The organism is Lelliottia nimipressuralis, from assembly GCF_041464075.1.
GTDB classification, from domain to species: domain Bacteria; phylum Pseudomonadota; class Gammaproteobacteria; order Enterobacterales; family Enterobacteriaceae; genus Enterobacter; species Enterobacter nimipressuralis.
The window spans coordinates 2122118-2179788 of sequence record NZ_CP167172.1; the positions used below are offsets into that span (position 1 = coordinate 2122118).

Consider the following 57671-nt stretch of genomic DNA (forward strand, 5'->3'; position numbering starts at 1 on the left):
AAAGTGGTTTAACGAAGATAAAGGCTTTGGCTTTATTTCTCCGGTAGACGGCAGCAAAGATGTTTCTGTCAATTTATCTGCGTTGCAGGGCGATAATTTCAACACACTGTTTGAAGGTCAGAAAGTGGAGTTCGTGATGGGCGCTGGCGCGAAAGGCCCGGCTGCCGCTAACGTGGTTCTGCGCGACTAACCTGCTTTGATCTCTGCGAGTCTGCAACCACGATGACGGCGAAAGCCTCAGTAGTCAGAATCGCAGAGGATCAACAAATCAGACTTTTTGGTTGGATTTAAACATTGTGCTGCAGTAAGGGCAAACGAGCAGTGACCCTTTTTGAACGCGCGTATAGCTGTGTTCAGAGTCTTTAGTGCAGTTTGGGCAAGGGCATTTAATCAGAAAGTTACGGCGGGCTTTTCCATCTTTGCGATCGGACATAGGCATTTCCTGTGTAATTGGCCTGCTACCATACACGTATCATCCTCAAATAGCTCGCATTCATTTCTGCTGTAAAAAATTATCTTCTCTTCGCATCCAAATCCTGCCGAAAATATTTCAGAATAATTCCGTATTATTATTTGCGGGCGCGTCATGGCGTGGTGGAAATAGGGTGCGGATAAAGAGAGAGGAAAAACCCTCCCACCAGGCGGTGAGAGGGGGAAAATCTTATGCAGCGACCAGGCTGTCGATAGCGGATTTCGCGTCGGTCTGTGCTTTGGTTGCCACTTCCGGACCGTAAGCGATACCTTCGGCGAAGACAAAGTTTACGTCGGTGATACCGATGAAGCCCAGGAACAGGGTCAGGTACGGTGCAACCAGGTCAGTTGGGGTATCTTTGTGGATACCGCCCCGGCTGGAGAGCACGATTGCGCGTTTGCCTTTCACCAGACCTTCCGGACCGTTTTCGGTGTAACGGAAGGTTACGCCAGCACGCGCCACCAGGTCGAAGTAGTTTTTCAGCTGCGTCGGGATGTTGAAGTTGTACATCGGGGCGTTGATCACGATCACATCGTGCGCCTGCAGCTCGGCAATCAGCTCGTCAGACAGCGCCAGCGCTTCCTGCTGACGTGGGGTCAGTGGGGCATCGCTCGGACGCAGCGCGCCAACCAGCTCACCATCCAGTACCGGAATCGGGTTTGCAGCCAGATCGCGAACGGTGATCTCGTCAGCGCTGTGCTGTTCACGCCACTGTTCTACGAAATAATCAGACAGCTGACCAGACTGAGAGTACCCTGCCAGAATACTGGATTTGAGAACTAATACTTTGCTCATGGGTGATTCCTTAAATTGTATTGGATTGGGGGTTTCCCCGTTGCTTGCTGACACTTTATTCACAATCCTGTCGCAGAGATAGCGCAATATATCGAATTCTATGTTCGATTTTTTTGAATAAGGCAGTCAAAGCGGCGGTGTGGTACTCTATAGCAATCATTCAAGTGAGATTTAGCCTGGCAGAGCACTGCCCCCTAACACTATGACAGAACAACTAAAATTAACCTTCCCGATGCTGATGCAACAGCTTGATACGCTGATGCTGCGAGATAAGCAGCGCTTTGCACGTCGCCTGCACGGCGTTAAAAAGGTTAAAAATCCTGATGCACAACAGGCCATTTACCAGGAGATGGCGAAAGAGATTGAACAGGCAGCAGGGAAAGTCGTGCTGCGCGAAGCGGCGCGACCATCGATTGAATACCCGGAAAACCTGCCTGTCAGTCAGAAAAAACAGGAAATTCTCGAAGCCGTGCGCGATCACCAGGTGGTGATTGTCGCCGGGGAGACTGGCTCCGGCAAAACCACTCAGCTGCCAAAAATCTGTATGGAGCTGGGCCGTGGGATCAAGGGCCTGATCGGTCATACCCAGCCGCGTCGTCTGGCGGCGCGCACGGTGGCGAACCGCATCGCCGAAGAGCTGCAAACCGAGCCGGGTGGCTGCATCGGGTACAAGGTGCGCTTCAGCGATCACGTCAGTGACAACACCATGGTCAAACTGATGACCGACGGTATCCTGCTGGCTGAAATCCAGCAGGACCGGCTGCTGATGCAGTACGACACCATCATTATCGATGAAGCCCACGAGCGCAGTCTGAATATTGATTTCCTGCTCGGGTATCTGCGCGAGCTGCTGCCGCGCCGCCCGGACCTGAAAATCATCATTACCTCCGCGACGATCGATCCGGAGCGCTTCTCGCGCCACTTCAACAACGCGCCAATCATTGAAGTCTCTGGCCGCACCTATCCGGTGGAAGTGCGCTATCGCCCGATTGTGGAAGAGGCGGACGACACGGATCGCGACCAGCTGCAGGCCATTTTTGATGCCGTTGATGAGCTGGGCCGCGAAAGCCCCGGCGATATTCTGATCTTTATGAGCGGTGAACGCGAAATCCGCGACACCGCCGATGCGCTGAGCAAGCGCGATCTGCGCCACACGGAGATCCTTCCGCTGTATGCCCGCCTGTCTAACAGCGAGCAGAACCGCGTGTTCCAGGCCCACAGCGGCCGCCGGATTGTGCTGGCGACCAACGTTGCCGAAACCTCACTCACCGTGCCGGGCATTAAGTATGTGATCGATCCGGGTACGGCGCGTATCAGCCGCTACAGCTATCGCACCAAGGTGCAGCGTCTGCCGATTGAGCCGGTTTCACAGGCGTCGGCGAATCAGCGTAAAGGCCGCTGCGGACGTGTGTCGGAAGGGATCTGTATTCGTCTCTATTCCGAAGACGATTTCCTGTCGCGACCGGAATTTACCGATCCCGAAATTCTGCGAACCAACCTGGCGTCCGTTATCCTGCAAATGACCGCCCTCGGGCTTGGCGATATCGCGGCGTTCCCGTTTGTCGAAGCGCCCGATAAACGCAATATTCAGGACGGCGTGCGCCTGCTCGAAGAGCTGGGGGCGATCACCACCGACGAACAGGCGAACGCCTATAAGCTGACGCCGCTGGGACGCCAGCTCAGCCAGTTGCCGGTGGACCCGCGTCTGGCGCGCATGGTGCTCGAAGCGCAGAAACATGGCTGCGTGCGCGAGGCGATGATCATTACCTCGGCGCTGTCGATTCAGGACCCGCGCGAGCGGCCAATGGACAAAAAGCAGGCGTCCGATGAAAAGCATCAGCGTTTCCACGATAAAGAGTCTGATTTCCTCGCTTTTGTGAATCTGTGGAATTATCTCGGTGAGCAGCAAAAAGCGCTGTCGTCGAACCAGTTCCGCCGCCAGTGTAAGGTCGAGTATCTGAACTACTTGCGCGTACGCGAATGGCAGGATATCTACACCCAGCTGCGGCAGGTGGTGAAAGAGCTGGGCATTCCGGTGAACAGTGAACCGGCGGAGTATCGCGAGATTCACATGGCGCTGCTGACCGGGCTGCTGTCGCACATCGGCATGAAAGATGCCGATAAGCAGGAATATACCGGCGCGCGCAACGCTCGCTTTTCGATTTTCCCAGGTTCCGGTTTGTTCAAGAAACCGCCGAAATGGACTATCGTGGCCGAATTGGTCGAAACCAGCCGTCTGTGGGGGCGCATTGCGGCGCGTATCGATCCTGAGTGGGTCGAACCTGTCGCGCAGCACCTGCTGAAACGCTCGTACAGTGAACCGCACTGGGAGCGCGCGCAGGGCGCGGTAATGGCGACGGAAAAAGTGACCGTTTACGGCCTGCCGGTCGTGGCGGCGCGTAAGGTGAACTACAGCCTGATCGATCCGGCGCTCTCCCGCGAGCTGTTTATCCGCCATGCGCTGGTGGAAGGCGACTGGCAGACTCGCCACGCTTTCTTCCGCGAAAACCTCAAGCTGCGCGCTGAAGTGGAAGAGCTGGAGCACAAATCCCGTCGTCGCGACATCCTCGTGGACGACGAAGCGCTGTTTGAGTTCTACGACCAGCGCATCAGCCATAACGTGGTGTCTGCGCGTCACTTCGACAGCTGGTGGAAAAAGGCCAGCAAAGAGTCACCGGACCTGCTCAACTTTGAAAAGAGCATGCTGATTAAAGAGGGCGCGGAGCAAGTCAGCAAGCTGGACTATCCGAACTTCTGGCATCAGGGCAACCTCAAGCTGCGTCTGACCTACCAGTTTGAACCGGGGGCAGACGCCGACGGCGTGACGGTGCACATTCCGCTGCCGCTGCTGAATCAGGTGGATGAGAGTGGCTTTGAGTGGCAAATCCCCGGCCTGCGCCGCGAACTGGTGATTGCGCTGATCAAATCCCTGCCGAAACCGGTGCGCCGTAATTTTGTTCCGGCCCCGAACTATGCGGAAGCTTTTTTAGGCCGCGTCACGCCGCTGGAATTGCCGCTGCTGGATGCGCTTGAGAAAGAGCTTAGACGCATGACAGGTGTGACCATTGACCGCGAATCCTGGCACTGGGATCAGGTACCCGATCACCTGAAAATCACCTTCCGGGTGGTGGATGATAAAAACAAAAAGCTCAACGAAGGGCGTTCGCTGACGGAGCTGAAAGAAGCGCTGAAAGGCAAAGTGCAGGAGACGCTCTCGGCAGTTGCCGATGACGGTATCGAGCAAAGCGGGTTGCACATCTGGAGTTTCGGCAATCTGCCGAATCACTACGAGCAGAAGCGCGGCAACTACAGAGTGAAGGCGTGGCCGGCGCTGGTGGATGAGCGTGACAGCGTGGCGATCAAGCTGTTTGACAACCCGCTGGAACAACAGCAGGCCATGTGGCGCGGTCTGCGCCGCCTTCTGCTGCTGAACATTCCGTCGCCGATCAAATATCTGCATGAAAAACTGCCGAACAAAGCTAAGCTCGGACTGTACTTCAACCCTTACGGCAAGGTGCTGGATCTGATCGACGACTGCATCTCCTGTGGGGTCGATAAGCTGATAGACGAGGCGGGCGGTCCGGTCTGGACGGAAGAGGGCTTTGCGGCCCTGCACGACAAAGTGCGCGCCGGGCTGAACGACACCGTGGTGACCATCGCCAAACAGGTCGAACAAATCCTGACGGCGGTGTTCAATATCAACAAACGCCTGAAAGGGCGCGTGGATATGACCATGGCGCTGGCGCTGTCGGACGTGAAAGCGCAGATGGGCGGGCTGGTGTATCGCGGGTTTGTCACCGGCAACGGTTTCAAGCGCCTCGGCGACACCCTGCGTTATCTGAATGCGATTGAAAAACGTCTTGAGAAGCTGGCCGTCGATCCGCATCGCGATCGTGCGCAAATGCTGAAAGTGGAGAGTGTCCAGCAGGCATGGCAGCAGTGGCTAAACAAACTGCCGCCGGCGCGTCGTGAGGACGAAGATGTGCGGGAGATCCGCTGGATGATCGAGGAGCTGCGCGTAAGTTTCTTCGCGCAGCAGCTCGGTACACCGTATCCGATCTCCGATAAGCGTATTTTGCAGGCGATGGAGCAGATTACGGCGTAGTTTTCAGGCCGGGATAGGCGTCGCCGCTACCCGGCGGGTCGTAAGACGTGTGTGATTATCGCCCGGTGGCGCAATGCTTACCGGGCGATAAACACGGCTCAGCTATTCACCACTGCCAGGGTAAATCCATCCCAACCCTTTACCCCCACGGTTTGCAGCGCGGTGGCCGTGAGCCGAGGGTTTTCCCCGATCATATCGATAAAACGCCGTACGCCCTGTACGCGCTCATCATTGCTTTGCTCATTGATCACCTCGCCGTCACGCACCACGTTATCCCCGATGATCACGGTGCCAGGGCGGGAGTAGCGCAGCGCCCACTTCAGATAGCCCGGATTATTCGGCTTATCGGCATCGATGAAGATCAGGTCAAAAGGGGGGATATCGCCGAAACCTTCCAGCGATTGCAATCCAGGCCCCTCGATAAGCTCAATCTGCGCCTGCAAACCGGCAAGGCGGATATTCTGCCTGGCGGTTTCGGCATGAACAGGGTCGGCCTCAAGGGTGATAATTTTGCCACCAGGCTGTAACGCGCGCGCCATCCAGATCGTACTGTAAGCGCCCAGAGTGCCGATCTCCAGGATGCGCTTTGCCTGCGTCATCTGGACAAATAAAGCCAGTAATTGCCCCTGATTTGCCGCAACGTCATGCTCCGGCAGCCCGGCTCGTTTGTTATTTTTCAGAACGCTTTGCAGCACGGTATCCTGGGGAATAAGAGAAGAAATCATATAGTTATCTACTGCAGACCACGTTTGTTGCATAGACTGACCCCTTAGTTTTTCTCAGACCACCCGCCGCCCAGCGCCTTATACAAATCAATCTGCGCCAGCAGCAGGTTATTTTTCACCTGTACCACATTCGTTTGCACCGAGAACAGCGTTCGCTGGGCGTCCAGCACGTCCAGATAGGAGGAGTAGCCGTTGCGATAACGGTTTTGCGCGATGCGCAGCGTCTCCTGGGCCACATCCTGCTGCGCCATTAACTCCGTCAGCTGCTCCTGATAGCGCGTGATCGCATCCAGACTGTCGTTCACTTCACGGAACGCATTGCGCACGGTCTTTTCATAGCTGTACAGCGCCTGATTACGCTGGGACTGAGAGATATCCACCTGCGCGTTCAGCGCCTGGCGGTTCAGCAGCGGTGCCAGAATGCTGCCGCCGAGACTCCAGAGCTGCAGCGGATTGTCGAGCAAACCGGGCAGCGTGCGATCCTGTATCGATCCTGTGGCGGTGAGGTTGATCGACGGCAGCAGGCTGGCGCGCGAGGCGGCGAGCGTGGCATCGGCGGCGATCAGCTGGCGTTCCGCCTGCACAATGTCCGGGCGGCGATTGAGTAACGTCGACGGTAGCTGCGACGGCAATGGCAGCGGCGTGAGCGTGCTGAAACTGTCGCTGCGCGCCACTGCACCGGGATTCGCACCCAGAAGCTGGCTGAGCGCGTTTTCCTGCATGGCGATCTGATGCTGGAGCAGCGGGATCTGCGCGCGCGTCGAACGCAGCTCGGAATCCGACTGCATGAGCTCCAGGCGCGAACTGTAGCCTGTTTCGAACTGGCGTTTGGCCAGCGCCAGCGCATCTTCACGTGATTTCACGGTGGACTGGGTGACGCGCAACTGCTCATCAAGAGAAAGCAGGGTGATATAGCCCGAGGCCACCGACGAGGCGACCGTCAGATCCGCCGCGGCAGCCGCGGCTTTTTGCGCCTCCAGCGTTGCCTCGGCGGCATTCGCGGTGCTGCGATTGACGCCCCAGATATCCACTTCGTAGCTGGCAGTGAGACTTCCCTTATACAAAGTGCTGTAAACAGGCAGGCCGGTCGCAGCCGACTGGGCACGGGCGCGGGTGCCGCTCACACCCGCATCCAGGGAGGGGAACAGGCTGCTGTCGGCGGCATAGACCTGCGCCTGATACTCGTTGATCCGCTCGCGGGCGATCAGCACGTCGCTGTTATTTTGCAGCGCCTGATCCACGTAGCGATTGAGATGATTATCGTGAAAATTGCGCCACCACAGCTGCTCCGCTGGGCTGGTAGGGCCACGGGTTTCGCGCCACTCGGCGGGGATGTGCAGCGTGCTTTTGGCCGGCGCGACATCCACCGACTGACAGCCTGCCAGCCACAGCGCACCCAGCATGCAGACGACGGGGCGAAGCGTCATTGTTTCGCCTCCCGCGTGTCGATGCTCACCTGAACGGACATGCCAGGGCGCAGCAGCGCGGACTCTTCGGGCTTGCCGAGCACTTCGATGCGCACCGGGATACGCTGGGCAATTTTCACAAAGTTCCCCGTGGCGTTATCCGGCGTGATGGCGCTGAACTCGACGCCGGTCGCCGGAGAGATACTCTGCACGCGGCCCTGATAGCGTTTGCCGTTCAGGGCGTCGACGGTAAAGGTGACGGGCTGTCCGACGCGCAGGTCCGCGAGCTGTGTCTCTTTAATATTGGCGATCACCCAGTGCTGCGGCGGCACCAGGGTGGTGAGATGGGTTCCGGCGGTGACGTAGGCGCCGAGTCGTACGGCAATTTGCCCGAGCTGACCGTCGCGCGGGGCGACAATCCGCGTGTTCTGCAAATCAATTTGCGCCAGTTCCAGCGCGGCTTTCGCGCTCTCGACGTCGGCCTCCAGCGAGCCGCGATTGACGATGACCGTCTGCAGGTCCTGACGCGACATCTCAAGCGTCGCTTTGGCCTGCTCAATATCGGCGCTGCCCTGAGCAGCGCTGGCGAGCGCCGCATCGCGTTCGCGAATCGACAGGGAGCCGTCCGCGGTCAAATCTTTAACGCGCTTTAAATCCGCCTGCGTTTTCACACTCTGGGCGCGCGCGTTTTTTAGCGCCGCATCGTTACGGGCAATCACCGCTTCGGCGCTTTTGCGCTGTTGCAAGTTATTGTTCAGCGCTGCCATTTTCATTGCCAGCTGCGCCTGCGCCTGATGTACGCGCTGGCGATAGATGCGGTCATCAATTTGCAGCAGCAGATCGCCTTTTTTGACCTGCACGAAATCCTGCACCTTCACCTCGGTGATATAGCCGTTAACCTGCGGGCTGATAAAGGTGGTCTGCCCGCGCACATAGGCGTTATCCGTGAACTGACTGTGGCGGGTAAAGGGCGGCAGTTGCCAGGCGTAGAGGATCACCAGCACCCCGACAATCCCTATCGCCGCTGCGGTAAAAATGGAAACAATGCGCAAATTATTGCGGGTAGTGGCCTGCTCTTTGGCGGCATCCTGCTGACTCATAATCTCTCCGGAGGTAATGCGCTGTTCATTCTTGGTTTTCTTCCATTATTTGGTGCCCGTGGCGTGTTTTAGCGCCAGACGGGCGGTGATTCTCAGGCGCAGCAGGCGCCACAAAATCCACACCAGCGTGGCGGTGGCAATGCCTGCGGTCAGCAGATAAGTATCGTTATAGGCCAGAATATTGGCTTCCAGCGTCGTGACAGTTTGCAGCTGCGTGACGGCCTGGGTGTTAAGCAGGGCGCTGTCGCCAATCAGGTTCTGATACATCTGGGTGTAAATCTGTAGCCGCTCGTTGACCAGCGGATTGAGCGTGGTGAGCTGATCGGCCAGTAAGTTCGAATGGTATTTCTCGCGCCAGGTCTGAAAGGTGCCGAGGATGGCGGAACCCAGCAGGCCGCCGACGTTCTGGCTCATGCCAAAAAGCACCGAGAAGCTGACCAGATTACGCGGATCGGCAATCACACCGCCAATACCCGCCAGCATCGCCGGGGCGAGGAAAAATGCGCTGCCAAAGCCGAGCAAAAACTGGCTCAGCATCAGCTGGTCCGGGCGCGTCAGGTTGTTCGACTGGCTGTCCAGCAGCGACGCGACAATCATCAGCACCAGCGAGGTGACTATCGGCCAGGCCAGTCTGGTGGGTTTGATGGTCAGGCAGCTGGCGACTATGCCGCAGACAATCCCGGCGAGGATCGACCAGGCCAGATGCGTCATCTGTTCATTCTGCAGGCCGACGTACTGTAGCCAGCCGATCACCCCGGTGTTTTGCTCCGCCAGCACGATGCGGATGAGCAGCATAATCAATCCCAGGCGCAGAATACTGCCGCTGGAGAGCCAGCGGGTATTGAGCAGGGGGTTGCTGCGGTTATGCTCGAAAACAATGGCCGAGAGGATCAGCACCAGCGACAGAGCCAGCGACCAGCCAATCCACGGCGCTTCAAACCACCAGTCGAGCCGCCCCAGCGAGAGCACCGCGCACAGCAGCGCCATACCGGGTGCCAGCAGGAAGAAGGTGATGAAATCTTTCTTTTCGAACACTTTACGGCGGTCGCCCGGCGGGAGTTTCAGCGCAATCACGCAGCCGAGCGAAATCAGCGCCAGACCGAGTTCAAAAAAGTACAGCCCGCGCCATTCATCGAGCTGGAGTAACTCCGTCGAGAACAGTCGCGCAATGGGGATCGCCAGCGACGACCCGGTAATGCCGATGGTCAACGCTTTCAGGCGATGTTTCGCAGGCCAGGCCTGAATCTGATAGTAAATCCCCAGTGAACTCAAGGCGGCGGCCACCATGCCGTGGGCGGCGCGCACCATCAGCGCCGAGCTGAGATCGTTAACGAACAGGTGGAAAAAGGTCACCAGCACATACAGCACCAGAAACCCTTCCGTAAACGCGCGCAGCCCGAACTGCTGGCGAAACTTCACCAATAGCAGATTGATCGAGACGTTGGTCATCACGTAAACGGCAGGGAGCCAGGCGATCTCCGTCGACCAGACGGCGAATGTCCCCTGCAGATTTTGCAGGTTGGCGGCAACCATCGCGTTGCCAAGCGCTCCCGTCAGGCAAACCAGTAAACCGACCACGCCGTAGGCCACTCTTTTCGGTGTGCTGTGCAGCGGTGTGGAAGGGGACCCCAGCAGGGCGGGTTTTTCATGTGGCTGCCACTCGCGAGGAGCATAAGGATCGCGTTGAGGCAGGCGCATAACGTCGGTTACCTTTGGAATAGTTGAATAGTTAGTGGGCTAAGGATTCTACCTGTGGCAGAAATCATAATTCAAGTGAATATGAAATAGTTCATTAAATCAAATATGATTGCCTTCAACTGCGGTATCGTGCGGGCGGCTTTCAGAGAGATCCTCTGTTTCACAACCTTATACGCGCTACCCTGAAAGTAACCTGATGTAAGGAGGTAACGATGACGCTGACACTTTTTCCCTGCCTGCCCGAGACCACGCTGGCGGCGGTTAACACGGTGGGCAACTGGCTGGCGCAGGACGATAACCCGCGCGACCAGCCGTTTGACGCAGTGATCCTTGCCGGGAATGCGGTGATCCCGACCATTGACGCTGCCTGTCGGGTCGCGTCTGAACAGGCGATCCCATTGCTAATTAGCGGCGGTATCGGCCACTCGACGACGTTTCTGTATGCGGCGACGGCGCGCCACCCGCGCTATAACACGGTGCCGACCACCGGACGCGCCGAGGCGGCGATTCTGGCGGATATCGCGCGTCTGTTCTGGCACATTCCTGACGACCGTATTCTGATTGACGACCAGTCCACCAACTGCGGTGAAAACGCACGCTTTAGCTGGAACCTGCTGAAGCAGCACGCGCCCATCCCGCAACGCATTCTTGTGGTACAGGACCCGACCATGCAGCGGCGCACGATGGCGACCTTTGCCAGAGTGTGCCGCGACGAGCGCGAGTCGCCGCACTTCATCAGCCATCCGGGGATCACTCCGCAACTGCAAAACAGCGAAAACGGTCTGGTGTTTAGCGGCGGCGGTGAGGGGCTTTGGCCGGTTGAGCGTTATCTGTCGCTGGTGCTGGGTGAACTCCCACGCCTGCGGGACGACGCGAACGGCTACGGCCCGGCGGGTCGGGACTTTATCGCTCACGTCGAGATCCCGCCCGATGTGGAAGCCGCGTGGCAGATTTTGCGCCACGACACCACGCTCACCGACGCGCTGGTCAGTCGCTCTCTGCTGTAAGTGATGCCCGTTTGCGCACCCTGTGTCGCAAACGGGCATTTTATGTTGCCGGTCTGTAATGTCATTGTTTTGCTGACCCGTTTCTTTTTTGAGATATCTCACAAAAACAGCGCGATACGATAGGCAACCTGACGCCTGATTGTAACTTTTAACATTAATTTTACTTGTTAAAAACAGTGCAATTACAGGAGCAGGTCATGACAGTACCCGTACAACATCCTATGTATATCGATGGACAGTTTGTTGCCTGGCAAGGTGAAACCTGGATTGATGTAACCAATCCCGCCACTGAAGAGGTCATTTCCCGTATTCCCGATGGGCGTGCCGAAGACGCCCGCAAAGCGATAGAGGCCGCCGAACGCGCGCAGGCCGGCTGGGAAGCGCTCCCTGCGATTGAACGCGCCAACTGGCTACGCAAAATTTCCGCCGGTATCCGTGAGCGTGCCAGTGAGATCAGCGCCCTGATCGTGGCCGAAGGCGGCAAAATTCAGCAACTGGCCGACGTGGAGGTCAGTTTCACCGCCGATTACATCGACTATATGGCCGAATGGGCGCGCCGCTACGAAGGGGAAATTCTTCAGAGCGACCGTCCGGGCGAGAACATTCTGGTGTTTAAACGTGCGCTGGGCGTAACGACCGGCATTCTGCCGTGGAATTTCCCGTTCTTCCTGATTGCCCGCAAGCTGGCACCTGCGCTGCTGACGGGCAACACCATCGTCATCAAACCGAGCGAATTCACGCCGAATAATGCGATTGCGTTTGCCAAAATCGTCGATGACATCGGACTGCCAAAAGGAGTCTTTAACCTGGTGCTTGGGCGCGGCGAAACCGTCGGGCAGGAGCTGGCGGGCAACCCGAAAGTGGCGATGGTGAGCATGACCGGCAGCGTCACCGCCGGGGAGAAAATCATGACTGCAGCGGCGAAAAACATCACCAAAGTGTGCCTGGAGCTGGGCGGCAAAGCGCCTGCTATCGTGATGGATGACGCGGATCTTGAGCTGGCGGTGAAAGCGATTGTCGATTCGCGCGTCATTAACACCGGGCAGGTCTGTAATTGTGCCGAGCGCGTGTATGTGCAAAAAGGCATTTACGACCGCTTCGTGAACCGTCTGGGTGAAGCGATGAAAGCGGTGCAGTTTGGCAATCCGGCTGAGCGGAATGATATTGCGATGGGCCCGCTGATTAACGCCGCTGCCCTTGAGCGCGTGGAACAAAAAGTGGCGCGCGCGGTACAGGAAGGGGCCAGAGTGGCGCTGGGTGGTAAAGCGGTGGAAGGCAAAGGCTATTTCTATCCGCCGACGCTGCTGCTGGATGTGCGCCAGGAGATGACCATCATGCACGAAGAGACCTTCGGGCCGGTGCTGCCGGTGGTGGCGTTTGATTCTCTGGATGAGGCGCTGGCGATGGCTAACGACAGTGAGTATGGCCTGACCTCGTCCATTTACACGCAAAATCTGAATGTGGCGATGCAAGCGATCAAAGGGCTGAAGTTCGGCGAGACCTACATCAACCGCGAGAACTTTGAAGCGATGCAGGGCTTCCATGCGGGCTGGCGGAAATCAGGTATCGGCGGGGCAGACGGGAAACACGGTCTGCATGAATATCTGCAAACCCAGGTGGTGTATCTGCAGTCTTAATTTTGCGATACGCGGGCAGCCTGGCTGCCCGCTGTAAATCAGAGTGCGGCGAACTTATCCAGCGTGCGCACCAGCTGGGTGACGAAGCCGTATTCGTTGTCATACCAGGCGACGGTTTTTACCAGCTGCAGGTCGCCCGCCTCGGACACCTCTGTCTGAGTGGCATCAAAGATCGAGCCAAAGTGCGAGCCGATCACATCGGAAGAGACGATCTCCTCGTCCGTATACCCAAAAGAGTCGTTGCCTTCGGTCGCTTTTTTCAGCGCGGCGTGAATCTCATCGACCGTCACTTTTTTCTCCAGAATCGACACCAGTTCTGTCACCGATCCGGTTTTCACCGGTACGCGCTGGGCGTGGCCTTTGAGCTTGCCGCTGAGCGCCGGGATCACCAGCCCAATCGCTTTTGCCGCCCCGGTGGTGTGCGGAATAATGTTCTCCGCCGCCGCGCGTGAGGCGCGCAGATCTTTCCCGCGCGGCCCGTCCACCAGTGCCTGGGTGCCGGTATAGGCGTGGATGGTGGTCATAGTCCCGACTTTAATCCCAAAGGCGTCGTGCAGTGCTTTCGCCATCGGCGCCAGGCAGTTGGTGGTGCAGGAGGCCACCGAGATAATGGTGTCGCTGGCGTCAATCGTGTCGTCGTTGACGTTAAAGACGATGGTTTTCATCTCGCCTGCGGGCGCGGAGATGAGCACTTTTTTCGCCCCGGCGTCCAGGTGGGCTTTGGACTTTTCTTCCGAGGTGTAAAAACCGGTACATTCAACCACCAGATCGACGCCCGCCGTGGTCCATGGAATGTGTTTGGCCTCTTTTTCGGCGTACACGGAGATCGATTTGCCATCGACAATCAGGGAATCTTCGGTGAAATCGACGCTCCAGGGGAAGGGACCGTAATTCGAGTCATGTTTTAGCAAATACGCCAGCACCTTGGGGGAGGTGAGGTCGTTAATGGCGACGACGGTGTTGCTGTCCTGAGTTTCAAGCAGACGGCGCAGGACGAGGCGTCCGATGCGACCAAAACCATTAATGCCAATTTTACTCATGGTTGACTCCTGTATGAACTGAACGATGCGACAGTTTGAAAACTCCTCCAGGCTTAGACCATGTCGGCGGGTGAGGCAATTGAAGATGATTCATGAGCAGGCGAAGTTTTTGAAAACCCATAAAGAAAAGTTAATGAATTTTTAAGGAAAGCCCGTTATGTTGACCCTTTGTTCGACCTTTTCCAGGAAATCATATGCGTAATAAATATACTGGCCTACAAATTGGCATTCACTGGCTGGTGTTTCTTCTGGTTATCGTGGCTTACGCGGCGATGGAGCTGCGAGGATTCTTCCCCCGCAGCGCGCGTCCGGTAATTAATATGATTCATGTTTCCTGCGGGATTTCGATCCTGGTATTGATGGTGGCGCGTCTGCTGGTACGCCTGAAATTCCCGGCACCGCCGATTCAGCCTAAGCCAAAACCGATGATCACCGGGATGTCACATCTGGGGCATCTGGTGGTGTATCTACTGTTTATTGCTTTGCCATTAATTGGCCTGGTGATGATGTACAACCGCGGCAACCCGTGGCTGGCCTTTGGTCTGGTTATGCCCCATGCGGCAGAAGCGAATTTCGATCTAGTGGATAGTTTGAAGGCGTGGCACGTGACGCTGGCGAACATCGGCTATTTCGTCATCGGCATTCACGCTTTTGCGGCGTTGCTGCATCACTATTACTGGAAGGACAACACGCTGCTGCGCATGATGCCGAAAAAGCGTTCCTGATAATCTTTCCTGCCTATCCCCAACCCGCTCTCGTCAGCGGGTTTTTTGTGTTTATTTCCGACATCAATCCATAAAAAGAGCCATTCCAGTTAAGCGAATAAACATTCGTTCTTAAGGTGAGCTTTAACCCGATGATTTGCTTTAAGTCTGTTGTATTTCAGTTATGAATATATCCATGACAAAAGCAGGGGGAACGATTATAAATGCACTATCCACCACGGACAGGGTGTATCCAAATCTGCAGTGCTGTGTGTTTACGGGACCTGACCGATGTCGGCAGGTTCCCGGATTTTCCTCAAGGCTGCGTGAATACACTTCCTAAACGTCTCCCTCCACAACCCTTTGCTCACTCGTCGCCAACCATTGCTATCCGCGTCATAAAATTCCGTTTAGGTCTGCGTTGTTAGACAAGGCCCGTTGATCATTTGCTTGAGAGTATGAATGAAGTTACTATACCCCCCTACAGTATCAATGAGGAGGGCGTATGCCTCATTCACCCGAAGACAAAAAACGCGTTCTGACTCGCGTGCGGCGCATTCGGGGGCAGGTTGATGCCCTTGAACGTGCGCTGGAGTCCGGCGTACCCTGCCTTGCGATCCTGCAACAAATCGCGGCGGTTCGCGGTGCGGCGAACGGTTTGATGGGCGAGATGGTCGAAATTCACCTTAAGGATGAGCTGGTGACGGGCGAAACCACCGCCGACCAGCGTGCGGTTCGCATGGCGGAAGTCGGTCATTTGCTACGCTCTTATCTAAAATAAAACACTGGCATCACATAAAGGAAAGCAATATGAAATCACGTGCAGCTGTCGCATTTGGCCCCGGCCAGCCGTTGAAGATCGTCGAAATTGACGTTGCGCCGCCGAAGAAGGGCGAAGTGCTGATCAAAATCACCCATACCGGCGTGTGCCACACCGATGCCTTTACCCTGTCGGGTGACGATCCGGAAGGCGTCTTCCCGGCGGTATTAGGCCATGAAGGCGGTGGCGTGGTAGTGGAAGTCGGTGAAGGCGTCACCAGCCTGAAGCCGGGCGATCACGTTATTCCTCTGTACACCGCAGAATGTGGCGAGTGTAAGTTCTGTAAATCCGGTAAAACCAACCTCTGTCAGGCCGTTCGCGCCACGCAGGGCAAAGGCCTGATGCCTGATGGCACCACGCGTTTCTCTTACAACGGTGAGCCGATTTATCACTACATGGGCACCAGTACCTTCAGCGAATACACCGTTTGTGCGGAGATTTCCCTGGCGAAAGTAAATCCACAGGCCCCGCTGGATAAAGTCTGCCTGCTGGGCTGCGGCGTGACCACCGGTATCGGCGCGGTACACAACACGGCGAAAGTGAAAGAGGGCGACACTGTGGCGGTGTTTGGTCTCGGCGGGATCGGTCTGGCGGTGATTCAGGGCGCGGTACAGGCGAAAGCCGGGCGCATCCTCGCAGTCGATACCAACCCGGAGAAATTCAAACTGGCCGGTGAAATGGGCGCAACGGATTTCATCAACCCGAAAGACTACGACAAACCGGTTCAGGATGTGATTGTTGAACTGACCGACGGCGGCGTGGATTTCAGCTTTGAATGTATCGGCAACGTGAATGTCATGCGCTCTGCGCTGGAATGCTGCCACAAGGGCTGGGGCGAGAGCATCATCATCGGTGTGGCAGGGGCGGGTCAGGAAATCAAAACCCGTCCATTCCAGCTGGTGACCGGGCGCGTCTGGCGCGGCTCCGCATTTGGCGGCGTAAAAGGGCGCACCCAGCTTCCGGGGATGGTCGAGGATGCAATGGCCGGGAAAATCAATCTCGACCCGTTCATTACCCACCGTCTGCCGCTTGAGCAGATCAACGAAGCCTTCGATCTGATGCATGAAGGAAAATCGATCCGCACCGTCATACATTTCGGCAGCAACTAATTATTCTGCCAGCGGTTTTTTGCCGCTGGCCCTTCCTGCATATTCTTCTCTAAAGTGTGACCTATCTGGCGCTTTTAGCCATAAGCAAATTTCCTGCCGTGCCGATGACTATTTTACAGGCGTGTTTTTCACGCATTTACCTATAAAGAGAGTCGACGGTCATGGACAACACAAAAACGATGCGCAGCCCGCAAACGCTGAGCTTCCTGCATCATATCCGGCTGGTTCCGCTGTTTTCCTCAATTCTCGGTGGCATCATTTTGTTATTCGCATTGAGTTCGGCTCTGGCGGGGTATTTCCTGCTGCAGGCTGACACGGATTTGCAGGATGTCACGTCAGAAATCCAGGTACGTACGGGGCTGTCGAATAGCTCGAACCATTTACGCACGGCGCGCATCAATATGATCCATGCCGGTGCGGCCAGCCGTATCGCTGAGATGGACGCGATGAAGCAAAACATCGCTGAAGCCGAAACGCGTATTAAGCAGTCACAGGAGAGCTTCGCCGCCTATATGAATCGTGCCGTGCGCACGCCTGCGGACGAAGCGCTGGATGGCGAGCTGAAAACCCGCTTTGATGCCTACATCACCGGCCTGCAGCCGATGCTGAAATACGCCAAAAACGGCATGTTTGAAGCCATCATTAATCACGAAAATGAGTCTGCGCGTCCGCTGGACGATGGCTACAACGAAATCCTGCTGAAGGCGATTAAGATCCGTACCGATCGCGCGAATGCCCTCACGACGGACGCTCACAAGCGTACTCAGCTTGGCCTGATGTTTATGGTCGGCGCCTTTGCGCTGGCGCTGGTGCTGACCGCGATGACCTTCGTGGTGCTGCGCCGCACGGTGATTCATCCGCTGCAACGCGCGGCCCGCCGCATCGAACAGATTGCGAAGGGGGATTTGACCATGGCGGACGACCTGACCGGTCGCAGCGAGATCGGGCGTTTAACCCGCGATCTGCAAACCATGCAGCACTCGCTGGTGAATACCGTCGGAACGGTTCGCCAGGGCGCGGAGCAGATTTACCGTGGCACTAGCGAGATTTCTGCCGGTAACACCGATCTCTCTTCCCGAACCGAACAGCAGGCGGCGGCCATCGAACAGACCGCTGCCAGCATGGAAGAGCTGACGGCGACGGTGAAACAGAACGCCGATAATGCCCATCATGCGAGCAAACTGGCGGAAGATGCTTCCGGGAAAGCCAGCCGTGGCGGCCAGATGGTCTCTGGCGTGGTGAAAACCATGAGCAATATCTCTACCAGCTCGAAGAAAATCTCGGAAATCACAGCGGTGATCAACAGCATCGCTTTTCAGACCAACATTCTGGCCCTTAACGCCGCCGTGGAAGCGGCCCGTGCGGGTGAGCAGGGTCGCGGATTTGCCGTGGTCGCCAGCGAAGTGCGTACGCTGGCAAGCCGCAGCGCCAACGCGGCAAAAGAGATTGAAGGCCTGATTAATGAATCCGTCACCCTGATCGACCAGGGTTCCGGCGAAGTGGTTGCCGCGGGGAATACCATGAATGAAATCGTTGAAGCCGTGAAACGCGTCACCGATATCATGCTGGAGATCGCCGCAGCCTCCGACGAGCAGAGCCGGGGTATCGTGCAGGTGAGCCAGGCGATCTCTGAGATGGATAAAGTGACCCAGCAGAACGCCTCGCTGGTGGAGGAAGCTTCTGCGGCGGCGGCATCGCTGGAAGAACAGGGTGCTCGTCTGACCGAAGCCGTGGGCGCGTTCCGTCTTAACGGCACAACCGCCAGTCGCGGGAATAAAGCGGCACCAGCCAAGCAGCCTGCGCCATTGCGTCAGGCGGTGGTTGACGGTGGGGATAACTGGGAAACGTTCTGAGTGGGTGACATATCGCCAGGCGGCTATGTCTTACCCCATCGATAACATCATACGTCCGTAAACGTGAAACGTCGCGGGGCGATAAAAAAAGGGGCCGATTGGCCCCTTTTTCATTACTGCTTTTACGCTTTATCGGGCAGGGCGTACGCAATAATGTAATCACCACGGTCCGGTGACTGACGCGCGCCACCTGCGTTAATGATGATGTACTGTTTGCCGGTTTTCGGCGACACGTAGGTCATCGGGCCTGACTGGCTGCCCACTGGCAGACGGTCTTTCCAGATCTCTTTCCCGGTTGCGGTATCAAACGCGCGCAGGTAGAAATCCTGAGTGCCCGCGAAGAACAGTAGACCAGACTGGGTCGAAAGCGATGCGCCCAGCGTCGGCATCCCGATTGGGATCGGCATGTGCATGCGAATACCCAGCGGACCGGTATCTTCAACGGTACCAACCGGAACCTGCCACACCAGCTTGCCGCTTTTCAGATCCACGGCGGACATGGTGCCGAACGGGGGTTTCTGGCACGGAATGCCCAGCGGAGAGAGGAAACGCTCGCGCATTGCGCCAAACGGCGTACCGTCCATCGGCACAATACCCATCTCGATCCCGCTGGCGTTTTTAGCAACGTTCGCGCGCGGCACCATATAGTTCGCGAGACCCAGACGCATATCGTTGACGAACATCAGACCGTTATTCGGATCAACGGAGACACTGCCCCAGTTCATCCCGCCGAGGGAGCCTGGGAACTGCAGTGAGCGGTCAAGACCCGGTGGAGTAAAGACGCCCTGGTGACGCATCTCTTTAAACTGAATGCGGCACAGCAGCAGATCGACCGGTGTTGCGCCCCACATGTCGGATTCGGTCAGCGTCTGGTTGCCAATCATCGGCATGCCAACGGAATACGGCTGCGTTGGGGAGTAACGTTCGCCTTCAATATTACCTGCCGGAACCGGACGCTCTTCCACTTTGGCTACCGGCTTGCCGGTTTCGCGGTTGAGCATAAAGATCATGCCCTGTTTGCTGGTCTGCACCAGCACCGGCGTGGTGCCACCTTTACCGTCAGGAAGATCGTACAGGAGCGGCTGCGACGGCAGGTCGAAGTCCCACAGGTCGTGGTGTGTGGTCTGGAAATGCCAGCGCACCTGACCGGTAGTCGCGTCTACCGCCACAATTGACGAACTGTATTTATCGTCCAGCGCGGTACGTTCGCCAGCATAGAAATCGGGCGTTGCGTTGCCGGTTGGCAGATAGATCAGGTTCAGTTTTGCGTCGTAAGACATGGCAGACCAGACGTTCGGCGTACCGCGCGTATAGGTCTGGCCTTCTGGCGGCAGACCGGTCAGCTCCGGATTGCCGGGGTCCCAGGCCCATGCCAGTTTACCGGTGTGCACGTCATAGGCACGAACCACACCCGGCGGTTCGCCAGTCGAGAAGTTATCCGCCACGCGGCCACCGACAACCACCACATTACCGGCCACCAGCGGGGTGGAGGTTTGCTGATAGTAGCCCGGCTTGATTTCACCCATGCCGACGCTGAGGTCAACAATACCGTGATCGCCAAAGTCTTCGCAGACTTTGCCCGTATCGGCGTTGATAGCAATCAGGCGCGCATCGGTGGTTGGCAGGAACAGACGACGGGCACAGGCGGCCGGTTGTGTGTCTGTTTGTGACGTTGTCACGACGCTGTGATCTTCAAAGAAGCCCAGGCCACGGCAGCGCTGCCAGTTTGGCGCGGTGGCTTTGGAATCGTAGCGCCATTTTTCTTTACCGGAATCCACGTCCAGCGCCAGCACTTTGCTGTATGGCGTGCAGACAAACAGGGTGTCGCCCACCTGCAGTGGCGTGTTCTGATCTTCTGCGCCAGAACCGTTGCTCACCGGGATATCACCCGTGTGCGCGGTCCAGGCCACTTTCAGCTCGCCAATGTTTTGCTTGTTAATCTGATCCAGCGCGGCAAAACGGTCCCCGTGGGTGGTGTTACCCCAGTGTTCCCAGTTTTTCTGCTCCTCGCCTGGGGCGACGGGTTTCACCGGCACCGCTTCGTTAGCCGTAACCAGCGTTTGCGGCTTAAACATCCAGCCGAAGCTCACCAGCATCGCCACGGCGAGCACGGCGGCAAGGGTAAACGCCGGGGTTTTGTTTACGGCCTGGTTGCCGTTTGCTGCGCGCAGGAACGGCCAGACAATGGCACATAAAAAGGCCAGCACGGCGAGGGTAAACAGGCGCGAGAAGAGCGGCCAGAAATCCCAGCCTGCGTCACTGACGGCCCAGAATAACGACGCGATAAACGCGATGGCATACAGAATGATGCCGCTGGTGCGGTTCATGAGGATTAAAACGGCGGAGATGACCATCACCACGCCAATGATCAGGAAGTACCAGCTTCCGCCTACGGTGGCGAGCTTAAAGCCCAGCCCGCCGACCGCCAGTCCGATGATTGCCATCAGGACGACCAGGAGCCACTGCAGGAGTCTCGGAACCCCGCGTGGCGCGATGCCAAATGCCATGTCTATCTCCTTAAAGACCTCGTATTCCTCCGGTGGCACGGGCGCAGAGCCTGTACCAAATGGGTAACCGAATACGGGTTTAATGATGATTTATACGATGAATACCGTTTATACGGCTTTGAAATCCACCGAATGAAATAGGGTGTGAACCATTTGGTGAATTCGCGGCTATGATAAGTCTGTTAAATTGTTTGTTGCAATTGTTAATAAAAAATTTCGCATTATTTGATTAAAAGCGATAAAAAACCCGTCGGGATGACGGGTCAACTGGAAAGCGAAGGGAGACGGTTAAATCGGCATCGACTTGCGGATGGCGCTCAGCAACGCTTGCGCGCCCGAGGAGAGCGGGGTGTCTACGCGGGTCAGGATACCAATCGGCTCACCGGCACCCGGCGACGCGACAGGCAGCGCGGTCAGGGTGCCCTGGCGGAGATCTTCTTTTACCGCCCCGGACGGCACAAACCAGACATAGTCATAATCTACCGTCAGCTGGCGCGACAGAGAGGCCGAGAGGGTTTCGATACATCCCGATGGCAGCTTGCAGCCTTGCATTTGCAGCATCACTTCGGCGTTATGGCGCGGAACAGTCCCTTTTGGTGACACCACCACCGGCCATTCCATGACCCGGCTCAGGGTGACCGTATCATGCAGCAGCGGGTGATTCGGGCGAACCACCAGTTTCAGCGATTCCAGGAACAGCAGCTCGTAATTCAGACCGCCCATCAACTCTGGATCGGACATTCGCCCAATACCTAAATCCAGCTCGCCAGACTTTAACCCGGCCAGCAGCATGGTGTTATTCATCGTGGCGACCTGCAGCGTGGTGTTTTTTTGCTGCTTATGAAACTGACCAATCGCCGAAGGCAGAATGCCGAGCGCCGCCGTAGGCAGCGCGCCAACGCGGACCACATCCGAGATCTGATCGTCCTTACGATTCAGCGCCTGACCGGCGGTATTGAGCGCATCCAGCACTTTGACGGCGTGGGTCAGAAACTGTTCGCCAACTAAGGTGAGCTGCGCGCCAAGGCGCCCGCGATCGAACAGGCGTGCGCCGGTGAGTTGTTCCAGTTCGTTCAGGGTCTTTGAGAGGGCTGGCTGGCTAAGATTAAGAGTTTCAGCCGCACGCCCCAGCGTTCCCTGTTGAGCGACGGCCACAAAAGTGTGCAGATGGCGCAAGCGTATGCGCTGACTAAACAAACCATTTTTTTCCATGATGCGATGTTAAGAACAGAGCCGTGCGAGTGACAAGGGAAGATGTTTAATTTTGATAACTTGATAGCAAAATATTATTAACATTTGATCTATTTGAGTTACAAGAATTTTTTCACCCGTGGATGAGGTGATTCTCCTGAGGTTATTTCTTCGCGCAGAAAGAGAAAAAGCGCAGGGAATAACCACTTGTCTGTCAGGATCACAAATCGCAAATTCTTCCCCCCAACGACAGCGGCCTTCTCTACACTCCAGGTAATATTCACTGGAGGCATGACATCATGGCGAACACCATCACGGCTGATGATATTCGGGAACACTTTTCGCAGGCTATGTCAGCGATGTACCAGCAGGAAGTTCCGCAGTACGGCACGCTGCTGGAACTGGTAGCGGACGTGAATCTGGCGGTACTGGAAAACAATCCGCACTTACATGAACAGCTGGCCAACGCCGATGAGCTGGCGCGGTTAAACGTCGAACGCCACGGGGCGATTCGTGTCGGGAGCGCTCAGGAGCTGTCCACCTTGCGCAGGATGTTTGCCATTATGGGCATGTATCCTGTCAGCTATTACGATCTTTCCCAGGCGGGCGTCCCGGTGCATTCTACGGCGTTTCGTCCCATTGATGACGCTGCGCTGTCGCGCAACCCGTTCCGCGTGTTTACCTCGTTGCTGCGCATGGAGCTTATCGAAAATGTCGCCCTGCGCGAACGTGCGGCTGAGATCCTCGCCCAACGTACTATTTTTACCCCACGCTGCCTGGAACTGATTGCGCAGCATGAGTCAGAAGGGCAGTTTTCTGAAACGCAGGCGCGTGAGTTTGTTCAAGAAGCACTGGAGACGTTCCGCTGGCATCGCCACGCCACCGTCGATCAAGAGACCTATCAGGCGCTGCACGATGAGCACCGTCTGATTGCCGATGTGGTCTGTTTCCCGGGATGTCATATCAACCATCTTACGCCGCGCACCCTGGATATCGACCGGGTGCAGGAGCTGATGCCGAAATATGGCATTGAGCCGAAGATTCTGATTGAGGGGCCGCCGCGTCGTGAAGTGCCGATTTTACTGCGCCAGACCAGTTTTAAAGCGCTGGAGGAGCCGGTGCTGTTTGCCGGAGAGCATAAAGGCACCCACACGGCGCGCTTTGGCGAAATCGAACAGCGCGGAGTTGCGCTCACGCCAAAAGGCCGCGAACTGTATGACCGTCTGCTGAATCAAGCCGGAACAGGCAAGGATAATTTGACGCATCAGCTGCATCTGCGGGAGGTGTTCCAGACTTTCCCGGACAGCGAAATGTTCCTGCGCCGTCAGGAGCTGGCCTATTTCCGCTATCGTCTGACGCCTGCGGGCGAAGCGCACCGACAGGCGTTTCGCCCCGGCGACGATCCCCAGCCGCTCATTGAGCGTGGCTGGGTAGTGGCGCAGCCGATTATTTATGAGGATTTTCTGCCGGTGAGTGCGGCAGGGATTTTCCAGTCCAATCTGGGGAATGAAACCCAGGCCCGCAGCCGTGGAAATTCGAGTCGTGAAGCATTTGAAGCCGCACTGGGATGCCCGGTAAACGACGAGTTTGCGCTGTATCAGCAGGCCGAAGACCGCAGTAAACGGCGTTGCGGTTTGCTCTGAAATCGCTACTCTGCTGGGGTGTGATGGAAAAAGAAGGCAAGTATGGAAAATTCCACGACCCCAGTAGTGACCACCCGCCAGGGAGCAGTAAGCGGTTTTATTGATGATGATGTGCACGTCTGGTGCGGTATTCCGTATGCCGCGCCGCCCGTTGGCGCGCTGCGCTGGCGCTCGCCGCAACCACCCGACTCCTGGGAAGGTATCCGCCCGGCCAATACGTTTTCGGCATCCAGCTGGCAAAACATCGACTACTGTCGGGAACTGGGCGGGGGCGACCCAGGGCGATTCTCGGAAGATTGTCTCTATCTCAACGTCTGGGCTCCCGCAAAACGGACCGGGCCACTTCCCGTGATGGTCTGGCTGCATGGCGGCGGATATACCATTGGCGCGGGCGGATTACCGCCTTACCAGGGGAAAGCGCTGGCACATCGCGACGTCATTGTTGTCACCATTAACTATCGTCTGGGCCATCTCGGCTTCTTCGCTCACCCGGCGCTCGCCGGTGAGGAAGCCGATGTGGTGCATAATTTTGCGCTGTACGATCAAATCGCGGCGCTTCAGTGGGTACAGGACAATATTGTTGCGTTTGGCGGCGATGCGGAGAATGTGACCTTGTTTGGCGAATCCGCTGGGGCGCGAAGCGTGCTGTCACTGCTGGCTTCGCCGCTGGCAAAAGACTTGTTTCATAAGGCGATCGTGCAGAGCGGTTACACGCTTCCTGATACCCCGCGCGAGAAGGCGCTGCAAAAAGGTGAGGCGCTGGCGGCGCATTTTGGCATTGAGAATGCGACGGCTGAACAGCTAAGGGCGATCCCCGCCGATGCGTTCTGGTCACTGACGGCTCCCCTCAATATTGCCCCGACGCCGATTGTCGGCGACTGCGTGCTGCCGGAAGCAATGCTGGATGTTTTTTTCTCGGCCCGCCAGCATCCGGTTCCGGTGATGATTGGTTCCAACAGTGACGAAGCCAGCGTGATGGCGGTGTTTGGCATCGATCTCGCCGGGCAAATTCAGAAGCTGCGTCGTGAGCGTCGGTTTGGCCTGGGGCTAATCAAGCTGCTCTATCCTGGCGTGAAGGGGGATGAAGAGCTGGGGCGGCAGGTGTGTCGTGATATGGCTTTTACGACCATGGGATTTGTGGTGATGCAGGCTCAGCAGCGGGTCGGCGAACCCTGCTGGCGCTACTGGTTTGATTACGTTGCGGAAGCGGAACACGAAACCTATCAGAATGGCGCGTGGCACGGCAACGAAGTGCCCTATGTATTTGACACGCTAGGAAAAGTTGAACCTGCCAGCCAGTATGTGAACGAGCGCGATTTGGCCTTTGCCGCGCAGGTGGCAGATTATTGGGTCAATTTTGCGCGTTTCGCGAGTAGAACCTGTGATGCGCTACACGGTCCGACGCGCTGGCCAGCCTGCCGGAAAGGGCGTGATGTGCTGTTACGCATTGGTTTGAATAAACATGCAGGATTTCGCCTGGAAAACCGCTTTATGCGCGCCAGAATGAGCCTGTTTAAACGGGTGATGAAGCATCACGTGAGCCTGGATTGAGCAGACACGCGCGAAACGCGGCCAGCCCGGCGGCTTTTGCGCGTGATTCCCGTAACACCAGCCGATAGCTGGCGCCGGTTTTCACGCTGGTATTGAAGGGGCGCGCCAGGCGCCCGGCGCGAATATCTTCTCTCACCAGCGTTTCGTCAGCAATCGCCACGCCCAGCCCCTGCATCGCGGCGGTTATCGCCAAATCCATGGTGTCGAAGTGTTGATTTCGCTGCATTGTCAGCGCGAGCTCTTCCTTCCGGGACAACCACAACGACCAGTCGGTTTTATCCCGCGTGGGGTGCAGGAATGTCAGTGACTCCAGAGGGGCGCTCATTCGTAATGGACTCATCACCGGCGTGAGCGCCTCTTCAAACAGCAGATCGCCTGCGCTGAGATGTGTTCCGAAGACGATAGCCGCATCGTAGGACTCGGTTTTGAAATTCACCGTGTGATCGGTGGTGGTGGTGAGGGCAATTTGCAGCTCAGGCTGATCGCGCTCCACTTCAAGCAGGCGTGGAACCAGCCAGCGCATGGCGCAGGTCGGGACTTTCAGACGCACCACCGTTTGCTGCGCGCGCGCCTGTTCCGCGACGGTTAGCAGGTGTTCGAAGGCGGCCTGTAGATCAGGAAGCAGGGCGCTGCCCTGAGATGAAAGCCGCAGCCCGCGCGCATGACGTTCAAAAAGAGAAAAGCCGAACCACGACTCCAGCGTGGCAATTTTACGACTAACGGCACCCTGAGTGAGACACAGCTCTTTCGCGGCGTGGGTGAGATTCAGATGACGAGCGGTGACCAGAAAGGCGTCCACAGCATTGTGCGGAAATGAACGGCGCGACATAAACACTCCAGGTATGCGTTTTTATCATGTCGTTCATAACACCTGACCTTTAGGTGCCTGTCAATCGGCGAAAAAAAACCCGCCGGGTGGCGGGTTTTTGGATTATGCGCAGAATTAGAACTGGTAAACCAGACCCAGGGCTACGATATCATCAGTAGAGATGCCAGAATCTTTGTAGAACTGATCATCTTCATCCAGCAGGTTGATTTTATAGTCAACGTAGGTGGACATATTTTTGTTAAAGTAATAGGTCGCGCCAATATCAGCGTATTTAACCAGATCTTTATCGGTGTTGCCGTTATAGCTCAGGTCCTTACCTTTAGACTGCAGGTAGGAAATCGATGGGCGCAGACCGAAATCGAACTGATACTGAGCGGTAATTTCGAAGTTCTGCGTTTTGTTCGCAATACCGCCATCATCGCTGTTACCGTAAATGGTCATATTACGGGTTTCAGAATACATGGTCGCCAGGTAAATATCGTGATCGTCATATTTCAGACCCGCAGTCCATGCTTCGGCTCTATCGCCACCAGCATAACGGCCACCACCTGAGTTAACCTGGTCGGTAGTACGGTCGGAAGAGGCATACGCAGCACCTGCGCTGAAGCCCATACCGAAATCATAGGTAGTGGACATACCATAGCCGTCGCCATTTTCATGACGAATATCGCGGCCGTTGTTGGTGCCTTCATTACCGTTGCCATCACCTTCGTTGTTACCCTGATACTGCAGAGCAAAGTTCAGGCCATCAACTGCACCGAAGAAGTTGCTGTTACGGTAGGTTGCAACGCCGTTTGCGCGGCTGGTCATGTAGACATCAGACTGTGCCCAGGTATCGCCACCAAACTCTGGCAGCATGTCGGTCCAGCCTTCTACGTCGTACAGTACGCCGTAGTTACGACCGTAGTCGAATGAACCGTAGTCACCAAATTTCAGGCCTGCGAAGCCCAGACGGGTCCAGGACTGGTTAGACGAACCTTCAGTGTTGTTCGCCTGAACGTTGTATTCCCACTGGCCAAAACCGGTCAACTGGTCGTTGATCTGCGTTTCGCCTTTGAAGCCAATACGCACGTAGCTCTGATCGCCATCCACACCAGAATCATCAGAGAAATAGTGCAGGCCATCAACTTTACCGTACAGATCCAGTTTGTTACCGTCTTTGTTATAAATCTCTGCTGCGTGAGCAGCACCGGCTGCCAGAAGCGCCGGGATAACAAGTGCCAATACTTTTCTATTCATTTTTTCATTCCTTAGAAAGGTTTTTATTATGATTTGAAATGAACTTTTGCCCATTACAAGAATCACCCGAATCCTAATATTGTTTTTAATAGGGCGGCAAACAGTATGCGCTTATAAAATGTTAAGAATTAATTCCGCCGTAACGGAATGAAACCTCAATTATATTGAGTTATGAGTTGCTATTATTTATTGATGTGAATTATTAATTGTGAATTAACAGTGCTGCAAATTTCGTCTTGTTTAATAAGTTTTCGCCAGCTTGATTTAATAATTGTGACCGCTGCATGAGTTTTTAATGGAAAAATAAAAGCTCTTTTTTTGTCAGAGTTGCGCCCGGCGAAATGGGTCAGCCATGCGTTTTCATCATGGCTACTATGACAACAATTCGGTTGTCGCCAAAGCTTCCTTCGCGTTGAATAGTTATGCAATATCCACGAGAAAGGATTGATGATGACTCTGCGTACTCCCGTGCACACCCGCTCGAAACTGCCTGACGTTGGCACGACTATCTTTACGGTGATTGGGCAGCTTTCTGCTCAACATAACGCCATCAATCTTTCTCAGGGGGCACCTAACTTCTCCTGCGATCCTAAGCTCATTGCAGGCGTAACCCGCGCCATGGAGGCGGGGCACAATCAGTATGCAGCTATGACTGGCCTACAGCCGCTGAAAGAACGCATCGTCGATAAAATTGCCACACTCTATGGCACCCGTTATGACGCCAGCAGCGAAGTGCTGATTACCGCCAGTGCCAGCGAAGGGCTGTACTCGGCCATCAGCGGCCTGGTGCATCCTGGCGACGAGGTGATCTATTTTGAGCCGTCGTTCGACAGCTACGCGCCGATTGTGCGCTTACAAGGCGCCACGCCGGTGGCGATTAAGCTGACGGTGCCCGATTTTGCCGTCGACTGGGATGAAGTCCGCGCCGCGGTGACGTCGCGCACACGCATGATCATCATCAATACCCCGCACAACCCGAGCGGTCAGGTCTTCTCGGCGAACGACCTCGAACAGCTGGCAGCGATTACCCGCCAGACGGATATCATTATTTTGTCTGATGAAGTGTACGAACACGTCGTGTTTGACGGCCAGCCGCATCACGGCATGGCAACGCACCCGCAGCTGGCGGAGCGTAGCGTGATCATTTCATCATTTGGAAAAACCTATCATGTCACCGGCTGGCGAGTAGGGTATTGTGTGGCTCCCGCTGAACTGATGGACGAAATCTGCAAAGTGCATCAATTCCTGATGTTTTCTGCCGATACCCCTATGCAGTACGCCTTTGCAGAGCATATGGCCGATCCTCAGACCTGGCTGTCGCTGTCGGCGTTCTATCAACGCAAACGCGATTTACTGCAAAATCTACTGGCGGAGTCGCCGTTCCGTTTGCTGCCGAGCGCAGGTTCGTTCTTCCTGCTGGCCGATTACAGCCACTTCAGCGACGAAAGCGACAGTGAGATGGTCAAACGGCTGATCGTTGAATCCGGTGTCGCGACCATTCCGCTGTCGGCGTTCTACACAGACGGTACAGATAACAAATTGATCCGCCTCTCTTTTGCGAAAGACGAGGCAACATTACGGGCAGGTGCGCAGGCCCTGTGTCGGGTTAAACCACGCTAAGGAGTGTTGAGATGAAATTTAACGCGTTAGTTGTCGGCATGGGATTGCTGTGTTCTTTTTCTTCCTTCGCTGCAACCGAGCTGCGCTATGGCCTGGAAGCGGAATATCCGCCGTTTGAAAGCCGTAATGCGTCGGGTGAACTGGAAGGTTTTGATATCGATCTGGGCAAAGCGATTTGCAAAGCCGCTGAGCTAAAGTGCAGCTGGGTCGAGACCTCATTTGATGCGTTGATCCCAGGGTTAATGGCGAAGAAATTCGATGCCATCAACTCGGCCATGAACATTACGGATCAGCGTCGTCAGAGCATTGATTTCACCCAGCCGATCTACCGTATTCCTTCCCAGCTGGTCGGGAAAGAAGGGAGTGGCGTCGACGCGACGCCGGAAGGTTTGAAAGGTAAAACCATCGGTGTGTTGCAGGGTTCCATTCAGGAAACCTATGCCAAAGAGCACTGGGAGAAGCACGGTGTCACCGTGGTGTCTTATAAAGATCAGAATATGGCCTGGGGTGATTTGCTGAATGGCCGTATTGATGCTTCGCTGGTGATGTCCGCGGCCGGGCAAGCAGGTTTCCTGAGTAAGCCGCAGGGGAAAGGGTTTGGCTTTATTGGCAAACCGGTGTCGGATGACACTATCCTCGGCAGCGGGATCGGTTTCGGGCTGCGCAAAGGTGACGAGGCCACCAAAAAACAGCTCGATGCGGCTATCGAAAAAGTCCGCGCTGACGGCACCATCGACCAGCTTGCGAAGAAATACTTCCCGGGTATCGATGTCAGCGTAAAATAATAATATTGCGCCTCTTCGCCTCTGATGCAGATGTCCATCAGAGGCTTTTTATTTTCGATTTATACATAACTTTACCGTCAATTCAGTCCTTTCCCCTCGACAGAAAATATTTCTCGCTTTGCTCAGAATATCGCCGCTCAACAATTGGATTTCAAACCGTTTTTGTTTAGGCTGTGCGTTCTTTCTTGCCGTCGTTTCGCTGCCCGCGAAACTCATTCACACGACCATAAGGACGTTTTCTCAGGCATGAATCGCAGACGTTTTTTACAAGGCTCGCTGGCAATGGCTGCGCTGAGCGGTACCGCTGGACTCTCATCGCTGTTTTCCCGTGCGGCATTTGCCGCGGAATCGGATATTGCCGACGGTCAGAGTCGTCGTTTTGACTTCTCTGTACTGCAATCCATGGCGCACGATCTGGCGCAAACTGCGTGGGGCGGTGCGCCGCGTCCGCTGCCCAATACGCTGGCGACCATGACGCCGCAGGCGTACAACGCCATCAAATACGACGAGAAACAGTCACTGTGGAACAATATTGAAGACCGCCAGCTCGACGTGCAGTTCTTCCATATGGGAATGGGATTCCGCCGGCGTGTACGTATGTTCTCGCTTGATTCTGCGACATCCCAGGCGCGTGAAATTCACTTCCGCCCGGAGCTGTTTAGCTACAACGATACGGATGTCGACACCCAACAGCTGCAGGGGCAGAGCGATTTAGGCTTTGCCGGTTTCCGCGCCTTTAAAGCGCCGGAGCTGGCGCGTCGCGATATCGTCTCCTTCCTGGGCGCGAGTTATTTCCGTGCCGTGGATGATACCTATCAGTACGGCTTGTCCGCACGCGGTCTGGCGATAGACACCTTTACCGATACGCCGGAAGAGTTCCCGGACTTCACCTCATTCTGGTTTGAAACCGTCAAGCCGAACGACACCACGTTTACCGTCTATGCGCTGCTCGACAGCCCAAGTATCACCGGTGCCTATAAGTTCGTGATCCACTGCGAGAAGAGCCAGGTGATCATGGAGGTGGATAACCACCTGTATGCCCGTAAAGACATCAAGCAGCTCGGCATTTCGCCGATGACCAGCATGTTCAGCTGCGGAAATAACGAGCGCCGCATGTGTGACACTATCCATCCGCAAATCCACGACTCCGATCGTCTGGCGATGTGGCGGGGCAACGGCGAGTGGATCTGTCGTCCGCTGAACAACCCGCAAAAACTGCAGTTCAACGCCTTCCAGGATAAAAACCCGAAAGGCTTTGGCCTGCTGCAGCTGGATCGCGATTTCTCCCACTACCAGGACATCATGGGCTGGTACAACAAGCGTCCGAGCCTGTGGGTTGAGCCGCGCAATCAGTGGGGCAAAGGCAGCGTCGGACTGATGGAGATCCCTACCACCGGCGAAACGCTGGATAACGTCGTCTGCTTCTGGCAGCCGGAAAAACCGGTTAAAGCTGGCGATGAGCTGGACTTCAAATACCGTCTCTACTGGAGCGCACAGCCGCCGGTTCGCTCGCCGCTGGCGAACGTCTACGCCACCCGCACCGGTATGGGCGGCTTCCCGGAAGGCTGGGCACCCGGCGAAAACTACCCGAAAGTCTGGGCGCGTCGCTTTGCTATCGACTTCGTGGGGGGCGATCTGAAAGCCGCTGCGCCGAAAGGCATCGAGCCTGTGATTACGCTCTCTAACGGCGAAGCGAAACAGGTCGAAATCCTCTACGTCGAACCGTTCGACGGCTACCGTATTTTGTTTGACTGGTACCCAACGGACGATTCCACCGATCCGGTCGAAATGCGCATGTTCCTGCGCTGTCAGGGGGATGCGATCAGTGAAACCTGGTTGTATCAGTATTTCCCACCTGCGCCTGATAAACGCAACTACGTTGACGATCGCGTGATGCGCTAACGCTGAATTCCCTCTCCCAAACCGGGAGAGGGAAAGTGAGGACCCATGACGGCTAACACCCCTGAAATCATTCCTGTTACCGACCGCATCGAACTGCGGGCCATCGACGAGCGCTATACCGCTGAGCTGCACAATCTGGTGGTCAAAAACAAAAGCTGGCTACAAACCGCCTTTGACTGGGCGCAGTATGTGGGAACGGAAGACGACACGCGCAAAAATGTGCTCAGCAATCACATGCTGCATCAGCGTGGTTACGCGAAAATGTTCCTGATTTTTCAGGATCAAACCCTGAAAGGTGTGCTGTCATTTAACTCGATTGAGCCGACGAATAAGACGGGGTATATCGGCTACTGGCTGGATAAAGGCAGCCAGGGGCAGGGTATTTTGTCAAACGCGTTGCAGGCATTTATGCGCTATTACGCTGAGCGCGGGGAAGTCCGCCGTTTCGTCATCAAATGCCGCGTGGCGAATGCGCAAAGCAACAGCGTCGCCGTGCGCAATGGTTTTGAGCTGGAAGGCTGCCTGAAAGAAGCCGAATTTTTAAACGGCGAGTTCCAGGATGTAAACAGCTACGCCAAAATCATTTGTCTATAGCGCGCCGAGCAGCGGGGTGCGGGTGATGCGCTGTTTTCCGTTGATCACCTTCTCACCGCGTAAATGGATGTTATCGCCACCGAATGCCTCAATCACCGCATCGTCGGTGATTTCAATACGATGTTCGATCAGCACATCGCCGCTGATTCTCGCCCGTCCCTGAATCACCACTTTGTCATCAATCAGAATTGGGCCACCGCGCAGCCAGGCCTGGCCGCCGATCAGCACATGATGTTTGATGATCACGTTCCCCTCGACCACGGCGTTTTCAGCCACCTGCGAACTGTAGCGTAGCGTCGGAATCGCATCGTCTTCACGGCCGGCAACCAGCCGGGCATTGCCATACACTTTTGCGCAGTCGCAGACCCAAACGTTATTCAGATCGTTGCCTTCGATGAGCGCATTCTCGAACACTTCGGCCCGATGCTCGATAAAGGCGAAATTGACCATCGCCTCCCCGTAAATCTGCGCCTGATGGACAATTCTGGACTGGCTGACGGTGGCATTGTCGTAAATTTTCAGAACCTGTTCACGATCCGGCGTCAGGCCAAGGGCTGCAATGATCGTGCTTTGATGCAAAATCCGTGCATTGCCGTAAAGATGGCAGATACCGCGCACTTCGGAAGACTGAACGGTGACGTTGTCACTTAACTGTGCGCCATGGCTGATGAGTGAACCGTCGACCCAGCTGTTATCAGCGATTTTCGCGCCGTGGCTGATCACACAATGCTGGGTGATTCGCGCGTTATCACGAATTTGCGCCTGTGCGAAAACCACGCTGTTTTCATCATATACCCAGCAGTTACCGTCATGGGACAGGGCGCTTTCATCCTCAAGCCAGCCGCCTTTTGTCCCGGCGGTAACATCGCCGAAATCTCGCGTGGCGATGATTTGCCGGAGCTTTACGGCTGCTTTTGTTTCGCCGTTCTGCCAGTGGTGGAGACGGGTTTCGTCGCTGAGTCGGTATTTTTGCATCTCATGATCTCGGCTAAGGGTCTTTACTAACCGTAGCAAACTTTACGCCTTCTGAAGTGCTGGCAACCGCGTCTGAAACCCCTTAAACTAGCATTTCAAATATAATTTATACTTTAAAATGAATGCATAAAAGACACAAATCCCAACAGGTTCTTAACTTACCGTTCGGTTACTTTGGCATGGTATTAGGGACTATTGGCATGGGTTTCGCGTGGCGCTATGCCAGCACGATCTGGCCGGTTTCCCGTTGGCCGGGAGAGGTTCTGGTGCTGCTGGCGATCCTCATCTGGTGTTTGCTGACCCTGGCAATGCTTACCCGCGCCATACGCTTCCCGCACAGTGTTCTTGCGGAGATGCGCCATCCGCTGATGAGCAGTTTTGTCAGTCTGTTTCCGGCTACCACACTGCTGGTGGCGATAGGGTTTGTCCCCTGGTGTCGACCCGTTTCGCTGGTGCTGTTTGGTATCGGCGTTGTGGTGCAACTGAGCTATGCCGCCTGGCAAAGCGCCGGTCTGTGGCGGGGAAAACACCCCGAAGAGGCCACGACGCCGGGCCTGTATCTTCCGACGGTCGCCAATAATTTCATCAGTGCGATGGCCTGCGGCGCCCTCGGTTTCCACGATGCCGGGCTGGTATTTTTGGGTGCCGGCGTTTTCTCCTGGCTGAGCCTTGAGCCGGTGATATTGCAGCGTCTGCGCAGTTCCGGCGAGCTACCGACGGCGCTGCGAACCTCTCTGGGTATTCAGTTGGCGCCTGCGCTGGTGGCCTGCAGCGCCTGGTTTAGCGTCAACGGCGGCGAGGCAGATACCTTCGCCAAAATGCTGTTTGGCTACGGGCTGTTGCAGCTGCTGTTTATGCTGCGCCTGATGCCCTGGTATCTCTCCCAGCCGTTCAACGCCTCCTTCTGGAGCTTCTCGTTCGGCGTTTCTGCGCTCGCTACCACCGGGCTGCATCTGGGGCAGAGCAGTCCATCGGGCTTTTTCCACGCCATTGCGGTACCGCTGTTTATTTTTACCAACTGCATCATTGCGCTCTTACTGGTGCGCACCTTCATTTTACTGGTGCAGGGAAAGCTTTTAGTTCGTTCAGATAAAGCCACGCTTATGCACGCTGAGGAAAAGAGATGACTCACTTTGATGAAAACTATTTTACGGAAAAATATGGCCTGACCCGCACCCACTCGGATGTGGTTTACAGCGCCGGGATCGTCAAACCCGGCAAAACCCTGGATCTGGGCTGCGGCAATGGTCGCAACAGTCTGTATCTGGCCGCGAAGGGTTATGACGTAACCGCCTGGGATAAAAACCCGATGAGCATCGATAACATCGCGCGCATCCAGGCGGAAGAAGGGATCGTCAATCTGCAGGCTTCCGTGCAGGATCTGAACAGCCTGAGCTTTGACGGTGAGTACGATTTTATTCTCTCGACCGTGGTGATGATGTTCCTGGAAGCCAAAACCATTCCAGGACTGATTGCGAACATGCAGCGCTGCACGGTGCCTGGCGGTTACAATCTGATTGTGGCGGCGATGGATACGGAAGATTATCCGTGCACCGTTGGTTTCCCTTTCGCCTTTAAAAGCGGCGAGCTGAGCCGCTACTACGAAGGCTGGGAGCTGCTGAAATATAATGAAGACGTCGGTGAATTACACCGCACCGACGTCAATGGCAACCGCATCAAACTGCGTTTCGCCACACTGCTTGCCCGTAAACCGGCCTAACGCGCCGCCAGCAGGCAGAGTTGCAGGGCCGTTTTGTAAGAGGCCTCGAACGACGACAGCGGCAAAAACTCAAACTTCGAGTGGAAGTTATGCGCGCCGGTGAAGAAGTTCGGGGTCAACAGTCCCTTCGCCGACAGGGCCGCACCGTCGGTGCCTCCGCGCATCGGCGTCGGTTTTGGCGTGATGCCGAGCGACGTCATCGCCTCAAACATCAGGTCGATAGCACGACGATCTTCCCCAATCGCATTGCTGATATTGCTGTAGGTGTCTTCAATGTGATGCTCGACGCGGGCAGTAGGGTGTTGCGCGGCGATTTTACCGGCAACGTCAGCGATCTGCTGTTTGCGCGCGGTAAAACTCGCTGTGTCGAAATCACGGATACTGGCTTTTAGTACCGCCTCGTTTTGTCCGGCCTGAATGCCGTTAAACCAGATATACCCCTCGCGGCCCTCGGTGCATTCCGGCGTCTGCTGACGGTCGAAGTGGCTGATGTAGTCCATCGCCATCAGTAGCGGGTTCACCAGCACGCCTTTCGCCGACATGGGGTGGGCGGTTACGCCGGTAAAGCGGATTTCTGCCGCTGCCGCGTTAAAGTTCTCGTAAACAATCTCGCCAATTTCGCAGCAGTCGATGGTCCAGGCAAAATCAACGTCGAAACGTTTTAGATCAAGCGCTTTCGCCCCGCATAAGCCAATCTCTTCATCGGGCACAAACGCCACCACGATATCGCCGTGCTGATCATCTGCCGTCAGGTTTTCCAGAACTGTCATTACCACTGTTACTGCGGCTTTATTATCTGCGCCTAATACGCTGGTTCCGTCGCTGAAAATAATCTCTTCGCCAGGATAAGCCAGTATTTCTGGATGCTCATTCACCCGTAACCAGATCTGTTTCTCTTTATTCAGACAGAGGTCTTCTCCTGTAAAAGTTAATATTTGCGGATGAATATCCGGTGATAATCCCACGTCTACCGTATCAATATGGGTAATAAAACCAATGCGCGGAGCGCCGCTGACATTGCCTTTTTTGACGGCGGTCACCGTGGCAAATTCGTCGATCACGATGTCGCTCAACCCCAGTGATTTCAGCTCTTCTGCCAGCACCCGCGCCATCTCGTGCTGGCCCGGTGTGGAAGGGAGGGTTGCGCTTTTCGGATCGCTCTGGCTGGTGATAGCCAGGTAGCGATAAAAGCGTTGGGTTAATTGACTGGAAAGCGAATTCGTCATAGTGATTCTCTCTTTATTTGTATTATCAGGTGTTTGCATTGTCACTTTAATGGTATTTATGCAGTGGCAAAAGAATTAATTAGCCGTCGAATTAAAAAGACAGGAAAATGCGATGAATAGCAAACTGACAACCTTAACCCTGGCAATTGCTGCATTAACGGTAAGTTCCGCCGTGGCGGCAAAGACACTGGTGTATTGCTCCGAAGGATCGCCGGAGAATTTTAATCCCCAGTTATACACCTCTGGCACCAGCGTGGATGCCAGTGCCGTACCGGTCTATAACCGACTGGTCGATTTTAAACCCGGCACGACGGAGCTGGTGCCAAGCCTGGCCGAAAGCTGGGATGTCAGCGAAGACGGCAAGGTTTACACCTTCCACCTGCGCAAGGGCGTTAAATTCCAGAGCAATAAATTCTATAAACCGACGCGCGATTTTAACGCCGATGATGTGATTTTCTCCTTCATGCGGCAGAAAGACGTTAACCACCCGTACCACAACGTCTCCAACGGCAGCTATTCCAACTTTGAAAGTCTGGAGTTCGGCAGCCTGATTACCGCTATCGACAAGGTGGACGACCGCACCGTACGCTTTACCCTGGCGCATCCGGAAGCGCCGTTTGTCGCCGATCTGGCCTGGTATTTTGCCTCGATTCTCTCCGCGGAATACGCCGACGCGATGCTCAAAGCGGGTACGCCGGAAAAAGTGGATATGGACCCGATAGGCACCGGGCCGTTTAAACTGACGCAGTACCAGAAAGATTCGCGCATCCTCTTTACCGCGTTCCCGGACTACTGGCAGGGCAAATCAAAACTCGACCGACTGGTGTTCAGCATCACACCGGACGCCTCCGTGCGTTTTGCTAAAATCGAGAAAAACGAATGCCAGGTGATGCCGTTCCCAAATCCTGCCGATCTGCCGCGCATGAAGGCCAACAGCGATATCAACCTGATGAGCAAAGCGGGGCTGAACACCGGATTCCTGGCGTTTAACACCCAAAAGCCGCCGCTGGATAACGTGAAAGTGCGTCAGGCGCTTGCGATGGCGATCAACAAACCGGCGATCATCGACGCGGTGTTCCATGGCACGGGAACCGCAGCGAAAAACCTGCTGCCGCCCGGCGTCTGGAGCGCCGACAGTGAGCTGAAGGATTACGATTACAGCCCCGATAAGGCCAAAGCGCTGCTGAAAGAGGCGGGATTTGCCAACGGCGTGAGTATTGAACTGTGGGCGATGCCGGTGCAGCGCCCGTATAACCCGAACGCCAGACGGATGGCCGAAATGATACAGGCTGACTGGGCGAAAATCGGCGTGCAGGCCAAAATCGTCACCTATGAGTGGGGCGAATACCTTAAGCGTGTGAAGGGCGGTGAGCACCAGGCGGCGTTGATGGGCTGGACCACGGCGACGGGCGACCCGGATAACTTCTTCGGTCCGCTGTTTACCTGTACGTCCGCCAACGGCGGCTCGAACTCGGCGAAATGGTGCTATCAGCCGTTTGATAAGATCATCAACGAGGCGAAATCGATAACCGATCACGAGAAACGCGTGGCGCTGTATAAAGAGGCGCAGCAGATGATGCACGATCAAATGCCTGCGGTGATGATTGCGCACTCCACCATTTTTGAACCAGTGAGAAAAGAGGTGACGGGTTACGAAATCGATCCGTTTGGTAAACACCTCTTCTGGCAAGTGGATATTAAATAACCATAAATCACTGCCCGTGACTATTCCGGGCAGTTTGTTTTTTGAATTGTGCCGCCAGCACCCTTTTTGTCACAACAAACCCCTGATTCTTTTGCTATAACTTCATATGCATATCTGCACATAACAGGGATTCACAACCATGCGTACTCAGACTTTTTTTAAAGTTGCAGCGCTCTCTGGCCTGCTGGTTTTAGCGGGCTGCGCGTCCAAAGTGGCGCAACCCGATCAATATTCGGGCTTTTTGAAAGATTATTCAGGCTTGCAGCAGACAACGTCAGCAACGGGCAAACCGACGCTGCGCTGGGTAGATCCATCCTATAAACCGTCTAATTACGATAATATTGTCTGGAATCCAATCACCTATTATCCGGTGCCTAAACCCACTACTCAGGTAGGGCAAAAAGTGCTGGACGATCTGCTGGCCTACACCAATACCAAATTGAAAGCGGCCATTGGCCAGACGAAACCGCTGGTGACAACACCAGGGCCACGTAGTCTGATCTTCCGCGGCGCGATTACGGGTGTGAGTTCGAAGAGCGAAGGGCTGCAGTTCTATGAAGTGGTGCCGGTTGCGCTGGTGGTAGCGGGTACGCAAATGGCGACAGGACACCGCACGATGGACACCCATCTCTTCTTTGAAGGTGAGTTGATCGACGCCTCAACGGGTAAACCGGTGATCAAAGTAGTTCGTAAAGGCGAAGGGAAAGAGCTGAATAACGAAAATGCACCAATGACCGTGGCGACGCTGAAACAGGTCGTGGATGACATGGCGACGGATGCCACCATGTTTGATGTGAATAATACCAAAAAATAATCTGAAACCGGCGGCCTAACACCGCCGGTTTTTTTATGCCATCCGCAGACGCCTGAACCAGGTTTCCGGTCGGGTGAACATCACCAGGTTCCCCGTCAGTATCAGCAGTAATCCCGCCACCGCGTTCATGTGCCAGACGTAGCCCTCATACACCGTAGAAATCGACAGCGCGACCAGCGGGAACAGCAGGGTGCTGTAGGCCGCTTTGCCTGCACCGATGCGACCAACGAGGGTGAAGTACGCGCCAAAGGCAATCACAGAACCGAAGATCGCCAGATACAGCAGCGCACCGATGTAGCTCATGGTCCACTCGGGGACAAAACTGTCGCCGCGCACCAGCGCAATCGCACCCATCACCAGCGTACCGTAGGTCATCGCCCAGGCGTTGGTGGTCATGGTTTCCAGACCGTTACGCTGATGGCGAAGGCTGATCATATTGCCCAGTGAGAAACCGTAAGTCCCAAGCGCTGACAGGCCGATACCCAGCAGCAGTTCGTGGCTCCAGCCGCTGGCCAGCAGATCGTCCCAGAAGAGGGTGATGATGCCGAGCAGCCCGAGGATCGCGGCGGCCCAGAAACGTGCCGGTGGACGCTGGCCGAAGAAAATAAAGCTGTTGATGGCGTTATACAGCACCGCCATCGAGAAAATGACCGACTCCAGCCCGGTATTGATAAACTTCGCCGCTGTGTAAAAACACCAGAAGTTGAAGCAAAACACGCAGCAGCCCTGAACCATACAGAACAGATGATCGCGCAACGCCAGTTTACGCAGACGCCGCAGCGCCAGCAGGACCAGCATCATCGCGGCGCTCGCCACGGCAAAGCGCCAGAAAATGGATACCGGCGCAGCAACCGGTCCTTGTTGCAGGAAAATCGCAATCCAGGTCGTCCCCCAAATCACCACCACCAGCCCATACAGAAGTGCGTTCATCGTTCTCTCTTATCAAAGGGTAAAAGTGAAGTGTGACCGGAACTGAACCGGCGCGCTTTCAGCCACTTGCGGCTCACTTGCAAATTCTTGCGCTTTTTTGTTTCCCCATGACTGGTATCGCGGGGCAACACTTCTTAGACTGTCGATCTGTTTACTTGTCAGTTACGGTTATGTCTCACGCTTACGACACCTTTGAAACCCTTCGCCAACAGAACGCCGTGCTGCGGGAGACGGTCGCCCTCAATTCGGGCATCCAGCTGGCGGCGTGGTACAACAAGCACGATACGGTGACGGTAAAAAGTAACCACCATACCCTGAGCCTGTATGTGGCGGACGGCTACGAGAGTTACCACAAAACGGCCAGCGGCTGGAAAAACGGCGGCGGGCCGGACCGTTTTTGCCTGATGCCAAAAGAGAGCGAGTCGAGCTGGGACATCCGCGACGATTTATCCTTTGTGCACCTCTACTGCACTGACGAGCACCTGCGCGAACTGGGTGAGAAGATCTGGGATAAAAGCCCGGCGGCGATCGCGCTGGATGAAAAAACCTTCGCCAGCGATCCTAAAATCGCGATGCTTTATCGTCAGTTTTTGCTCGGCTGCGACTGGCAGCAGCAGGCCAACCAGCTGACGCTCAGCACTGCCAGCACCTTGCTGCTGACCCACCTGATCCAGAACTATTCCAGCGTGCAGTGGAAGCTCCCCGTCGTCACGGGCGGCCTGTCGCCCTACGTGCTGCGCAACGTACTGGAGTATGTGAATAACCATCTTTCCCAGGCGTTAACGCTGGCTGAGCTAGCTGCGGTAGCGGCGTTGAGCGAATACCACTTTGCCCGTATGTTCCGCCAGTCGATGAATATGGCGCCGCATCAGTATGTTATGCAGCAGCGTATGGAAAAGGCGAAAAATCTGGTGCAGTTCACTCAGCAACCTTTGACCGACATCGCGCTGGCCTGCGGGTTTAGCTCGGCCAGCCATTTCAGCAATCGCTTTAAAGCGACCCTCGGATTAACCCCCTCGCAGCTACGCGCGGCGAAAGCGTGATAACACGACAAAACAGACCCCACCCGCGATAAGCCCCCAGAACGCCGACCCAATCCCGAGCAGTGTTACACCGCTGGCGGTCACCAGAAAAGTGACGATGGCCGCATCGCGCTCCGCCTCATGTTGTAACGCCTGATACAGACTGCCACTGATGGTGCCCAGCAACGCCAGCCCGGCCAGCGTCTGGATCCAGCTGAGCGGCAGTGCCGCCATCAGCGCGGTAATCGATCCGCCGAAAATGCCTGCCAGCAGATAAAACACGCCTGCCGCCGCCGCGGCCAGCCAGCGCTTGTTGGCGTCCGGATGCGCGTCCGGGCTTTGACAAATGGCGGCGGTTATCGCCGCGATGCAGATGGAAAAGACGCCAAACGGCGAGAACAGCAGGGCCAGTGCGCCGGTGAAAATGATCAGCGGCGAAACCGCGACCGGATATCCGGAGGCTTTCATGGTGGCGAAACCCGGCGCGTTTTGCGACGCCATGGTCACGAGAAAGAAAGGCAGGCCGATGCTGACGAGCGTGGTGAAGGTAAACTTCGGCGCGATTAATTCCGGAAGCACCACGCGAAAAGCAAGATTATCCGTGACAACGTCACCTCCCGCCCAGGCAGCCACACTTCCGACCAGCAGTGTGGCGACAATGGCATAGCGCGGCGCGAAGGCTTTTGCGACAAGCCACGCCAGCAGCATGCTTCCACACAACAGAAAATGGCCCTCAAGATGACTGAACGCCTGCAGGCCAAAGCGCAGCAGCACACCTGCGAGCATCGCCGCCGCGAGAGTATGTGGGATAATTTTCATCAGCCGGGCGAACAGACCCGTCACGCCGCACAGCAGAATTAGCGCGTTAGCGAAGATAAAAATGCCGATGGTTTCGGCAAGGGTGACGCCCTGCAGACTGGTCGCCAGCAGCGCCGCGCCAGGCGTGGACCAGGCGGTAAGCACCGGCGATTTGTACCACAGGGAGAGGGCGAGCGTGCTTACCCCCATCCCGATGCCGAGCGCGGTCATCCAGCCTGCAATCTGTTGCGGCGTGGCGCCCGCTGCGGCCGCAGCCTGCCAGATGATGGCGGCAGAGCTGGCGTAGCCCACCAGCACGGCGACGAAACCGGCCAGCACCGCCGGAAAAAGTGAGGAGGAAGGGCGCATAAAGACTCCGTTGTGCGTTATAGCGTCCGTGGGAATGTAGCACTGTGCGCTATAGCGTACAAGTGGTACACTCCCGGCAACGGGAGGATCTATGAATATCACTGAACATCTGGCGTCAACGCTGAAAAACGAGCGTCAGGCGCGTGGCTGGAGTCTGTCGAAGCTGGCGGACGAGACAGGCGTGTCGAAAGCGATGCTCGGGCAAATCGAGCGCAACGAGTCCAGCCCGACGGTTTCGACCCTGTGGAAAATCGCCACCGGCCTGAACGTCCCTTTCTCCGCCTTTATTACACCGGAAACGCACCCGCAGCCCGTCTTTGACCCGCAGCAGCAGGCGATGGTGGTCAAGCCGCTTTTCCCGTGGGACGAGACACTAAAGTTTGACCACTTTTCGATTACCCTGGCGCCGGGCGCACTCAGTGAATCGACGCCGCACAAAGCGGGTGTGATTGAACATGTGGTGGTGATCAGTGGCGAGCTTGAGATGTGTATCGACGGTATCTGGCGGACGATTTTACCCGATTCCGGCGTGCGTTTTGCGGGCGATAAACCCCATGCCTACCGCAACAGCAGTGGGCAGACCGTGCACTTTCATTCGTTGATACATTATCCCCGCTAAAGGTACGCAAAACGGTTTCGCTGTCGTAGACTTCTGACTACAATAGCCGCCATTTTGACCATAACGGATAACGACGAAGTATGCGCCTGCAATCCCATCATCTTGAACTCTTAAGCCCGGCCCGTGACGCCTCCATCGCGCGTGAGGCGATCCTGCACGGTGCGGACGCGGTCTATATTGGCGGCCCGGGCTTTGGCGCTCGCCATAATGCCAGCAACAGCCTGCGCGATATCGCCGAGCTGGTGCCGTTTGCCCACCGTTTCGGTGCCAAAGTGTTCGTGACCCTGAACACCATTCTTCATGATGATGAACTTGAGCCTGCCCAGCGTCTGATTACCGATCTGTACCAGACCGGCGTTGATGCCCTGATCGTGCAGGACATGGGCGTGCTTGAGCTGGACATCCCCCCGATTGAGCTGCATGCCAGTACCCAATGCGATATCCGCACGGTTGAAAAAGCGAAGTTTCTCTCTGACGTCGGTTTTACCCAGATCGTGCTGGCACGCGAGCTGAATCTGAACCAGATCCGCGATATCCACCAGGCCACCGACGCCACCATCGAATTCTTCATTCACGGCGCGCTGTGCGTGGCCTATTCCGGCCAGTGCAACATTTCCCATGCGCAGACCGGGCGCAGCGCGAACCGCGGCGACTGCTCTCAGGCGTGCCGTCTGCCTTACACCCTGAAAGACGATCAGGGCCGCGTAGTGGCATTCGAAAAACACCTCCTGTCGATGAAAGACAACGACCAGACCGCCAACCTGGCGGCGCTGATCGACGCAGGCGTGCGCTCCTTCAAAATTGAAGGGCGCTATAAAGACATGAGCTACGTGAAAAACATCACCGCGCACTACCGCCAGATGCTGGATGCCATCATTGACGATCGCGGCGATCTGGCGCGTGCGTCTGCCGGGCGTACCGAGCATTTCTTTATCCCGTCGACGGATAAAACCTTCCACCGTGGCAGCACAGACTACTTCGTGAATGCGCGAAAAGGCGATATCGGCGCGTTCGATTCACCGAAGTTTATCGGTCTGCCGGTGGGAGAAGTGCTGAAGGTCGCGAAAGATCATCTCGACGTGAAAGTGACCGAGACGCTCGCCAACGGCGACGGTCTGAATGTGATGATAAAACGTGAAATTGTTGGTTTCCGCGCTAATACGGTGGAGAAAACCGGCGAAAATCAGTATCGCGTCTGGCCAAATGAAATGCCTGCCGATCTCTACAAAGCCCGTCCTAATGCGGCGCTCAATCGCAACCTGGACCACAACTGGCAGCAGGCGCTGCTGAAAACCTCCAGCGAACGTCGCATCGCCGTGGATATCGAACTGGGCGGCTGGGAAGAGCAGCTGATCCTGACCATGACCAGCGAAGATGGCGTGAGCGTCACCCATACACTGGACGGTCAGTTTGAAGAGGCAAATAACGCCGAAAAAGCGCTGAACAGTCTGAAAGAGGGCGTGGCGAAGCTCGGGCAGACAATCTACTACGCGCGCGATATTCAGGTGAACCTGCCCTCCGCGCTGTTTGTCCCGAACAGCCTATTGAACGCGTTCCGTCGCGAAACGGCAGAGATGCTGGATGACGCGCGTCTGGCAAACTATCCGCGCGGTAGCCGTAAAGCGGTTTCCGTGCCTGCGCCGGTCTATCCGGACACCCATCTGTCGTTCCTTGCTAACGTCTACAACCACAAAGCGCGGGCGTTCTATCATCGCTATGGCGTGCAGCTGATCGACGCGGCCTATGAAGCGCATGAAGAGAAGGGCGATGTGCCGGTGATGATCACTAAACACTGCCTGCGCTTCGCCTTTAACCTGTGTCCGAAACAGGCGAAAGGCAGCATCAAAAGCTGGAAAGCAACGCCAATGCAGCTGGTGAACGGAGACGAAGTGTTAACGCTGAAATTTGACTGCCGTCCGTGTGAAATGCACGTCATTGGTAAGATGAAAAATCACATCTTTAAGATGCCACAGCCGGGTAGCGTGGTGGCATCTGTCAGCCCGGAAGATCTGATGAAAACCCTGCCGAAGCGTAAAGGGGTTTAATCAGCGAAAATGGGTCTCCGGTTTGCGCGATTTTTGCCAGTGATGGTGCTCGCGCAAACCCTCCGCAGACTCTTCCGCCACATACCGCAGTTCATCGCTGTCCGCGCTATGACGCAACTGATGGTCGGCATTCTGTACCAACAGATATTCATGCCCTTTATGCCCCGCCATTAACTGACCCGAAAACAACGCGCAGGTCAGCAGTACGATTGATAAACACGTTTTAACCATTTCATCACCACCGCGTAATATTTGCGGCTACTATGCCAATAGTTGCGTCGGGTTATTATTCGGATATTCAAACTAACGAAAAGAGTTTGTCAGTTTTTACAACTGATTTGTGTCAAGTCTAATAAAAGACCTGGCCTTTTAAGGGTATTTTAGCGAGGTGATGCCCTCTGAATAATAGGCGCTAGAAGATTGAGAAGAATCCGATATAATAATGTTTTGACTATGGACCAGGTCGATCAAATGACAAAAGCATTCTCTCTTTCCGCCTTCGGTATTGCTGTCGCAATTGTTGGCGCTGCCTATATGGGTTACGCGCACTTCCACGATAAACCCGATTATCTGCAAGCTGCTGAAACCCGAGTCAGTTCATATCTCACCAGCGATTATGGCCGCGTATCCTGCAACAGCACGCAGGTGAAGGGCCAGCAGTGGCATCTGGAATGCCACAACATAGCGAAAAGCAAAAACTTCGAATACGCCGTCTATCCCGCTGATCAGGCACCCTATGGCGTATCACGCGCATTTTACCTTGAAGCGGTTAACGATAACGCCATTCAAAGCGCCAGCCAGGGGCTGATGAAGTATCTGCAAATCAGTACAGCGGCGAATAATGCCCAGTCGTGATAATGCCGGATGACGTTTGTTTAATATTCGTTTATGTCGCGAATGGTAGTTTATTGTGCGATCCGCTACCGGTTATGGAATACCGGACGTAGATACCAAAATACAAATCTATCCATGCAAGCATTTACCGCCAGATTATGGCGGTTTTTTTTGCGTTAAATTCAGCGAATATCTGCATGACACTGGCGGGATAAATACTCTTTTCTGTATTGCGCAGGCGAAAGATCATACTGCTGGCGAAAATGGTGGCGCAGGGTGGCGGAATGGCCGAAACCGGTTTGCTCTGCGATGCTGTCGATACTTAAGCGGCTATTTTCCAGAAACTCCTTTGCCCGCAGCAGCCGTTCATTCAGCAGCCAGCGCGCAGGCGTGGTTCCCGTGGCATTCGCAAAACGGCGCAAAAAGGTACGCTCACTCATTCCCACACGACGCGCCAGGGAACTCACGCTGTGGTTCACCGTCAGCTGCTGATGCAGAAAATCAAACAGCTGTCCGAATCGCTGGCTCTCCCGCAATACCGCGACCGGACGGCTCACCTGCTGCGTTTGTGCACCATCGCGATGCGGCTGAATCACCAGACGGTGCGCCACGCGGTTCGCGGCGTCCATGCCATAATCACGCCGGACGACGTGCAGGCACAGATCGATTCCGGCGGCGCTGCCCGCCGAGGTGAGAATTGTCCCTTCGTCCTGGTAAAGCACATCTTCAATCACCTCAATTGCCGGAAAGCGCGTTTTCAGTGTCTCTGTATAGCGCCAGTGCGTGGTAGCTTTTCGCCCGTCAAGCACGCCCGCTGCGGCCAGCACGAACACGCCGGAACAGATTGAGAGCAGATGGCAGCCGCGCGCGTGGGCACGGCGAAGCGCCTCGCACAGTGCGGGCGGAACGGTTTCCTCTACTCCGCGCCAGCCGGGAACGATAATCAGGTCGGCCTGTTCCAGAAGTGTTAAATCACCGTCAGCCACCATTCTGATCCCGCCCGTTGCCCGCAGCTCGCCTTGCTCCACGGAGGCCACCCTAAACTGATACCAGTCATCGCCCATTTCCGGGCGCGGGAGGCCGAAAATCTCGACCGCCACGCCAAACTCGAAAGTACACAGACCGTCGTACGCCAGGGCAACGACTCGCGGGCGCGGGACCTGTCGTAAGTTTGTCATCATTTTGCTGTTTTCTGGCATAACCGCAGGCATTCACTGACTCAATTTTTGGATAACGTACTGTTAACACAAACGCCATACAGGAGAAAGTACCATGAGTTACGTCACTGAGTTTCCCGCCGCCGACCCGCAAGAGTCTGTCGCCCATTTTCTGCGCCGTCTTAGCGTGGAAACGGACTGCGCCGACGTGCACCACGCCATTGCCAATCATCAGCAGGATTTTGTATTGCTGCACGTCGTGGGCCGCCCGGAGCAATTTGCCCGCCGCCATTTGCCGGGGGCGATCCATTTGCCCTGGTCGGCGATGAACGCCGAAACCATGGCGCAGTGGCCGCAGGATACCCTGTTTGTGGTGTACTGCGCCGGACCGCACTGCAACGGCGCAGACCGGGCGGCGCTGAAGCTTTCCCGTCTCGGCTTGCCGGTCAAAATCATGATCGGCGGCATCACCGGCTGGGAAGATGAAAACTTCGCCTTTGCCGCGGATGATTGACCCGAAGATGAAAAAAATTCATCTGCCATGAAATTTTCTCGTTTGCTGCAACGCAGGGGTTATGACATCTTTTTGGACATATAGCCATCCAGAAGTCTAAAAGTTCAATTACTGAATTATCACTGTTGGCAATCAAATGCCGGCAGCAAAGGAGAGAATCATGCAACGACAACACGCCCCGTACCGTGCCGATGTGGTAGGCAGTTTTTTACGTCCCGATGTGATCAAAGAGGCGCGAGCGAAATTCGCCAGCGGTGAGATTGACGCCGGTCAGCTGCGTGCCGTTGAAAACGACGCCATCCGTCAGGTGGTAGAGCAGCAGTGCGCCTGCGGCCTGCACATGGTGACGGACGGTGAGTTTCGTCGCGCCTGGTGGCACTTTGATTTCTTCGACGGTTTACAGGGCGTGGAACGTTACGATTCGAACCAGGGCATCCAGTTTAACGGCGTGCAGACCAAGGCCCACGGCGTGCGCGTTACCGGCAAACTCGGCTTTGGCGACCATCCGATGCTGGAAGATTTCCGCTATCTGAAAAGCATCAGCGGCAACGCCCAGCCGAAAATGACCATTCCAAGCCCGAGCGTGCTGCATTTCCGTGGCGGGCGTAAAGATATCGACGCGACGGTTTACCCGGAACTGGACGCCTATTTCGACGATCTGGCGACCACCTGGCGTGATGCGATCCATGCGTTTTACGAAGCGGGCTGCCGGTATCTGCAGCTGGACGACACGGTCTGGGCCTATCTCTGTTCTGACGATCAGCGCCGCCAGATCAAAGAGCGCGGGGACGATGCGGATCAGCTGGCCCGTACCTATGCCCGCGTGCTGAACAAAGCGCTGGAAGGCAAACCGGATGATTTGACCATCGGTCTGCATGTCTGTCGCGGCAATTTCCGCTCGACCTGGATCTCCGAAGGTGGTTATGAGCCGGTGGCCGAAGTGCTGTTTGGTTCGGTCAACGTGGACGCGTTCTTCCTTGAATATGACAACGACCGCAGCGGTGATTTCGCGCCGTTACGCTTTGTTCGTCCCGGCAAGCAGCAGGTGGTGCTGGGCCTGATCACCACCAAAAATGGCGAACTGGAAAACCCGGAAGGGGTAAAAGCGCGCCTGGAAGAGGCGGCGCAATACGTGGCAAAAGAGCAGATTTGCCTTAGCCCGCAGTGCGGTTTTGCCTCGACGGAAGAGGGCAACACCCTGACGGAATCGCAGCAGTGGGACAAAGTGCGTCTGGTGACGCAGATCGCTGACGAAGTCTGGTAATTCTTTGGGCACAGCGTTGCACTTTATTAATGCAGCGCTGTGCCATTCTGAGTCGTTTCCCGCCGTTTACTGCTTTTACCCCCCTGACATTCCGCGATTTTCCATCCTGGCATCCTTTTTGCTCTCCTGAAAATGACACGTTTGATTCTGCGTCCAGGTTGTACCGGACGTTTTCGCACAGCTTGTTTTTCAGGAGTGAAAATATGCACCGTCGTACCTTAATCAAAGCTTTCGCACTGTCTGCTTCCGTGGTCGCAATGGGGATGAGTTTCGGCGTGCAGGCTGCCGATACGATTAAAATTGGGATCATGCACTCGCTCTCCGGCACGATGGCGATCTCAGAGACGCCGCTGAAAGACGTGGCGCTGATGACCATTGATGAAATTAATGCCAAAGGCGGCGTGCTGGGTAAAAAGCTCGAACCGGTGGTGGTAGACCCGGCCTCTAACTGGCCGCTGTTTGCGGAAAAAGCGCGTCAGCTGTTAAGCCAGGATAAAGTCGCAGCGGTCTTTGGCTGCTGGACTTCTGTATCGCGCAAGTCGGTATTACCGGTCTTCGAGGAGCTGAACGGGCTGCTGTTCTATCCGGTGCAGTATGAGGGCGAAGAGATGTCGCCAAACGTGTTTTATACCGGTGCGGCACCCAACCAGCAGGCCATTCCGGCGGTCGAGTATCTGATGGGTGAAGATGGCGGGAGTGCCAAACGCTTCTTCCTGCTGGGGACCGACTACGTTTACCCACGCACCACCAACAAAATCCTGCGCGCTTTCCTGCATTCCAAAGGGGTTCAGGATAAAGACATTGAAGAGGTCTACACCCCGTTTGGTCACAGCGATTACCAGACTATCGTTGCCAATATCAAGAAATTCTCCGCTGGCGGCAAAACGGCGGTGGTCTCCACCATCAACGGCGACTCCAACGTTCCATTCTATAAAGAGCTGGCAAACCAGGGCGTGAAAGCGACGGATGTGCCGGTGGTGGCGTTCTCCGTGGGTGAAGAGGAGCTGCGCGGCATCGACGCTAAACCGCTGGTTGGTAACCTCGCCGCCTGGAACTACTTCGAGTCTGTCGATAACCCAACCAACCAGACGTTCGTCGCTGCGTACAAAGCCTACGCCAAAGCGCACAAGCTGCCGAACGCCGATACGGTAGTGACTAACGATCCGATGGAAGCCACCTACGTGGGCATTCATATGTGGGCGCAGGCGGTGGAGAAAGCCGGAACCACCGACGTGGACAAAGTGCGTGCCGCCATGGCCGGGCAATCCTTCAAAGCGCCGTCAGGTTTTACGCTGACCATGGATGAAACCAACCACCATCTGCATAAGCCGGTGATGATTGGCGAAATCGAAGGCGATGGCCAGTTTAACGTCGTCTGGCAGACTGATAAAACCGTCCGCGCTCAGCCGTGGAGTCCGTTCATTCAGGGCAATGATAAAAAGCCCGACCAGCCGATGAAAACCGCCAGTAACTAAGCCTAATCGCACGGAGAAAAGCCATGAGCGTAATGCGAATGTTCGTCGCAATAGTCTGGCTTGCCGGTCTGCTGCCAGGGATGGCGCAGGCGTCGGATGCGGACAACTTTGTCGCCGCAAGCCGCAGCCAGCAAACCGCACTGCTGGAACACTGGGCCGTTGCGCCGGATGTCAAACGCCTGCCGCTGTTGCAGGCCCTACAGAAAGAGAACCTGTTTGCTGACGGGCAGAAGCACGCTTTTGCCCGCGTCAACGGCGAGATGGTCACGCTGGGTGATGCGTCGACGGTGGCGGGTGAGACGAAAGCGGTCCGTCTGACCAACCGCCTGCGGGTGTTGGCCTCGACGGCGCTGTCCACACACCTGCTCGCCAGTGACAACGTCACGCAAAGGGCGCGTGCCGCGCTTCAGTTGCAGCGCGATGCCACGCCGGACATGCTGAACATGTTGCAGCAACGTCTGCTCGTCGAGAAGAATGACGGCGTGCATCAGGCGCTGGAAGTGGCGCTGGCAAATCTCCAGCTGGTCAGCCCGCAGGCGGAGGTGCGTTTGCAGGCGGTTGAGCTGCTGGGGCACTCAGCCGATCCGGAAACCCAGACCCGTCTGTTGCCTTATACCCAGCCCCAAACGGAACCCGACGCCCGCGTGCGCGAGGCGGCGGAAAACAGCCTGAGCAAAATCCAGCATCGTCTGCTGATAAGCGATCTGCTGGGGCAGGCCTTTATGGGGTTGTCGCTGGGGTCCGTACTGCTGCTGGCGGCGCTGGGACTTGCGATCACCTACGGCTTGCTGGGGGTGATCAATATGGCGCACGGCGAAATGTTGATGCTGGGAGCCTACTGCACGTGGATGGTTCAGCAAATGATGGCGCAGTTTATGCCCCAGTGGCTGGCATTTTACCCGGTGGTGGCGCTGCCTGTGGCCTTCCTGGTGACTGCCGGGATAGGTATGGCGCTGGAGCGCACGATTATCCGTCATCTCTACGGTCGACCGCTGGAAACGCTGCTCGCGACCTGGGGTATCAGCCTGATGATTATCCAGATTGTGCGCATGACCTTCGGCGCGCAGAACCTGGAAGTGGCTAACCCGGCGTGGCTGTCGGGGGGCGTGCAGGTGTTTGCCAATCTGATCCTGCCGTGGAACCGTCTGGTGGTGCTGGGATTTGTGCTGCTGGTCCTGTTCTTCACCTGGCTTATCCTCAACAAAACCCGCCTGGGGCTAAACGTGCGGGCGGTGACGCAAAACCGCAGTATGGCCGCCTGCTGCGGCGTGCCGACCGGGCGCGTCGATATGCTGGCGTTTGGACTGGGATCGGGGATCGCGGGATTGGGAGGCGTGGCGCTGTCGCAGCTCGGTAACGTCGGGCCGGAACTCGGGCAGGGTTACATCATCGATTCGTTCCTCGTGGTAGTGCTGGGCGGTGTCGGCCAGCTGGCAGGCAGCGTGGCCGCGGCATTTGGCCTCGGGATCTTCAACAAAATTCTTGAACCGCAAATGGGTGCCGTGCTTGGCAAAATCCTGATTCTGGTGGCGATCATTCTGTTTATTCAGAAACGTCCTCAGGGGTTGTTTGCACTTAAAGGGAGGGTGACAGACTGATGAGCCAGCCGCTGACGTTAACCCTGGCGCGCAAAGCGCCACGCTTTATCCCGCTTTTTGGCAGCCTGATACTTGCCATTTTGCTGGTCCTGCCGTTTCTGGCGCTGCTGCCGGCCAGCCATCCGCTGGCGGTCTCGACCTGGATGCTGACGCTTGTCGGGAAGATCCTCTGCTACGCGATCGTCGCCGTCGCCCTCGACCTGGTCTGGGGTTATGCCGGAATGCTCTCTCTGGGGCACGGTATTTTCTTTGCTCTCGGCGGGTATGCGATGGGGATGTACCTGATGCGTCAGGCCTCGGGCGAAAGCCTCCCGGCGTTTATGTCGTTTCTCTCCTGGAGCGAACTGCCGTGGTTCTGGTGGGGCACTCAGCATTTTGCCTGGGCGATGCTGCTGGTGGTGATGATCCCCGGCCTGCTGGCGCTGATCTTCGGCTGGTTTGCCTTTCGCTCAAAAATCAAAGGGGTCTATTTTTCGATCATGACCCAGGCGCTGACCTACGCGGGCATGCTGCTGTTCTTTCGCAATGAAACCGGCTTTGGTGGCAACAACGGTTTTACCGGGTTTACCACGCTGCTGGGCTTCTCGGTGACGGCAACCACCACGCGTATTGCCCTGTTTCTGGCGACCGTTGTCCTGCTGGTGGCCTCGCTTGCCATCGGTTTTGCGCTGGCGAAAAGCAAATTTGGCCGCATCCTGACGGCGGTGCGCGATGCGGAAAACCGCCTGACGTTTTGCGGCTACGATCCGCGTGGTTTTAAACTGCTGGTCTGGACGCTTTCGGCGGTGCTGTGTGGGCTGGCCGGGGCGCTGTACGTCCCGCAGGTGGGGATTATCAATCCCGGCGAAATGTCGCCAACTAACTCCATTGAAGCCGCGATTTGGGTGGCACTTGGTGGGCGAGGAACGCTGGTCGGCCCGGTGATTGGCGCGGCGCTGGTCAACGGTGCGAAAAGCTATTTCACCGTGGCGATGCCGGAATACTGGCAGCTGTTTCTCGGCGGAATTTTTATCGCCGTCACGCTCTTTTTACCGCGCGGCGTCTACGGGCTTTTTCGTAAGGGAGAGAAATAATGCAGCCAGCCGAAGGACTCTTTACCCGGCAGTTGCCCGGTGACCGCTTTCGCGATCAGACCGACCCGGTGCTCCAGCTGGAGTCGATTAACGTCAATTTCGATGGTTTTCAGGCGCTGACGGATCTGTCGCTCAACATTGGCGTGGGTGAATTGCGTTGCGTCATTGGGCCTAACGGCGCGGGGAAAACCACGCTGATGGACGTGATTACAGGCAAAACGCGGCCACAAAGCGGGCGGGCGATTTACGATCAGTCGATAGATTTAACGGGTCTCGATCCGGCGGCGATTGCACGCCAGGGGATCGGGCGCAAATTCCAGAAACCGACCGTGTTCGAAGCCCTGACGGTGTGGGAAAACCTGGAGCTGGCGATGAAGGGCGATAAATCCGTGTGGGCCAGTCTGCGTGCGCGTTTGACGTCAGAGCAGAGCGACCGTATCCACGAGATGTTAACGCTGCTGCGCCTGAGCGCCGAGCTCGACCGGCGCGCCGGGATGCTCTCTCACGGGCAAAAGCAGTTTCTGGAAATCGGCATGCTGCTGGTGCAGGAGCCGCATTTGCTGCTGCTCGATGAGCCTGCAGCCGGTATGACCGATGCAGAAACTGAATATTCGGCAGAGCTGTTTCGCACGCTTGCCGGAAAGCACTCCCTGATGGTGGTCGAGCACGACATGGGCTTTGTTGAAACCATCGCCGATCACGTCACCGTTCTGCATCAGGGGCGAGTGCTGGCGGAAGGCTCGCTGCGCGAGGTGCAGGCCAACGAGCAGGTGATTGAAGTCTATCTGGGACGCTAAAGGAGCCGTCATGCTACAGGTTAACGAACTGAATCAATATTACGGCGGCAGCCACATTTTACGCGGCGTGAGTTTTGATGCGCCCGGCGGGGAGGTCACCTGTCTGCTCGGGCGCAACGGCGTGGGAAAAACAACCTTACTCAAATGCCTGATGGGGCTGATTCCGGCGCGCAGCGGGGAGATTGTCTGGCAGGGCAAAACCATCACTCACGCCAGGCCGCACCATCGCGTGCAGTCTGGTGTGGCGTACGTGCCGCAGGGGCGTGAGATTTTTCCGCGTCTGACGGTGGAAGAAAATCTGCTGCTGGGGATGTCGCGTTTTTCCGCACGAGAGGCGAAAAGCGTCCCGGAGGATATCTGGCAGCTGTTTCCGGTGCTCAAAGAGATGAAGCACCGTCGCGGGGGCGATCTCTCTGGCGGGCAACAGCAACAGCTGGCAATTGGCCGCGCGCTGGCAAGCCGTCCTCAGCTGCTGATCCTCGATGAGCCAACAGAAGGCATTCAGCCGTCAGTGATTAAAGAGATTGGCGTGGTGATCCGCCAGCTCGCCAGCCGGGGCGATATGGCGATTTTACTGGTGGAGCAGTTCTATGATTTTGCCGCGGAACTGGCGGATAACTACCTGCTGATGTCGCGCGGAAGCATCATTCAGCGCGGGCGCGGGGAGAACATGGAGCAGGAGGGCGTTCGCGGCTTAGTGGCGATCTGAGGGTTATTGTTTTTTGAAATGTTATATTATAACATTCGCGTTCTCATAACATGGAGTGAGGATCGCGTTTTGGCAGCACATATTGGAAAATTTGCAATGACTCTGGGGGCGCTGCTGGTCAGCGGCCATCTGTTTGCCCACTCGCACGGTCACCAGATGACCGAAGCGGAACAACAAGCGGCGAACGGGGTATTCGAGGATAAAGACGTTAAAGACCGCAAGCTCTCCGACTGGGACGGTACCTGGCAGTCCGTTTATCCTTTCCTGGTTGACGGTTCACTGGATCCGGTTTTCAAAAAGAAAGCGGAAAAAGAGGGAAGCAAATCCTTTGACGAGGTGAAAGCCTACTACCGCAAGGGGTACGCCACGGACGTAGACACCATCGGCATTGAAAATAACGTGATGGAGTTCCACTCCGGCAAAACGGTGGCGAGTTGTCATTATGACTACAGCGGGTTCAAGATCCTGACCTACGCATCAGGCAAGAAGGGCGTGCGTTACCTGTTTGAGTGTAAAGACGCCAGCTCTAAAGCACCAAAATTTGTGCAGTTCAGCGACCATACTATCGGCCCGCGTGCCTCGGCGCATTTCCATCTCTTTATGGGTAATACCTCCCATGAGGCGCTGCTGAAAGAGATGGATAACTGGCCGACCTATTATCCGAATGAGATGTTTAAAAAGCAGGTGGTGGAGGAGATGTTGCACCACTAAGGTTCCTGTAAGTCACGCTGTTAAACGCCGGGCACGCAAAACGCTGCCCGGCAACACGCTACGCCGTTTCCACTCGCTCAGCCCAGGGCTTCACGCTCATCCCGCGCAGGATCATCAGCCAGGCCACCACAATCGCGACCATCATAATCACAAACAGCGACCAGTGCGGCAGGTGGGTCAGAATAAGCCCGGTAATCATCGGGTTCGCCGCCGCGCCCAGCCAGCCCAGCGCCTGCGCCGAGAAGTAGCTCGCTTTCATCCCCGGCGGCGCGATGTTATCGATCAGCAGATATTCGCCCGGCGCATAGATAATCTCGCCGATGGTAAACACCGCCGAGGCAATTCCCCAGTAGATCAAATTGGTGCCCGAGAGCATAAACCCGCCCAGTCCGAGCAGGAAGAAGAGTGTCCCGAGCGCCATCAGCGGACGAATATTGCTGGCCTTCAGCCTGCGACCGATAAAATATTGCAGAGAGACCACCATCGCGGCGTTGGCCGGCAGCACCACGGCGACCACTTTTTCTGCGAATTCACTGGTGTAATCCGCCGCCAGCACATACTGGGAGATACAGCTGGCGAACGAGCCGCCGACGTAAGAGGCCAGCAGACCAGAGAGCGTATACCAGAACAGCGCCCGGTCGCGAAGCAGCACCGAGGGTTGCCACGGAACGGTGACGTTGTCACTGTCTGCCGCAATGCTCTTTTGCACATATACCTGAATAAACACCAGCGGCAGCGCGGCGCAGAAGGCCGCCAGCCAGAATGGCAGTTGTAGGCTGTACATCACCAGCAGCGTGCCAATCGGCGGCCCGACCGTCCAGCCGATATTCAGGAAACTGTAGTTGAGAGAGAAGACGCGCGCTTTCTCGCCAGGCGTCAGTACATCTGCAAACCAGGCTTTGAGGACCGTTGAGAACACAGAGTACGCGCAGTTAATCACCGCGAAGAACAGCACCACCAGGGTGACATTATTCACCAGCGGAATGGCCACGAAACCGGCGATAAACGCCAGAATCGACAGCAGCATGTAGCGCTTTTTATCGAACTTATCCGCCAGGATGCCAAACCCCATGCTGAACACCACGCCAATGGTCAGGGCGATGGTCAGGGCATAGCCGATATTCGCCACGCTCATCTGGTAAACGCGTGTGAGGTAGATGGTCATAAAGGGCAGCGTGGCCCCCCGACCGATGGTTAACAGTAATGACGATGCCAACAACGCTGCGGTTGAGCGCCTGAGTGATGATTTCATTTTCCTGCCCGACATATGCTTATGCTTTTTTTATGTCTCAATGATTATCACGCCATAAGGGGAGTTGTATACCACCCAATTTTTCCGTAAGTGCTTTGTCTGACTGCCAGAATTAATGATCTTTTCCTCACTCGCTTTTTTCGTTACCTTGAATCTGTTTACAAAAATTTAATAAATCAGGGGCAGGGTATGACGCGCAAAGACGGACTGCTGGCGTTGCTGGTGGTCGTGGTATGGGGACTGAATTTTGTGGTGATTAAAGTGGGGCTGCACAACATGCCTCCGCTGATGCTCGCCGGTTTGCGCTTTTTGCTGGTGGCCTTCCCGGCGCTGTTTTTTGTTGCCCGTCCAAAGATCCCGTTTCGTCTGCTGCTCGGCTACGGCCTGACCATCAGCTTTGGTCAGTTTGCCTTTCTGTTCTGCGCCATCAAATTTGGGATGCCAGCCGGGCTGGCATCGCTGGTGTTACAGGCGCAGGCTTTCTTCACCATCATTCTTGGCGCGTTTGTCTTTGGTGAGCGTTTACAGGGCAAACAGCTGGCGGGGATTACGCTTGCGGTATTTGGCGTGCTGGTGCTCGCCGAAGCGAGTCTGAACGGTCAGCACGTGGCGATGCTGGGCTTTATGCTCACACTGGCCGCAGGGCTGAGCTGGGCGTGCGGAAATATCTTCAACAAGCTCATTATGCAGCACGAGGCGCGCCCGGCGGTGATGTCGCTGGTGGTCTGGAGCGCACTGATCCCGGTCATTCCGTTTATGGTGGCGTCGCTGATGTTTGACGGCCCGGCGCTGATGCTGAAAAGCCTGATTGAGATCGATCTCACCACTATTTTGTCGCTGGTGTATCTGGCTTTCGTCGCGACGATTGTCGGGTATGGCATTTGGGGTACGCTGCTCGGGCGTTATGAAACCTGGCGCGTGGCGCCGTTGTCACTGCTGGTGCCGGTGGTCGGGCTGGCAAGTGCGGCAGTTCTGCTGGGCGAAAAACTGACGATGCTGCAACTGATCGGCGCGGTGCTGATCATGGCCGGGCTGTACATCAATGTCTTTGGATTGCGGCTGCGTCGGGCGACGCGCATCAGGGGATGAAAAAAGCCCCGCAAACGCGGGGCAAAAACGAATCAGAGGTCGTGCTGATTGTAATACGGCACGCCTAATTCGTCGGATTTGTCGCTACCCGCACCCATATGATTGAAATCAAACGGTGATTGATCGTGTGCGGTAGGCAGAACCATCGTGGTGCGGCTGTTCTGCTGATTAGCGTGAGTGGTTTGCTCCGCAAAAGTCTGGCCGGAGACCAGCACCAGTAAGGTGAGGGCGGCGGAGGCGATACGTTTCATGATTTCCTCGGTTACGTCTTATTACAGGCGGTTAGCAATTACAATGTGTTAGCGGATGCAGATAGCGGGATTCGCCGGGCATACTGGTGATTCGGTACTTGTGCGGCGGCACGTCGAAATAGTTCTTGAACGTGCGGGTCAGGGTTTGTTGCGATTCAAACCCATAACGCTCAGCCAGATACAGAATCGGCTCGTTGCTCTCTTTCAGTTTCTGCGCAATTTCCGTCAGCTTACGGCTGCGGATGTATTGCCCTAAAGAATGACCGGTCTCTTTTTTGAACATCCGTTGCAGGTGCCATTTTGAGTAACCTGAACGCTCAGACACCTTCTCAAGTGAGAGCGGCGATTCCAGGTTATCTTCGATCCAGTCCAAAATGCTATGAATAGTGATG

51 protein-coding genes (2 of these 51 running past the window's edge) are annotated in these 57671 nt (G+C 55.9%); 31 read left to right on the plus strand and 20 right to left on the minus strand.

Going from position 1 to position 57671, the window contains the following annotated elements:
* Positions 1 to 190, plus strand: the 3' portion of a protein-coding gene (locus ACB496_RS09995; protein WP_100780228.1) for a cold shock domain-containing protein. 26 nt of this gene lie to the left of the window's left edge; 190 of the gene's 216 nt are visible here — the last part of the coding sequence; the start codon falls outside the window, past its left edge; its stop codon occupies positions 188 to 190.
* A gap of 78 nt (positions 191 to 268) precedes the next feature.
* Here the strand turns inward: ACB496_RS09995 and ACB496_RS10000 are convergent, their stop codons facing one another.
* Together ACB496_RS10000 and azoR are read right to left on the minus strand one after the other, a co-directional pair.
* Positions 269 to 439 carry a YnfU family zinc-binding protein gene (locus ACB496_RS10000; protein WP_312153733.1) on the minus strand — a complete coding sequence of 57 codons (171 nt, stop codon included), beginning with the start codon at positions 437 to 439 and terminating at the stop codon, positions 269 to 271.
* 222 nt (positions 440 to 661) lie between these two features.
* Positions 662 to 1267 (minus strand): FMN-dependent NADH-azoreductase, encoded by a 606-nt coding sequence (gene azoR, locus ACB496_RS10005; RefSeq protein WP_095281956.1) that lies wholly within the window; start codon positions 1265 to 1267, stop codon positions 662 to 664.
* Between the two features lie 202 nt (positions 1268 to 1469).
* On the opposite strand from azoR, the gene hrpA reads away from it, so the two are divergent.
* Positions 1470 to 5372 (plus strand): ATP-dependent RNA helicase HrpA, encoded by a 3903-nt coding sequence (gene hrpA / locus ACB496_RS10010; protein WP_371975089.1) that lies wholly within the window; start codon positions 1470 to 1472, stop codon positions 5370 to 5372.
* Positions 5373 to 5470: 98 nt separating this feature from the next.
* Here hrpA and ACB496_RS10015 read toward each other — a convergent pair whose 3' ends face one another.
* Genes ACB496_RS10015 through ACB496_RS10030 form a run of 4 tightly spaced genes read right to left on the minus strand, consistent with a single transcriptional unit; the run spans position 5471 to position 10301 of the window.
* The gene (locus tag ACB496_RS10015; protein WP_371975090.1) at positions 5471 to 6130 is read right to left on the minus strand and encodes an O-methyltransferase; all 660 of its coding nucleotides are present in this window, start codon (positions 6128 to 6130) and stop codon (positions 5471 to 5473) included.
* 11 nt (positions 6131 to 6141) lie between these two features.
* Positions 6142 to 7524 carry an efflux transporter outer membrane subunit gene (locus ACB496_RS10020; protein WP_371975091.1) on the minus strand — a complete coding sequence of 461 codons (1383 nt, stop codon included), beginning with the start codon at positions 7522 to 7524 and terminating at the stop codon, positions 6142 to 6144.
* A complete protein-coding gene (locus ACB496_RS10025; protein WP_371975092.1) occupies positions 7521 to 8603 on the minus strand; it encodes an HlyD family secretion protein in 1083 nt (360 codons plus the stop codon). Before ACB496_RS10025 ends, ACB496_RS10020 begins: the two co-directional genes overlap by 4 nt.
* Before the next feature lie 45 nt (positions 8604 to 8648).
* Positions 8649 to 10301, minus strand: coding sequence for an MFS transporter (locus tag ACB496_RS10030; protein WP_371975093.1), 1653 nt, complete (start codon positions 10299 to 10301; stop codon positions 8649 to 8651).
* Between the two features lie 212 nt (positions 10302 to 10513).
* Here ACB496_RS10030 and ACB496_RS10035 point away from each other — a divergent pair, with 212 nt between their 5' ends.
* Together ACB496_RS10035 and aldA are read left to right on the plus strand one after the other, a co-directional pair.
* The gene (locus ACB496_RS10035) at positions 10514 to 11308 is read left to right on the plus strand and encodes a YdcF family protein (RefSeq protein ID WP_371975094.1); all 795 of its coding nucleotides are present in this window, start codon (positions 10514 to 10516) and stop codon (positions 11306 to 11308) included.
* Between the two features lie 197 nt (positions 11309 to 11505).
* Complete coding sequence (gene aldA, locus ACB496_RS10040; RefSeq protein WP_102103679.1) at positions 11506 to 12945, plus strand: aldehyde dehydrogenase; 1440 nt, start codon at positions 11506 to 11508, stop codon at positions 12943 to 12945.
* A 38-nt stretch (positions 12946 to 12983) separates the two neighbouring features.
* Here the strand turns inward: aldA and gap are convergent, their stop codons facing one another.
* Positions 12984 to 13985 (minus strand): type I glyceraldehyde-3-phosphate dehydrogenase, encoded by a 1002-nt coding sequence (gene gap / locus ACB496_RS10045; RefSeq protein ID WP_100780221.1) that lies wholly within the window; start codon positions 13983 to 13985, stop codon positions 12984 to 12986.
* Positions 13986 to 14179: 194 nt separating this feature from the next.
* Here gap and cybB point away from each other — a divergent pair, with 194 nt between their 5' ends.
* The 4 genes from cybB (at position 14180) to ACB496_RS10065 (ending at position 18471) form a co-directional block, all read left to right on the plus strand.
* Positions 14180 to 14710, plus strand: coding sequence for a cytochrome b561 (gene cybB, locus ACB496_RS10050; RefSeq protein ID WP_100780220.1), 531 nt, complete (start codon positions 14180 to 14182; stop codon positions 14708 to 14710).
* A 484-nt stretch (positions 14711 to 15194) separates the two neighbouring features.
* Complete coding sequence (locus ACB496_RS10055) at positions 15195 to 15470, plus strand: metal/formaldehyde-sensitive transcriptional repressor (protein ID WP_371975095.1); 276 nt, start codon at positions 15195 to 15197, stop codon at positions 15468 to 15470.
* A gap of 29 nt (positions 15471 to 15499) precedes the next feature.
* A complete protein-coding gene (locus ACB496_RS10060; protein WP_100780218.1) occupies positions 15500 to 16618 on the plus strand; it encodes an S-(hydroxymethyl)glutathione dehydrogenase/class III alcohol dehydrogenase in 1119 nt (372 codons plus the stop codon).
* A gap of 161 nt (positions 16619 to 16779) precedes the next feature.
* Entirely contained in the window at positions 16780 to 18471 is a 1692-nt protein-coding gene (locus ACB496_RS10065) for a methyl-accepting chemotaxis protein (protein WP_371975096.1), read from the plus strand.
* A 122-nt stretch (positions 18472 to 18593) separates the two neighbouring features.
* On the opposite strand, the gene ACB496_RS10070 is transcribed toward ACB496_RS10065, so the two are convergent.
* Complete coding sequence (locus ACB496_RS10070) at positions 18594 to 20978, minus strand: glucose/quinate/shikimate family membrane-bound PQQ-dependent dehydrogenase (protein WP_371975097.1); 2385 nt, start codon at positions 20976 to 20978, stop codon at positions 18594 to 18596.
* Positions 20979 to 21266: 288 nt separating this feature from the next.
* Positions 21267 to 22190 carry a LysR substrate-binding domain-containing protein gene (locus tag ACB496_RS10075; RefSeq protein ID WP_100780215.1) on the minus strand — a complete coding sequence of 308 codons (924 nt, stop codon included), beginning with the start codon at positions 22188 to 22190 and terminating at the stop codon, positions 21267 to 21269.
* A gap of 278 nt (positions 22191 to 22468) precedes the next feature.
* Here ACB496_RS10075 and ACB496_RS10080 point away from each other — a divergent pair, with 278 nt between their 5' ends.
* Both ACB496_RS10080 and ACB496_RS10085 read left to right on the plus strand, forming a co-directional pair.
* The gene (locus ACB496_RS10080; RefSeq protein WP_314523507.1) at positions 22469 to 23812 is read left to right on the plus strand and encodes a VOC family protein; all 1344 of its coding nucleotides are present in this window, start codon (positions 22469 to 22471) and stop codon (positions 23810 to 23812) included.
* Positions 23813 to 23854: 42 nt separating this feature from the next.
* Entirely contained in the window at positions 23855 to 25363 is a 1509-nt protein-coding gene (locus ACB496_RS10085; RefSeq protein WP_371975098.1) for a carboxylesterase/lipase family protein, read from the plus strand.
* On the opposite strand, the gene ACB496_RS10090 is transcribed toward ACB496_RS10085, so the two are convergent.
* Together ACB496_RS10090 and ompC are read right to left on the minus strand one after the other, a co-directional pair.
* On the minus strand, positions 25326 to 26192 hold the full coding sequence (locus tag ACB496_RS10090) for a LysR substrate-binding domain-containing protein (RefSeq protein ID WP_371975099.1): 867 nt from the start codon (positions 26190 to 26192) through the stop codon (positions 25326 to 25328). The two genes, ACB496_RS10085 and ACB496_RS10090, sit on opposite strands and share 38 nt — an antisense overlap.
* A 114-nt stretch (positions 26193 to 26306) precedes the next feature.
* Complete coding sequence (ompC, locus tag ACB496_RS10095; RefSeq protein WP_312069071.1) at positions 26307 to 27431, minus strand: porin OmpC; 1125 nt, start codon at positions 27429 to 27431, stop codon at positions 26307 to 26309.
* A 450-nt stretch (positions 27432 to 27881) separates the two neighbouring features.
* Here ompC and ACB496_RS10100 point away from each other — a divergent pair, with 450 nt between their 5' ends.
* The 4 genes from ACB496_RS10100 to rimL all read left to right on the plus strand — a co-directional run bounded on the left by ACB496_RS10100 (position 27882) and on the right by rimL (position 32332).
* Positions 27882 to 29051, plus strand: a complete 1170-nt coding sequence (locus ACB496_RS10100; RefSeq protein WP_107703600.1) for a pyridoxal phosphate-dependent aminotransferase — start codon at positions 27882 to 27884, stop codon at positions 29049 to 29051.
* 11 nt (positions 29052 to 29062) lie between these two features.
* A complete protein-coding gene (locus tag ACB496_RS10105; RefSeq protein ID WP_100780209.1) occupies positions 29063 to 29836 on the plus strand; it encodes an ABC transporter substrate-binding protein in 774 nt (257 codons plus the stop codon).
* A 246-nt stretch (positions 29837 to 30082) separates the two neighbouring features.
* The gene (locus ACB496_RS10110) at positions 30083 to 31738 is read left to right on the plus strand and encodes a glucan biosynthesis protein D (protein ID WP_102103689.1); all 1656 of its coding nucleotides are present in this window, start codon (positions 30083 to 30085) and stop codon (positions 31736 to 31738) included.
* 45 nt (positions 31739 to 31783) lie between these two features.
* Positions 31784 to 32332 (plus strand): 50S ribosomal protein L7/L12-serine acetyltransferase, encoded by a 549-nt coding sequence (gene rimL / locus ACB496_RS10115; protein WP_371975100.1) that lies wholly within the window; start codon positions 31784 to 31786, stop codon positions 32330 to 32332.
* On the opposite strand, the gene ydcK is transcribed toward rimL, so the two are convergent.
* Positions 32327 to 33307 carry a YdcK family protein gene (gene ydcK / locus ACB496_RS10120; protein ID WP_371975101.1) on the minus strand — a complete coding sequence of 327 codons (981 nt, stop codon included), beginning with the start codon at positions 33305 to 33307 and terminating at the stop codon, positions 32327 to 32329. The two genes, rimL and ydcK, sit on opposite strands and share 6 nt — an antisense overlap.
* A 122-nt stretch (positions 33308 to 33429) precedes the next feature.
* On the opposite strand from ydcK, the gene tehA reads away from it, so the two are divergent.
* Together tehA and tehB are read left to right on the plus strand one after the other, a co-directional pair.
* A complete protein-coding gene (gene tehA, locus ACB496_RS10125; protein ID WP_371975102.1) occupies positions 33430 to 34434 on the plus strand; it encodes a dicarboxylate transporter/tellurite-resistance protein TehA in 1005 nt (334 codons plus the stop codon).
* Complete coding sequence (tehB, locus tag ACB496_RS10130) at positions 34431 to 35027, plus strand: tellurite resistance methyltransferase TehB (protein ID WP_371975103.1); 597 nt, start codon at positions 34431 to 34433, stop codon at positions 35025 to 35027. The genes tehA and tehB overlap by 4 nt, the downstream gene beginning before the upstream one ends.
* Here the strand turns inward: tehB and pepT are convergent.
* A complete protein-coding gene (gene pepT, locus ACB496_RS10135) occupies positions 35024 to 36253 on the minus strand; it encodes a peptidase T (protein ID WP_371975104.1) in 1230 nt (409 codons plus the stop codon). The two genes, tehB and pepT, sit on opposite strands and share 4 nt — an antisense overlap.
* Before the next feature lie 112 nt (positions 36254 to 36365).
* Here pepT and ACB496_RS10140 point away from each other — a divergent pair, with 112 nt between their 5' ends.
* Positions 36366 to 37958, plus strand: coding sequence for an ABC transporter substrate-binding protein (locus ACB496_RS10140; RefSeq protein WP_371975105.1), 1593 nt, complete (start codon positions 36366 to 36368; stop codon positions 37956 to 37958).
* 139 nt (positions 37959 to 38097) lie between these two features.
* Positions 38098 to 38772, plus strand: a complete 675-nt coding sequence (locus tag ACB496_RS10145; RefSeq protein ID WP_371975106.1) for a DUF3313 domain-containing protein — start codon at positions 38098 to 38100, stop codon at positions 38770 to 38772.
* A 33-nt stretch (positions 38773 to 38805) separates the two neighbouring features.
* Here the strand turns inward: ACB496_RS10145 and ACB496_RS10150 are convergent, their stop codons facing one another.
* The gene (locus ACB496_RS10150; RefSeq protein ID WP_371975107.1) at positions 38806 to 39702 is read right to left on the minus strand and encodes a DMT family transporter; all 897 of its coding nucleotides are present in this window, start codon (positions 39700 to 39702) and stop codon (positions 38806 to 38808) included.
* Between the two features lie 170 nt (positions 39703 to 39872).
* Here ACB496_RS10150 and ACB496_RS10155 point away from each other — a divergent pair, with 170 nt between their 5' ends.
* Entirely contained in the window at positions 39873 to 40745 is an 873-nt protein-coding gene (locus ACB496_RS10155) for a helix-turn-helix transcriptional regulator (RefSeq protein ID WP_100780200.1), read from the plus strand.
* On the opposite strand, the gene ACB496_RS10160 is transcribed toward ACB496_RS10155, so the two are convergent.
* Positions 40725 to 41891, minus strand: coding sequence for a benzoate/H(+) symporter BenE family transporter (locus tag ACB496_RS10160; protein ID WP_371975108.1), 1167 nt, complete (start codon positions 41889 to 41891; stop codon positions 40725 to 40727). The genes ACB496_RS10155 and ACB496_RS10160 overlap by 21 nt on opposite strands.
* Positions 41892 to 41982: 91 nt before the next feature.
* Between ACB496_RS10160 and ACB496_RS10165 the strand changes: the two genes are divergently transcribed.
* Positions 41983 to 42510 (plus strand): helix-turn-helix domain-containing protein, encoded by a 528-nt coding sequence (locus ACB496_RS10165; RefSeq protein WP_371975109.1) that lies wholly within the window; start codon positions 41983 to 41985, stop codon positions 42508 to 42510.
* An 80-nt stretch (positions 42511 to 42590) separates the two neighbouring features.
* Entirely contained in the window at positions 42591 to 44555 is a 1965-nt protein-coding gene (locus ACB496_RS10170) for a peptidase U32 family protein (RefSeq protein WP_123427969.1), read from the plus strand.
* Here the strand turns inward: ACB496_RS10170 and ACB496_RS10175 are convergent, their stop codons facing one another.
* Positions 44556 to 44786, minus strand: coding sequence for a DUF2554 family protein (locus ACB496_RS10175; RefSeq protein WP_102103699.1), 231 nt, complete (start codon positions 44784 to 44786; stop codon positions 44556 to 44558).
* A 240-nt stretch (positions 44787 to 45026) separates the two neighbouring features.
* Here ACB496_RS10175 and ACB496_RS10180 point away from each other — a divergent pair, with 240 nt between their 5' ends.
* Positions 45027 to 45410, plus strand: coding sequence for a hypothetical protein (locus tag ACB496_RS10180; RefSeq protein ID WP_107704272.1), 384 nt, complete (start codon positions 45027 to 45029; stop codon positions 45408 to 45410).
* Between the two features lie 161 nt (positions 45411 to 45571).
* Here the strand turns inward: ACB496_RS10180 and ftrA are convergent, their stop codons facing one another.
* A complete protein-coding gene (gene ftrA, locus ACB496_RS10185; protein ID WP_371975221.1) occupies positions 45572 to 46588 on the minus strand; it encodes a transcriptional regulator FtrA in 1017 nt (338 codons plus the stop codon).
* Positions 46589 to 46661: 73 nt separating this feature from the next.
* On the opposite strand from ftrA, the gene ACB496_RS10190 reads away from it, so the two are divergent.
* The 8 genes from ACB496_RS10190 to zinT all read left to right on the plus strand — a co-directional run bounded on the left by ACB496_RS10190 (position 46662) and on the right by zinT (position 54687).
* On the plus strand, positions 46662 to 47060 hold the full coding sequence (locus ACB496_RS10190; protein ID WP_371975110.1) for a rhodanese-like domain-containing protein: 399 nt from the start codon (positions 46662 to 46664) through the stop codon (positions 47058 to 47060).
* Positions 47061 to 47220: 160 nt separating this feature from the next.
* Positions 47221 to 48324 (plus strand): cobalamin-independent methionine synthase II family protein, encoded by a 1104-nt coding sequence (locus ACB496_RS10195; protein ID WP_371975111.1) that lies wholly within the window; start codon positions 47221 to 47223, stop codon positions 48322 to 48324.
* A gap of 203 nt (positions 48325 to 48527) precedes the next feature.
* Positions 48528 to 49799 (plus strand): urea ABC transporter substrate-binding protein, encoded by a 1272-nt coding sequence (urtA, locus tag ACB496_RS10200; RefSeq protein ID WP_100780193.1) that lies wholly within the window; start codon positions 48528 to 48530, stop codon positions 49797 to 49799.
* A gap of 23 nt (positions 49800 to 49822) precedes the next feature.
* Positions 49823 to 51397, plus strand: coding sequence for an urea ABC transporter permease subunit UrtB (gene urtB, locus ACB496_RS10205; RefSeq protein WP_371975112.1), 1575 nt, complete (start codon positions 49823 to 49825; stop codon positions 51395 to 51397).
* Positions 51397 to 52470: an urea ABC transporter permease subunit UrtC gene (gene urtC, locus ACB496_RS10210; protein ID WP_102103704.1), complete on the plus strand. Its 1074-nt coding sequence runs from the start codon at positions 51397 to 51399 to the stop codon at positions 52468 to 52470. Before urtB ends, urtC begins: the two co-directional genes overlap by 1 nt.
* Entirely contained in the window at positions 52470 to 53267 is a 798-nt protein-coding gene (urtD, locus tag ACB496_RS10215) for an urea ABC transporter ATP-binding protein UrtD (protein ID WP_371975113.1), read from the plus strand. The genes urtC and urtD overlap by 1 nt, the downstream gene beginning before the upstream one ends.
* Before the next feature lie 10 nt (positions 53268 to 53277).
* Positions 53278 to 53976, plus strand: coding sequence for an urea ABC transporter ATP-binding subunit UrtE (urtE, locus tag ACB496_RS10220; RefSeq protein ID WP_100780189.1), 699 nt, complete (start codon positions 53278 to 53280; stop codon positions 53974 to 53976).
* A 69-nt stretch (positions 53977 to 54045) separates the two neighbouring features.
* A complete protein-coding gene (gene zinT, locus ACB496_RS10225) occupies positions 54046 to 54687 on the plus strand; it encodes a metal-binding protein ZinT (protein ID WP_371975114.1) in 642 nt (213 codons plus the stop codon).
* A gap of 58 nt (positions 54688 to 54745) precedes the next feature.
* Here the strand turns inward: zinT and ydeE are convergent, their stop codons facing one another.
* Entirely contained in the window at positions 54746 to 55939 is a 1194-nt protein-coding gene (gene ydeE / locus ACB496_RS10230) for an efflux MFS transporter YdeE (RefSeq protein ID WP_123427951.1), read from the minus strand.
* Positions 55940 to 56128: 189 nt separating this feature from the next.
* Here ydeE and eamA point away from each other — a divergent pair, with 189 nt between their 5' ends.
* Positions 56129 to 57028, plus strand: a complete 900-nt coding sequence (eamA, locus tag ACB496_RS10235; RefSeq protein WP_107703585.1) for an O-acetylserine/cysteine exporter — start codon at positions 56129 to 56131, stop codon at positions 57026 to 57028.
* Between the two features lie 32 nt (positions 57029 to 57060).
* On the opposite strand, the gene marB is transcribed toward eamA, so the two are convergent.
* Entirely contained in the window at positions 57061 to 57279 is a 219-nt protein-coding gene (gene marB, locus ACB496_RS10240; RefSeq protein WP_100780185.1) for a multiple antibiotic resistance protein MarB, read from the minus strand.
* Between the two features lie 31 nt (positions 57280 to 57310).
* Positions 57311 to 57671: the 3' portion of an MDR efflux pump AcrAB transcriptional activator MarA gene (gene marA / locus ACB496_RS10245; protein ID WP_142503360.1), read on the minus strand. The gene runs 23 nt beyond the window's last position; only the last 361 of its 384 coding nucleotides appear in the window; its start codon lies off the right edge, out of view — the gene reads right to left on this strand; it ends in the stop codon at positions 57311 to 57313.

Coding starts and splice junctions, on each gene's coding strand:
- ACB496_RS10000 (WP_312153733.1), bottom strand. CDS start 439: ATGCCTATGTCCGATCGCAAAGATGGAAAAGCCCGCCGTAACTTTCTG.
- azoR (WP_095281956.1), bottom strand. CDS start 1,267: ATGAGCAAAGTATTAGTTCTCAAATCCAGTATTCTGGCAGGGTACTCT.
- hrpA (WP_371975089.1), top strand. CDS start 1,470: ATGACAGAACAACTAAAATTAACCTTCCCGATGCTGATGCAACAGCTT.
- ACB496_RS10015 (WP_371975090.1), bottom strand. CDS start 6,130: ATGCAACAAACGTGGTCTGCAGTAGATAACTATATGATTTCTTCTCTT.
- ACB496_RS10020 (WP_371975091.1), bottom strand. CDS start 7,524: ATGACGCTTCGCCCCGTCGTCTGCATGCTGGGTGCGCTGTGGCTGGCA.
- ACB496_RS10025 (WP_371975092.1), bottom strand. CDS start 8,603: ATGAGTCAGCAGGATGCCGCCAAAGAGCAGGCCACTACCCGCAATAAT.
- ACB496_RS10030 (WP_371975093.1), bottom strand. CDS start 10,301: ATGCGCCTGCCTCAACGCGATCCTTATGCTCCTCGCGAGTGGCAGCCA.
- ACB496_RS10035 (WP_371975094.1), top strand. CDS start 10,514: ATGACGCTGACACTTTTTCCCTGCCTGCCCGAGACCACGCTGGCGGCG.
- aldA (WP_102103679.1), top strand. CDS start 11,506: ATGACAGTACCCGTACAACATCCTATGTATATCGATGGACAGTTTGTT.
- gap (WP_100780221.1), bottom strand. CDS start 13,985: ATGAGTAAAATTGGCATTAATGGTTTTGGTCGCATCGGACGCCTCGTC.
- cybB (WP_100780220.1), top strand. CDS start 14,180: ATGCGTAATAAATATACTGGCCTACAAATTGGCATTCACTGGCTGGTG.
- ACB496_RS10055 (WP_371975095.1), top strand. CDS start 15,195: ATGCCTCATTCACCCGAAGACAAAAAACGCGTTCTGACTCGCGTGCGG.
- ACB496_RS10060 (WP_100780218.1), top strand. CDS start 15,500: ATGAAATCACGTGCAGCTGTCGCATTTGGCCCCGGCCAGCCGTTGAAG.
- ACB496_RS10065 (WP_371975096.1), top strand. CDS start 16,780: ATGGACAACACAAAAACGATGCGCAGCCCGCAAACGCTGAGCTTCCTG.
- ACB496_RS10070 (WP_371975097.1), bottom strand. CDS start 20,978: ATGGCATTTGGCATCGCGCCACGCGGGGTTCCGAGACTCCTGCAGTGG.
- ACB496_RS10075 (WP_100780215.1), bottom strand. CDS start 22,190: ATGGAAAAAAATGGTTTGTTTAGTCAGCGCATACGCTTGCGCCATCTG.
- ACB496_RS10080 (WP_314523507.1), top strand. CDS start 22,469: ATGGCGAACACCATCACGGCTGATGATATTCGGGAACACTTTTCGCAG.
- ACB496_RS10085 (WP_371975098.1), top strand. CDS start 23,855: ATGGAAAATTCCACGACCCCAGTAGTGACCACCCGCCAGGGAGCAGTA.
- ACB496_RS10090 (WP_371975099.1), bottom strand. CDS start 26,192: ATGTCGCGCCGTTCATTTCCGCACAATGCTGTGGACGCCTTTCTGGTC.
- ompC (WP_312069071.1), bottom strand. CDS start 27,431: ATGAATAGAAAAGTATTGGCACTTGTTATCCCGGCGCTTCTGGCAGCC.
- ACB496_RS10100 (WP_107703600.1), top strand. CDS start 27,882: ATGACTCTGCGTACTCCCGTGCACACCCGCTCGAAACTGCCTGACGTT.
- ACB496_RS10105 (WP_100780209.1), top strand. CDS start 29,063: ATGAAATTTAACGCGTTAGTTGTCGGCATGGGATTGCTGTGTTCTTTT.
- ACB496_RS10110 (WP_102103689.1), top strand. CDS start 30,083: ATGAATCGCAGACGTTTTTTACAAGGCTCGCTGGCAATGGCTGCGCTG.
- rimL (WP_371975100.1), top strand. CDS start 31,784: ATGACGGCTAACACCCCTGAAATCATTCCTGTTACCGACCGCATCGAA.
- ydcK (WP_371975101.1), bottom strand. CDS start 33,307: ATGCAAAAATACCGACTCAGCGACGAAACCCGTCTCCACCACTGGCAG.
- tehA (WP_371975102.1), top strand. CDS start 33,430: ATGCATAAAAGACACAAATCCCAACAGGTTCTTAACTTACCGTTCGGT.
- tehB (WP_371975103.1), top strand. CDS start 34,431: ATGACTCACTTTGATGAAAACTATTTTACGGAAAAATATGGCCTGACC.
- pepT (WP_371975104.1), bottom strand. CDS start 36,253: ATGACGAATTCGCTTTCCAGTCAATTAACCCAACGCTTTTATCGCTAC.
- ACB496_RS10140 (WP_371975105.1), top strand. CDS start 36,366: ATGAATAGCAAACTGACAACCTTAACCCTGGCAATTGCTGCATTAACG.
- ACB496_RS10145 (WP_371975106.1), top strand. CDS start 38,098: ATGCGTACTCAGACTTTTTTTAAAGTTGCAGCGCTCTCTGGCCTGCTG.
- ACB496_RS10150 (WP_371975107.1), bottom strand. CDS start 39,702: ATGAACGCACTTCTGTATGGGCTGGTGGTGGTGATTTGGGGGACGACC.
- ACB496_RS10155 (WP_100780200.1), top strand. CDS start 39,873: ATGTCTCACGCTTACGACACCTTTGAAACCCTTCGCCAACAGAACGCC.
- ACB496_RS10160 (WP_371975108.1), bottom strand. CDS start 41,891: ATGCGCCCTTCCTCCTCACTTTTTCCGGCGGTGCTGGCCGGTTTCGTC.
- ACB496_RS10165 (WP_371975109.1), top strand. CDS start 41,983: ATGAATATCACTGAACATCTGGCGTCAACGCTGAAAAACGAGCGTCAG.
- ACB496_RS10170 (WP_123427969.1), top strand. CDS start 42,591: ATGCGCCTGCAATCCCATCATCTTGAACTCTTAAGCCCGGCCCGTGAC.
- ACB496_RS10175 (WP_102103699.1), bottom strand. CDS start 44,786: ATGGTTAAAACGTGTTTATCAATCGTACTGCTGACCTGCGCGTTGTTT.
- ACB496_RS10180 (WP_107704272.1), top strand. CDS start 45,027: ATGACAAAAGCATTCTCTCTTTCCGCCTTCGGTATTGCTGTCGCAATT.
- ftrA (WP_371975221.1), bottom strand. CDS start 46,588: ATGCCAGAAAACAGCAAAATGATGACAAACTTACGACAGGTCCCGCGC.
- ACB496_RS10190 (WP_371975110.1), top strand. CDS start 46,662: ATGAGTTACGTCACTGAGTTTCCCGCCGCCGACCCGCAAGAGTCTGTC.
- ACB496_RS10195 (WP_371975111.1), top strand. CDS start 47,221: ATGCAACGACAACACGCCCCGTACCGTGCCGATGTGGTAGGCAGTTTT.
- urtA (WP_100780193.1), top strand. CDS start 48,528: ATGCACCGTCGTACCTTAATCAAAGCTTTCGCACTGTCTGCTTCCGTG.
- urtB (WP_371975112.1), top strand. CDS start 49,823: ATGAGCGTAATGCGAATGTTCGTCGCAATAGTCTGGCTTGCCGGTCTG.
- urtC (WP_102103704.1), top strand. CDS start 51,397: ATGAGCCAGCCGCTGACGTTAACCCTGGCGCGCAAAGCGCCACGCTTT.
- urtD (WP_371975113.1), top strand. CDS start 52,470: ATGCAGCCAGCCGAAGGACTCTTTACCCGGCAGTTGCCCGGTGACCGC.
- urtE (WP_100780189.1), top strand. CDS start 53,278: ATGCTACAGGTTAACGAACTGAATCAATATTACGGCGGCAGCCACATT.
- ydeE (WP_123427951.1), bottom strand. CDS start 55,939: ATGAAATCATCACTCAGGCGCTCAACCGCAGCGTTGTTGGCATCGTCA.
- eamA (WP_107703585.1), top strand. CDS start 56,129: ATGACGCGCAAAGACGGACTGCTGGCGTTGCTGGTGGTCGTGGTATGG.
- marB (WP_100780185.1), bottom strand. CDS start 57,279: ATGAAACGTATCGCCTCCGCCGCCCTCACCTTACTGGTGCTGGTCTCC.